The sequence below is a fragment of the Mesorhizobium sp. M0491 genome (assembly GCF_040321265.1).
Lineage (GTDB): Bacteria > Pseudomonadota > Alphaproteobacteria > Rhizobiales > Rhizobiaceae > Mesorhizobium.
This window is the reverse complement of record NZ_JAMYRE010000018.1, coordinates 1-57,671: the sequence shown is the minus strand read 5'-3', so window position 1 is coordinate 57,671 and position 57,671 is coordinate 1. Positions and strand designations below refer to the sequence as shown.

The window sequence follows — 57,671 nt, the reverse complement described above, 5'->3', positions numbered from 1 at the left end:
CCGTCCTGGTGGTCGAGATCGGCGGCAAGATCGCCGGCTATGCGACGATCGGCAAGAACCGCGCCCGCGAATTGCGCCAGCAAGGCGAAATCTACGAATTGTACCTGCGCCCGGAATATCAGGGCATCGGGCTCGGCAGCCGCCTGTTCGCGGCAGCCAGGGCGCGTCTGGCCGATCACGGGTTGAAAGGCATGGTGGTGTGGGCGCTGGAGGACAACCAGAACGCGCTTGCCTTCTATGCCGGCGCCGGCGGCCGCGACGTTGCGGAAGGCGTCGAGATATTCGAGCAGAAGGCGCTCAAGAAGGTCGCTTTCGTCTGGGAATGACAGCCCGGCTTTTCGGCCGCCCGCCTCTTCCGATCGCACCCAGCACCATTCGCCGCATTGCACCATGGCGCGCCGCCCGCTATCGATCGTCCATCGAGAGAGGGATTTAAGCCATGCGCATCGAAGCCATAGCCAGCGGAAAGAACCCGCCTGAGGACGTCAACGTCATCATCGAGGTGCCGATCGGCGGCGAGCCGATCAAGTATGAGATGGACAAGGAAGCCGGCACGCTGTTCGTCGACCGCTTCCTGCACACCTCGATGCGCTACCCCGGCAATTACGGCTTCGTGCCGCACACGCTGTCGGGCGACGGCGATCCGATCGACGTGCTGGTCTGCAACACGCGCGCCCTGGTGCCGGGCTGCGTCATCAACGTCAGGCCTATCGGCGTGCTGATCATGGAAGACAATGCCGGCCAGGATGAGAAGATCATCGCCGTGCCGTCGCCGAAACTGACGCTGCGCTACGAGAACGTTACCGAATACACCCAGCTGCCCGACATCACGCGCCAGCAGGTGCAGCACTTCTTCGAGCACTACAAGGATCTCGAGCCCGGCAAATGGGTCAAGATCGAAGGCTGGCACGATTCCAAATATGCCAAGAAGATGATCGTCGACGCGATCGAGCGGGCCAAGGCGAGCAAGTAGCTGGGCTTAGGCTCTGCGGAGCATCAACCTCGCAGGGCCTAGGCCTCGCGAGGCCCCGCGACTTCGTCATACCAGGGCGGAGCAGCCGCGAAGCGGCGTCGCGGAGACCCTGGTATCCATGCCGTGACGCTCGGTGACGTGAGCGGCGGGACAAAATTCTGCGCCGCTGCGGCGGTGTTGATGTCGCGGCATGGACCCTCGGGTCTGCGCTGCGTCGCTACGCTCCTTGCTGCGCCCGTGGATGACGAAGTCAAAGGCGTTCGGTCAATCCCAACGTGTGCGACCTGCATGTGGCAGAAGTTCCGTGCTAAGCAACTGATCTAGTTATCCACCCGGCCGAAAGCCGGCACGTTGCCGATGACAGTGCGCCTGTCCTTGCCACAGGCGAAGGTCCGTGCCTTGCCGTCGGCAAGCTTGCGCGCCTGATCGTTGGCGGTGGGATTGCCCGTGGCCAGCACCAGGCCGACGGTGCAGCCGTCGCGGGCGTCCATCTGGCCGACCTTGGCGACGAGCAGCACCTCGGTCGGCTTTTTCTCGTCCTCGGGATTGCTGATCGAGCGGCGATGGATGGCGGCATAGGGCACTGCCGTGTCGCCCTTGGTTTCGATGCGCCATTCGATCTTGGCTCCGGACGAATTGAAGCCGGAAAAGCTTTCCCAGACCGTCGTCATGTCGCCGCCGGGCGGAAAGCCGTAGAACAGCGATTCACGCGCGTCGTCATAGGCGATCAGTACGGGATAGCCGCGATAGCCCGAACAGGCAAGTTCGGCCCAGTCGCCGTCGCCTTCTTCTGCCTGCGCGTAGGTCACGCAGTCCGTTTTCGAATCCAGATCGGTGTAGGCGCTGGAAATGCCGTCGGCTTGCGCCGCCTGACCGAGACCGACCAGAACAAGCGGGATCAGAATGGCACGCATGGCGGTCAATCTCCGTTGCAAGCCGCTGCAGCGTAGCGTCAAACGCTATTTCTTCAAGCTCGCTTCAATCAGCAGGTCGGCATTGCGGGCAACCGCCTGGGCCGGGCCGCCGAGCCCGAACAGCTGGCCGCTGATATAGGCGCCCTCGATCAGCAGCAGCAGGCCGTCGCCGAGCGTGTCAGGGTCTTGCGCGCCCATCGCGGCCGCCATGGCGCGCAGCCGGCGGCGCAGTTCCTGCTTGTTGGCCTCGCTGACCACGCGGGCCGGATGGCTGTGGTCGGGATATTCGACCGCCGCATTGGTCATGCCGCAGCCGCGATAATCCGCCACTTGCGTGCGCTTGCCGATGCGGGTCAGAAAAGCCTTGATCTGTGCGCGCGGCTCGCCGGGATGAGCGGCGACCGCCTCGTCGAAACGCTCCCAATATTCAAGATCGTACTGCCTGAGATAGGAGGCGGCCAGTTCATCCTTGGACGGAAAGCTGCGATAGAGGCTGGGCTTGGTGACGCCGGCACGTTTGACGATCTCGTCGACGCCTATCGCCCTGATGCCGCGCCGGTAGAACAGGTCATAGGCCACATCGAGGATCTTCTTGGCTGCTTTCGGCGGCGCCGACGCATGACCGTCGCTGATGGTCAGATCAATATTTTTGTCCGTTGGCATCGTGTGGCTCGATTGACAATGTTACCGATCGGTACGTATACATACTCCACCTGCAACGTACCGGTCAGTAACATGATAGCTCAATCCCGCCCATTTGGCCAGCGCTACGCTTTCGTCGTGGTCGGCGTCATCTTCCTTAGCCTGCTGGTCGCGGCCGGTCTGCGGTCCGCTCCCTCTGTCATGATGCTGCCGCTGGAGACCAGTTTCGGCTGGCGGCGCGACATCATCTCGCTGGCCGCAGGTGTCGGCATCCTGCTTTACGGCCTGACGGGGCCATTTGCCGCGGCCCTGATGGAGCGCATCGGGCTGCGCCGCACATTGCTGGCCTCGCTGGTGGTGATGTCGGGCTCCACGGCGCTCAGCTTGCTGATGACCAAGCCGTGGCATTTGTTCATCACTTGGGGCGTGTTCTCGGGCATTGGTTCCGGCGCTGTCGCCAGCGTGCTCGGCGCGACCATCGTCAACCGCTGGTTCAAGACCAATCGCGGCCTTGTCATGGGATTGATGTCGGCTTCCAGCGCCTCGGGCATGCTGGTGTTCCTGCCGCTGATCGCCGCTCTGGCGCAGTCGGGCGGCTGGCAGCCGGTTGTCATCGCGGTCGCGATCGCGACCGCTGCCCTGATACCGCTGGTCTGGCTGCTGGTGCCGGAGCGGCCGGCATCGATCGGCATGGTGCGCTACGGCGCCGAGGCTGACGACGTGCCGCCCACTCCGCCTGCGTCACAGGGCAATTTTCTTGCGCATACGTTCTCGACGCTGCGCCGTGCCGCCGGCACGCGGGTGTTCTGGTATCTGTTCGCCACCTTCTTCGTCTGCGGCTTCACCACCAACGGGCTGGTCGGCACGCATCTTATCGCGTTCTGCGGCGACATGGGCATCGGCGAAGTGCAGGCCGCCGGTCTGCTGTCGATGATGGGCATTTTCGACCTGATCGGCACGACGTTGTCGGGCTGGCTCACCGACCGCTTCGATCCGCGTAAGCTGCTCGGCGTCTATTATGGCATTCGTGGCCTGTCGCTGATCTATCTGCCCTATTCCGGCTTCTCGGCGACCAGCTTGATCATCTTCGCTGTGCTCTATGGTCTCGACTGGATCGCCACCGTGCCGCCGACGCTGCGGCTCGCCAACGAGGCGTTCGGCGACCGCAGCGGGCCGATCGTGTTCGGCTGGATCGTCGCCGGGCACCAGATCGGTGCGGCCGCTGCCGCCGCCTTTGGCGGCACCATGCGCGAGTTGCAGGGCAATTACGAACTGGCGTTCCTGATCGCCGGCATGACGGCAATCGCCGCCGCCTGTATCTCGCTCCTGATCAACACCAGCAAGCCGGCGTTCGATCCGGAGCCGCAAGCGGCTTAGGGAGAGGCGCTACCGGCCAAGCTGCAATCTCCCCCCTCGTGGGGGAGATCGGCAGCTTTGCCGTCCGCGCAAACGCCCACCCGCCTGTTAATCGTCAGAAAACCTTCATCATCCCGATATGCGCCTGAAACATTGACGCTGGATTTTGGTGGCACCGTTCAAGCCATCCAGGAGACAGCCATGAACAAGCTTTCGATGACCCGCCGCGCTTTTGTCACTTCCGCCGGCGCCGTTGGCCTGGCCGGCGTTTCCAGCCTGGCGCTGCCCTACTATTCGCGTGCCAATCAGCGGCCTTCCTTCACCCATGGCGTTCAGTCCGGCGATGTCGACGCAACCAGCGGCATGGTGTGGACGCGCACCGATCGCCCGTCGCGCGTCATGTTCGAAGTGTCGTCAACGGAGAATTTCGCCAATGCGACACGCCTGGCGCCGCTCGATACGTCGCCGGCCAGCGATTACACGGTCAAGCGGCTGCTCACCGACCTCGCTTCCGATCAGGATATCTTCTACCGCATGACATCGGCCGATCTCGCCGACATCAACGCCGTTTCGGAGCCGATCACCGGCCGTTTCAGGACGGCGCCAGCCTCGAAGCGCGACATCCGCTTTGCCTGGTCCGGCGACACCGCCGGCCAGGGCTGGGGCATCGACGAGACCGGCATGAAGACTTACGCCACGATCGGCAAGCACACGCCCGACTTCTTCCTGCATTCGGGCGACACCATCTATGCCGACGGCGCCATGAAGGACGAGGTCGACCTGCCCGGCGGCGGCAAGTGGAAGAACGTCGTGCTGATCGACGGCAAGCGCAAAGTCGCCGAGACGCTGGATGAATACCGGGACCAGTGGAAATACAACATGATGGACAGGAACGTGCTCGGCCTGAGCGCCATCTGCCCGACTTTCTACCAGTGGGACGACCATGAAGTGCTGAACAACTGGTCGGATTCCAAGGATCTCAGCGCCGACAGCCGCTACACGGAAAAATCCATCCACGTGCTGGCGGCCCGCGCGGCGCGGGCTTTCCACGAGATGACGACGATCCGCTACGAACCTTCCGAGCCCGGCCGCGTCTATCGCAAGATCGCTTATGGGCCGCTGCTCGACGTGTTCTTCCTCGACATGCGCTCCTATCGCGGCCCCAATGGTCCCGACATGCAGGATGAGATGACGCCGCAATCGCGCATGCTCGGCGAACAGCAGACGAAATGGCTGAAGCGCGAACTGGCGAATTCGAAGGCGACCTGGAAAATCATCGCCGCCGACATGCCGCTCGGCCTCATCGTGTGGGACGACGGCGCCAAGAAGGTCGGCGCCGAGGCGGTCAGCAATGGCGACAATGGCTTGCCAAAAGGGCGCGAGCTCGAGATCGCCGACCTGCTGCGCTTCATAAAGAATGCCGGCATCAGCAACACCGTCTGGCTCACCGCCGACGTGCATTACACGGCCGCGCATTATTACAACCCGGACAAGGCGCAGTTCCAGGAGTTCAATCCGTTCTGGGAATTCGTCTCAGGTCCGATCCATGCCGGCACGTTCGGTCCCAACGATTTCGACATGACGTTCGGTCCGGAGCTGAAGTTCATCAAGGCGCCGACCGCCGAACAGGGACAGAACCTGCCGCCCTCGGCCGGTCTGCAATTCTTCGGGCTGGTCGATATCTCAGGCGCCAGCGAGCAGATGACGGTGCGGCTGATGGATCGCGACGACAACGAACTCTACAAGGTGACGCTCGACCCGGTCCGCTCGGCATAAGCGCGCTTTCTCCTCCCCCTTGTGGGGAGGGTCGGCGCGGCGGCTTCGCAAAGCGAAGCTGGCAAGACGGGGCGGGAAGCGCCGACTAGTCCGGGTAGCAGACCATGGGGATATTCGGCCAGATGGCGCTGTCGCAGTTGGCGGTGTCCTGCCGCTGCTTGAAAGCGGCGCTGACCGGGCCGGTCACCATCGGGTCGACGCCGTCTGGTGCGTCGGCGAAAATCTGCTCGGCCGACTGTGCCTCCGACGGCAAGGCAGGCCGTGATTCCTTCATCGTCGCCGCCGACTGCGCGGCGTTGGCGGCCAGCAGGACGGCGAAGGCAACGGACGCGATGAGCGGCCAGAATCGGTTGAGTTTATCGGTCATGACGTTTGAACTGCCCGGGCCCCAAAGGGTTCCCGCCTTGGTTAACAAAATCATCTCACACGCAGATGCTTAAGATTTGATGAGTATTTGGTGACGCTCCTCCTCTTTCGCAACTGCGAAAAACCCTGTATGAGCCGCGCAACCGAAAGAGGCAGCGCCTTTTGGCCTGCTGCCTGCAACGCTTCCGAGACCAGAACATGAAAATCCGTAATATCGCGATCATCGCGCACGTCGACCATGGAAAGACCACCCTGGTCGACCAGCTTTTGAAGCAGTCCGGCTCCTTCCGAGACAATCAGCGCGTCGCCGAGCGCGCCATGGATTCCAACGACCTCGAAAAGGAACGCGGCATCACCATCCTGGCCAAGGCGACTTCGGTCGACTGGAAGGATACCCGCATCAACATCGTCGACACCCCCGGCCACGCCGATTTTGGCGGTGAGGTCGAACGCATCCTGTCGATGGTGGACTCAGCCATCGTGCTGGTCGACGCAGCCGAAGGGCCGATGCCGCAAACCAAGTTCGTCGTCGGCAAGGCGCTCAAGGTCGGCCTGAAGCCGATCGTCGTCATCAACAAGATCGACCGTCCGGACGCCCGTCATGTCGAGGTGGTCAACGAGGTGTTCGATCTTTTCGCCGCGCTCGACGCCACCGACGAGCAACTCGACTTCCCGATTCTGTACGGTTCAGGCCGCGATGGCTGGGTTTCGGAAAATCCGGAAGGACCGAAGGACCAGCAACTGGCGCCGCTGTTCGACCTCGTCATCAAGCATGTGCCGGAGCCGACCGTTCATCCAGGCCCGTTCCGCATGATCGGCACCATCCTGGAAGCCAATCCGTTCCTCGGCCGCATCATCACCGGCCGCATCGAGAGCGGCACGCTGAAGGCCAACCAGCCGGTCAAGGTGCTGCACCATGACGGCACCCAGATCGAAACCGGCCGTATTTCCAAGATACTGGCCTTCCGCGGCCTCGAGCGCCAGCCGATCGAAGAAGCGCAGGCGGGCGACATCGTCGCCATTGCCGGCCTGTCGAAGGGCACCGTCGCCGACACGTTCTGCGACCTGAGCGTGAGCGAACCGCTGCATGCGCAGCCGATAGATCCGCCGACCGTGACCATGTCGTTCCTCGTCAACGACAGTCCGCTGGCCGGCACCGAAGGCGACAAGGTGACCAGCCGCGTCATCCGCGACCGCCTGCTGCGCGAAGCCGAAGGCAATGTCGCGCTGAAGATCGAGGAATCGCCTGACAAGGATTCGTTCTTCGTCTCCGGCCGCGGCGAATTGCAACTGGCCGTGCTGATCGAGACGATGCGCCGCGAGGGTTTCGAGATTGCCGTGTCGCGTCCGCGCGTCGTCATGCAGAAGGCCGAGAATGGCGACCTGCTCGAGCCGGTCGAAGAAGTCGTCATCGACGTCGACGAGGAGCATGCCGGCGTCGTCGTGCAGAAGATGTCCGAGCGCAAGGCCGAGATGGTCGAACTGCGCCCATCCGGCGGCAACCGCCAACGCATCGTCTTCCACGCGCCGACCCGTGGCCTGATCGGCTATCAGTCGGAACTGTTGACCGACACGCGCGGCACCGCCGTGATGAACCGGCTTTTCCATGCCTATGAGCCCTACAAGGGCGAATTGCCGGGCCGCACCAATGGCGTGCTGATTTCCAACGAGCAGGGCGAGGCGGTGGCCTACGCCATGTGGAACCTGGAAGACCGCGGTCCGATGGTCATCGATCCCGGCGTCAAGGTCTATCAGGGCATGATCATCGGCATCCACTCCAGAGACAACGATCTCGAAGTGAACGTGCTCAAGGGCAAGAAGCTGACCAACATCCGCGCCGCCGGCAAGGATGAGGCCGTGAAGCTGACGCCGCCGATCCGCATGACGCTGGAGAAGGCTCTGGCCTGGATCCAGGACGACGAGCTGGTCGAGGTGACGCCGAAGACGATCCGTCTGCGCAAGCTCTATCTCGATCCGAACGAGCGCAAGCGCTTCGAGAAGTCGGCCAAGGCGGTCGGCGCGGCGTAAGCTCTCTACATTTTCCAACAATCGAGAGGGGCGGAGCAACCAGTGTTCCGCCCCTTCTTCGTTCACTCACCGGCAGCCGCGATGATGGCCTGCCGATCGGTCTCGCCGGCCAGATCGATGCGGATCGCGATTCCCGCGCGGGCCGGCTTGCGCAGGGCCTTTGCTCCATCCGGGTCAACGATGAGCAGCCGCTTCTCCTCCAGTGCCTGAAGCCGTGATCGCGAGATGCCAAGTTCGCCGGCGAGCAGCCGGTCGAGTCGCAGCGATGTCGGCATTTCGAGCCCAAGCTGGATTTCCAACACGGTCGCGGCTTCCCTGGTGTCGCCGAGCCTGCGCTTGTGAACGCTGACATCGGAGAACTCCTCGACGCGCCCGATCCGGTTGCGCAACGCGATTACATCGAAGGCATGACGATGAGCGAGTGCAGGATCGTTGCTTTCGAGTGCCGCCAGCAGCGCCGGGTCGATGTCGCGGCGGTTGCAGCGCTCGAAAATGCCGAAATTCCAGGAGTTGTCGCAGTCGATGCAGCGATAGATCAGCCACACGTCGATGCGTTTGCCATTGGCGTTGACGCGGAATTTCCCGCTGCTGCAATAGGCCTTCACAGTGCCGCAGCGATTGCAGTTGATGAGCGGCCGAGGTGGGGTTTTGGGTGCGATCGTCCAATGGATACGCAGTGGTCCAGACATGCCGATAAGCCCTTCCCGTCGGGAAGTTCATCAGGCCGGCGATGTCGAGATGCCCATGCGGGCACGGCGTGGCGAGAAGCTGCGGTTTTTGGAAATCGGGTGTCACGGGCAAAAGCCGCGCGACGCGGTTCAGCAGTGCCAAACCGGTCTCGAACCGCCGCCCAGAAGAACACATGGAAAACGAAAACAGACACCGCGAACGCGGTGTCATGCTTGTGTCGGGGGAGTTGGCGAGACCGGCGGTTACGTAGGCAAAGTGAAGCTCGAAATTGTTTCGCGGCGGCCTTTCTAGCCGCGAGATGCTGGACCGACAAGGGTCTTTTGTCGGTGCTACCGCAGCCGAGCCACTTGCGCTAATATCCGAAATCGAAGGTTTTCAACCAGAGACCCGGTTATGCACCTCACCTCGCTGCTCATCTTCGCCGCCGCTCTGTTCGTTGCCGCGGGCTCGCCCGGGCCATCGATCGCGGCGCTTGTCGCCCGCGTCATCTCGAAAGGATTTCGCGACGTGTTCCCGTTCCTGCTCGCCATGTGGATCGGCGAGGGCATCTGGCTGTCGCTGGCGGTGTTCGGCCTGGCTGTCGTGGCGCAGACCTTCCATTTCGCCTTCGTCGTGGTGAAATGGGTCGGCGTTGCCTATCTCGCTTATCTCGCCTGGAAGATGTGGACCGCCCCTGTCGACGCGAAAGAGGGCGAGATGCCGCGCGAGGATTCTCCGGCAAAGCTGTTCTTTGCCGGCATGGCGGTGACGCTCGGCAATCCCAAGATCATGATGTTCTACCTGGCGCTGCTGCCGACCATCATCGACCTCGCTTCGGTCAGCATTGTCGGCTGGGTCGAGCTGACGGCGACCATGGCCGTGGTGCTGGTCGCCATCGATCTCGCCTGGGTGCTCGCTGCATCACAGGCGCGCAAGCTTTTGAAAAGCAAGCGCGCCATGAAGATCGCCAACCGTGTCAGCGCGACGACGATGGCCGGCGCGGCGGCCGCGATCGCGGCGCGGTCCTAACCCGTCACATCATTTCAATGATCGGCGCGATTTCGACGCTGAAACCCGGATCCATCAGGATCGGGCAATCCTTGGCCTTGGCGACGGCTTCGTCGATGTCTTTCGCTTCGACGATCGTGTAGCCCGCGGTCGGATTGCTGCCGCCATTGTTCTCGACCTTGCCGCCGGGCAGCACCATCTTCGACATGCCGACCGGATTGCCGCCGTCGACCACGGCCGAGCCGAGCTTGCCGTACCAGCCGTTCCAGGCGTCCATTGCGGCTTTCCGCTCGGCCTCGTCGGTCGGCATCTTGCCCGAGCCATGATAGACGTAGAGATACTTCGCCATGTTCTCCTCCCTTGGTGAGCGGCATCGAACCGGCATGCGGTCATGCCGCCTGCCGATCATCGGACCAAACCGGCAAACAAGCAACGAGAATGCGAAACTGCTAATATAACGCTCGACCTGGCCCAGCTGCCGCGCCTCACCGTGCCATGGCGTGGTATTCGTCGTTCGGCCGCATATCGATTGCCGCAGCCACCCGGTTCGACATGTTGAAGAAGGCTGATGTCGAGGCGATGTCCCAGATGTCACGGTCGGTGAAGCCGGCCTTGCGAAGGGTGGCCCGATCGGCCTCGACGATCTTAGCCGGTTCTTCCGTCAGCTTGACGGCGAATTCGAGCATTGCGGTCTGCTTGGGCGAAAGATCGGCGGCGCGGGAATTCATCACCATCATTTCGCCGAGCGCCGGGTCGCCGGACAGCTGACGTACCGCCGCGCCATGCGCGGTCAGGCAATAGTAGCAATGATTGATCGAGGAGACGACGACCGCGATCATCTCGCGCTCCAGCTTCGAGAGGCCGGAATCACCCAGCATCAAATCGTTGTACATGTCGGTGAAAGCGCGCAGCTTCTTGTCGTCGAAGGCGTAGGCCTTGAGCACGTTGGGGACGAGGCCGAGCTTCTCCTCGCATTTGGCGAAATAGGCTTTTGTCGCGTCGCTCAGCTCTGCCTGGCCAAGGTCAAGCGCGGTGATTTTGCCGGTCATGGGTCATTTCTCCTCGTTGCGCGGCATCTTGTCGCCAAATTCCGATAATTCTTGGCAAGCCGTCAAACCTTTGTCGCCAAACAGCGGTCATCTGCTACCATAGTCGTAAAAGCATTGACGGGAGGGAATTGCGTCATGGCCAGCGTGAAATCCGCGAGCAAGCCGAAGAAAAAAGCCACGGCAGCGATTAGAGCGGAGGAAATGCCAGCCAGGCTTGCGGACTATCTGCTCGCCCGCGCGCCGGCTGAAGACATTGCTCCCTACGATGTGGCCGACCTGGAACGTGCCGCCGATCTCGCCGGCCAGGCAGTCGCCACTCACAGGAAAGGCGAGTGCGTCGTCGCCGTCGATGCCGATTCGGGCGTTGTGCGAGACGGCCGCCCGATGACGGTTGTCACAGTCGTCAACGACAACATGCCGTTCCTGTTCGATTCCATCCTCGGCGAGATCACCGAGACATCGGGCGAACCGACCCTGGTCACTCATCCGGTTATCGTGGTGCGCCACGGCAAGGGCGGCGTGGAAGAAATCCTCGGCGACGGCAATTTCGCCAAGGACGATGGCAGCCACGACCGGCTGAGCGTCATCCATGTCCACATCCCGCGGCTGACATCCGAGCAGGCGAGCGGATTGAGCGAGCGGCTGCGCAAGATCCTTGGCCAGGTTCATGCCGCCGTTCACGACTGGAGGCCGATGCTGGCCCGCCTCGATCAGGCGATCTCGGAATTCCGCTATACGGCCGTGCCGCTCGACAAGAAGAGCGTTGCCGAGGCCCTCGCCTTCCTGGAGTGGCTGCGCGACGACAATTTCACCTTCCTTGGCATGCGCGAGTTCAAATACACCGGCGGCGAGGAAAGCGGCACGCTGGAGCGCGCTGAAAAGCCTGGCCTCGGCATCCTGTCCGACCCCGACGTGCTGGTGCTCAGGCGCGGCACCGAAGCGGTGACGACGACGCCGGAGATCCGCGCCTTCCTGCATGGGCCGGAGCCCTTGATCGTCACCAAGGCCAATGCCAAGTCTTCCGTGCACCGCCGCATCTATCTCGACTATATCGGCGTCAAGACCTACACCGCCAAGGGCACACTCGCGGGCGAATTGCGCATCGTCGGCCTGTTCACCTCGACCGCCTACACGCGCTCGGTGATGAAGATCCCGTATCTCAGGTCCAAGGCCGAAACCATCATCGCCAAGTCCGGCTTCGACCGGCACGATCACTCCGGCAAGGCGCTGATCAATGTTCTGGAAAGCTATCCGCGCGACGAATTGTTCCAGGTGCCGGTGCCGATCCTGCGCAAGCACGCCGCCGCCATTCTCGGCCTGGTCGAGCGGCCGCGGGTGCGGGCGCTGGTGCGCGCCGACCAGTTCGACCGCTTCGTCTCGATCCTCGTCTTCGTGCCGCGCGACCGTTACGACAGCGTCGTGCGCGAGAAGATCGGCTCCTATCTGAAGACCGTATTCGAAGGCCGGCTGTCGGCCTATTACCCGGCCTTCCCCGAGGGCGGGCTGGCGCGCGTGCACTTCATCATCGGCCGCTCCGGCGGCAAGACGCCGAAGGTCGAACAAGCGACGATTGAGGCGGCGATCCGCGACATCGTGCGTACCTGGGAGGACGCCCTTTCCGATGCGGCCGAGGCCAGTGGCGGCGACCAGGCTTTGAAGGCGATCGCCGCGCGGCTGCCTGAAAGCTATCGCGATTCGTTCAGCGCGGCGGTGGCGCTGGCCGACGCCGGGCGTATCGCCAGGATCAGCGCCGGCAATCCGATCGCCATCGACTATTATCGCCACGCCGAGCAGAAGCCGCACCAGGCGGCGCTGAAGATCTATCACCACGGCAGTCCCGTGGCGCTGTCGCGCCGGGTGCCGGTGCTGGAAAACATCGGCTTCCGCGTCATCAGCGAGCGCACTTTCGAAGTTGGCGATGACCAGTCCAGCTTAGTCTTCATTCATGACATGGAACTGGAGAACAGCTACGGCAAGCCGATCGACCTGACCGATGGCGGCGCGCTGTTCGAGGACGCATTCCTCTCCGTCTGGCGCGGCGACGTCGACAATGACGGCTATAATGGCCTCGCCCAGACCGCCGGCCTGTGGTCTGGCGAGATCACCATCCTGCGCGCCTATGGCCGCTATCTGCAGCAGGTCGGTATTCCGCAAAGCCAGGATTTCATCGCCGCCGCGCTCAATCGCTATCCCGACATAGCGCGGGGCCTGCATGCGCTGTTCATCGCCCGGCTTGGCCCGACAGCCGAGACCGAAGGCGTGGTGGCGGCAAAGCATCTCAAGGCCAAGATCAAGGATGCGCTGGAAGACGTTCCCAACATCGACGACGACACCATCATCCGGCGCTACCTCAATCTGATCGAAGCCTCGTTGCGCACCAATCATTTCGTTGCCGATACGAAAGAGAAAGGCCAGTCGCTGGCGATCAAGCTCGATTCGCACGCGGTCGAGGGCTTGCCGGCGCCGCGACCGTGGCGGGAGATCTTCGTCTACGGTTCCGAGGTCGAGGGCCTGCATCTGCGCTTCGGCCCGGTGGCGCGCGGCGGTCTGCGCTGGTCGGACCGCGCCCAGGACTACCGCACCGAGGTGCTTGGCCTGGTCAAGGCGCAGCAGGTCAAGAATGCCGTCATCGTGCCGGTCGGCGCCAAGGGCGGCTTCTATCCGAAGAAGCTGCCGATGAGCGCCGGCCGTGACGCCATCTTCGAGGCCGGCACCTCGGCCTACAAGAACTTCGTCTCCAGCCTGCTGTCGATCACCGACAATATCGGTCTCGACGGTGTCATCCCGCCGGCCGGCGTCATCAGACGCGACCCGGACGATCCGTATTTCGTGGTTGCCGCCGACAAGGGCACGGCGACTTTCTCCGACACCGCCAACGCGATCTCGGAGAAGCACGGCTTCTGGCTCGACGACGCCTTCGCCAGCGGCGGCTCGGCCGGCTACGACCACAAGAAGATGGGCATCACCGCCAAGGGCGCCTGGGAAGCGGTCAAGCGGCATTTCCGCGAGATCAACCGCGATATCCAGACCTCGTCCTTCACCGTCGTCGGTGTCGGCGACATGTCGGGCGACGTGTTCGGCAACGGCATGCTTTTGTCGCCGAAAACCCGGCTGATCGCCGCCTTCGACCATCGCGATATCTTCATCGACCCCGATCCTGACATGGCAGCCTCGATCGCCGAGCGCGAGCGCATGTTCGCGCTGCCGCGTTCGAGCTGGCAGGACTATGACAAGACGAAACTGTCGGAAGGCGGCATCATCGTCTCGCGCAACCAGAAATCGATCACCTTGCCGGCGGCGGCGGCGGCGGCGATCGGCCTGGCCAAGACCACCGCCACGCCGGTCGAGATCATGACCGCCATCCTCAAGGCCCCTGTCGATCTCCTGTGGTTCGGCGGCATCGGCACGTATTTGCGGGCATCGACCGAAACCAATGCCGAAGTCGGCGACCGCGCCAACGATGCCATTCGCATCACCGCGCTCGACGTGCGCGCCAAGGTGATCGGCGAGGGCGCCAATCTCGGCGTCACGCAGCGGGCGCGCATCGAGTTCGGCCTAAATGGCGGCCGCTGCAATTCCGACGCCATCGACAATTCGGGCGGCGTCAACTGTTCCGACGTCGAGGTCAACATCAAGATCGCGCTTGCGTCCGCCATGCGCAAGGGGTCGTTGACGCGCCCGGCACGCAACAAGCTGCTGGCGGAGATGACCGAGGAGGTCGGCTCGCTGGTGCTGTCCAACAACTACCAGCAGACACTGGCTCTTTCGATCGCCCGCAAACGCGGCCTCGCCGACATCGCGCATCAAAGCCGGTTCATGACGGCGCTGGAGGCGCGCGGCCTGCTTGACCGCACTGTGGAGACGCTGCCGTCACCGGCATCGCTTGCCGAGCGCGAGGCGCGTGGCGAACCGCTGACCAGGGCCGAACTTGGCGTGCTGCTCGCCTATGCCAAGATCGTGCTGTTTTCCGACATCGTCGCCAGCGACGTGCCTGATGACGCGCATTTCGATCGCGACCTGATGGGCTACTTCCCGGACCGGATGGCGAAGAAATACGCCACTGAGATCCATGGCCACCGGCTGCGCCGCGAGATCATCACGCGCGTTGTCGCCAACGATCTGGTCAATCGCGGCGGCCCATCCTTCGTCAACCGGCTGCAGGAGGCCACGGGGCGCACCGCCGCCGACGTGGTGCGGACCTTCGCCTTGGTGCGCGACGGTTTTGCGCTGCCGGCGCTCTATCGCGAGATCGATGCGCTCGACAACCAGATCGATGGCCAGGTGCAGCTCGATCTCTATCAGATGGTCAGCCGGCTGATCTATGTGACCAGCGGCTGGTATCTGAAGAACGATGCCGGCACGGCACCGCTTGGCCAGCGCATCGCCGCGCTGCAGGAAGCACGCAAGGCGCTGGAACCCAAGCTCGTTTCGCTGCTGCCGGCTTTCTCGCGCGAGCGCATCGAGGAGAAGCGGCACGGGCTGTTCAAGAGCGGCGCGCCGGAAGGGCTGGCCGGGCAACTGGCGCTCAGCGAGGTGGCGGAACTTATCCCCGACATCGCGCTGACGGCGCGCACCGCCGGCGCCGATATCGTCGCCGCGGCCAAGGCGTTCTTCGCCGTCAGCGATGCCTTCCGCATCCCGCGTGTCGAGGACGCCGCACGCTCGATCACGCCTTCGGACTACTATGATCAACTGGCGCTGTCGCGCGCCACCGACACGATCGGCGCGGCACGGCGCGGCATCGCGGTGGCGGCACTCACCGGCCACGCCAAGACGGCCGATCCGGTGGTTGCCTGGCTGGACGCCGGCGGCGAGCGGGTGGCGCGCATCCGCGAGCGGCTGCAGGCACTGACCGAGGGCGGCGACATCACCGTGTCGCGGCTGTCGGTGGCGTCGGGGCTGATGAGCGATCTGACGGGGATGTGAACCGCCGACGATCACCACACGCATCACCGGATGCGTGTGGCTCTTTTCGAATGCCATCCGCTTCGAAACCTGCGTTCAAAAAGCTCACCAGGAATGTTTGAGCGTGCCGACGATTTTCAGCCGGTCGCCGTAAAATTCGGTTCCGTAATAGCTGGTTGTCAAATACTTCCGGTCGAACAGGTTCGTTGCGTTCAGGGCCAACGTCACGTCCTTGGTCATCTTGTAGCTGATCGCCGCATCCACCAGTGCGTAGCCGCCAATCGAAGTCGTGTTCGCGTCATCCCCGTAGGTTTGCCCGATATAGCGCACGCCACCGCCGATGGTCAGGTCGCCACGCCGTCCTTCCTCGGGAAGCGTATAATCAACCCAGGCCGACGCCAGGTGGCGAGGAACACGCTGCGGCCGATTGCCGGCATTACCGCCAATGCCGTCTTCCAGGATCTCGGCATCCCAGTAGGAATAGGCAAGCGTCAGGTTCAGGTTTTCCGCGATGGCAGCCTTGCCCTCGAGTTCGATGCCGCGGACGCCGACCTTGCCGATCTGCTGCTGGACAACAGGCGTGACATAGGTTGGAACATTGGTTTGGGTAAGGTCGAAGACCGCGGCCGTGAACAGGCCGTCGAAGCCGTCGGGCTTGTACTTGATGCCTGCCTCATACTGCTTGCCCTCTTGAGGCTTCAGCGAACCCGAGACCGCATATCCGTTGGCGCTTGGCGCCACGAGCGGCTGGAAGCTTTCCGAATAGTTGGCGTAGACCGCGAGATTCGGGGTGAATTTGTAGGTCAGGCCGGCGCGCTTGGTGAAGGCGGATGCCGTGTCGTCGTCCTGCGTTCCCGAGTCGAGATAGTCCGCCGTCGTATGCACGCGGTCCCAGCGCCCGCCCAGGGTGACGATCCAGCGGTCGTCAAACGTCAATTGCTCCTGGGCATAGACACCGACCGCCTGTTGCTTGACCCGCCAGTTCACGTAGGGGCCGAGATTGATGCAGGACAGACCGCAATAGGTCGGATTGTTGATGTCGATGGGACCGGCGGTACCGAAGAGGATGTTTTCGCGGGTGTTGTCATTGGCGTAGTCGACGCCGACAAGCGTCTTGCTGTCGATCCCGTGCCAGCCCGTATCGTATTGCAACTGATTGTCGAAGGCATAGCGGTTGGACACGCCATCGACGGAAAATGCCGTGCGATCCGCCGTGGGGTCAAGCGACGCGCCGTAGACCTCGGCGTAGTCGAGGCTCAAATGCGTGTAGCGGGCATTGGAGCGAAAGGTGAGGTTCTCGTTGAACTCGTGCTCGAACTGGTAGCCGATATCGACCTGCTCCGTGTTGAAGCGGTTGAAATCCGGCTCGCCCAGGAATGTGCCGACGTCGATATTGCCGCCAGCCGGGGTGCCGCGTGCTCCTGTCCCGTCTCGCTTGTAATAGTCAGTCAGGATGGTGAGCGACGTTCCTTCCTCGGGCTTGATGGTCAACGCGGGCGCGATGTAAAGCCGATCGTCGTTGGAATAGTCCCATCCTTGATCGCCATCCTTGGCCAGCCCGGTGAGCCGATAGGTCCACACGCCATCGGGGTCGATCGGTCCGCCAAAATCAACGCCAACCTCCTTGGTACCGTCGCCATAGGACGTGTAAATCTCCCCCTGCTTCTGGTCCAGCGGCCGCTTGGTGATGGCATTGACCAGTCCGCCAGGGCCGTTGAGACCAAAAAGCGTTGATGTCGATCCCTTCAGGACCTCCACGCGCTGAAGTCCGTAAGGCTCGAGACGGCTGGCCGTGAACCAAGCGGGGATGCGCGCCGTGAGGCCATCGCGATAAGTACCGAGCGATGTCTGGTCGAAACCGCGGATACGAATATAGTCGTATCGGTCATCGTTGCCGAACTCGTCGGTGAGGACGCTGGATGTGTAGGCCACGGCCTGCTGGAGGCTTTCGACATGGCGTGCCTCCAGTTCCTTCTGGGTTACAACTGAAACCGAGGCGGGAACGTCGACGATGGGCGTATCGGTCTTGGTGCCGGTCGCCGTATCCTCGGCGACGATCGTTTGATCGGGCCCGACAACGCGGTCCGACTTGCCGGTGACGACGATCGTTTCCAGTTGGGTTGCATCGTCCGGCGAAACCTCCTGGGCCCGGCCGGCCCCCATCGCTCCAAAGGATGCCGCTATCAAGGCACTGCTCGCAATCAATCGCCTTGCCTGAGTGCGCAACAATGCCTGTCGACCAATCGTCATTTCTTATTCCCTGTCAGACCAATATCGAGCCGTTCGACCGGTGACTTTCCGGCCCTGCGCGAGCGCAATTAGTCAAACCGGACAAAAGGAGTCAACTTAATAATCAAGAAATTCGCGCCGGCGGCAATCGCTGCGAAGCAGGGGGTGGAGGGCGGTGCCGGACCTTCGGTCCGACTTCCCCCACGAGAAAAAATAAGGGCTTGGCCCGCGCCGCGGACGAAAGCCAATTGCTGGGTTTTCGAACAATGAACCCCCGGCAGGGGCAAGGGACGGCACCAAGCTTCGTTCATTGCATGAGCGCATGAAACATGCAGACATGGCGCCCGACACGGAACCGGTGCCGGGGGATCATCATGACGGTAGAGACAGTGCAGCGTGCGTCCGGGCGCGGCATCTGGGGATGGATGTTGTTCGACTGGGCGGCGCAGCCGTTCTTCACCGTCGTCACCACCTTCATCTTCGGGCCTTATTTCGTGTCGCGGATGGCGAGCGATCCGGAAACCGGGCAAGCGGCCTGGGGCTACGGCATTGCCGCGGCCGGCCTTGTCATTGCAGTGCTGTCGCCCATCCTCGGCTCGATCGCCGACCAGACCGGACCGCGCAAGCCTTGGATCGCATTCTTTGCCGCGGTCAAGGTCACCTGCCTTTGCATGCTTTGGTTCGCGGCCCCCGGTTCGAACCTTTTCCTGGTCGTGCTGTTCTTTTCGCTGGCGTCGGTGGCGGCGGAGTTTTCGACCGTGTTCAACGATTCGATGATGCCGCGCCTGGTGCCGAAGAGCGAGATCGGCAGGATCTCCAACATGGCCTGGGGCCTTGGCTATCTCGGCGGCATGATCGCGCTGATCTTCGTCGTCGCTTGCCTGGCCGGTTCGCCGGAGACCGGCAAGACGATCATCGGCATCGACCCGCTGTTCGGGCTCGACCCGAAGCTCGGCGAGGACGCGCGCGCAACCGGGCCTTTGTCAGCCGGCTGGTACTTCCTGTTCATCCTGCCGATGTTCTTTTTCACCCCCGACGCCATCAAGGGCCTGCCGATCGGTCCGGCTGTCCGAGAGGGGTTGGCGGAGCTGAAAGTGACATTGGGCGAGGTGCGCAAGCGCAGCGGTATCTTCCGCTTCCTGGTCGCCCGCATGATCTATCAGGACGGCGTCAACGCGCTGCTGGCGTTGGGCGGCACTTTCGCCGCTGCGATGTTCCACTGGTCGATCACCGAGATCGGTATTTTCGGCATCATTCTCAACGTCGTCGCCATCTTCGGCTGCCTGGTCGCAGCCCGTCTCGACACGGCGCTTGGCTCAAAAACCATCGTCATGATCTCGCTGGTCCTGCTCAGCATCGCCACGATCGGCATCGTCTCGACCGGGCCGGGCTATACGTTGTTCGGCCTCTGGATGATGCCTGGACCGGACAGCGGCGGCCTGTTCGGCACGGCAGCGGAAAAAGCCTACATCTTCTTCGGCCTGTTGATCGGCGTGGCTTTCGGGCCGGTGCAGGCGTCGTCGCGATCCTATATGGCGCGCAGCGTCACGGCGGCAGAATCCGGCCGCTATTTCGGCATTTATGCGCTGGCCGGGCGGGCGACCAGTTTCCTGGCGCCGTTCATGGTCGCGTCGGTCACCCTGGCCAGCGGCTCGGCGCGGCTCGGCATGGCGGTGATCGTGCTGTTCCTGGGCATCGGCATGGCGATCCTGGTCAAGACGCCCTATCCGGCGGACCGGCCGGTGGATTGACTTTACCCTCCCCCTTGTGGGGGTGAGCAGCCGGTTCGCGAAGCGAATTCATCGTGCCAGTGGCACGATGAAAGGCCGGTGAACGCCGGGACGCTGCGAAGCAGCGGGGACCCGGCCCGGCGACTGGTCATTCAGAATTCAGCCCCGAGCCCTTCGCAGGCTCAGGGCGTTCGAAGCTCGAAAAGCCAAGCAATTGGCTTTTCGTTCGCTGCGCGAACCGCTTCTCACCCCCACAAAGGGGAGGGTAAAAGCAGCTAATGGCGGAAATGCCTGACGCCCGTAAACACCATAGCGATGCCGTGCTCGTCGGCGGCGGCAATGACGTCCTTGTCGTTCATCGAGCCACCCGGCTGGATGACGGCGGTGGCGCCGGCGGCGATTGCCGACAGCAAGCCATCGGCGAAGGGGAAGAAGGCGTCGGAGGCGACCACCGAGCCCTTGGTCAGCGGTTCGGCGAGGCCGGCGGCCTCGGCGGCGTCGAGTGCCTTGCGGGCGGCGATGCGTGAGGAATCGACCCGGCTCATCTGGCCGGCGCCAATGCCGACGGTGGCGCCGTCCCTGACGTAGACGATGGCGTTGGACTTGACGTGCTTGGCGATGCGGAAGGCGAATTTCAGGTCGGCCATTTCGGCCGGCGTCGGTGCCCGTGTGGTCACCACTTTCAGTTCGAGGTCGTCGACGACGGCGTTGTCCCGGCCCTGGATGAGCAGGCCGCCGGCGACGGATTTGACCGTCGTGCCCGGCGTGCGCGGGTCCGGCAGCCCACCGGTGACCAGCAGGCGCAAATTCTTCTTCCCCGCCACGATGGCCGCTGCCTCATCGGTGGCGCCGGGCGCGATAATCACCTCGGTGAAGGTTTTTACGATCTCTTCCGCCGCCTCGGCGTCGAGGGTGCGGTTGACGGCGATGATGCCGCCGAAGGCCGAGACCGGGTCGCAGGCCAGCGCCTTGGCGTAGGCGGCTTTCAGCGAGGCGCCTTCGGCAACGCCGCACGGATTGGCGTGCTTGATGATGGCGACGACGGCGGAAAGGTCGGGGTCGAACTCGCCGACCAATTCGAAAGCGGCGTCGGTGTCGTTGATGTTGTTGTAGGATAGCTGCTTGCCCTGCAGCTGGCGCGCCGTGGCGACGCCCGGGCGCTTGTCGCCGTCGACGTAGAAGCCGGCGCTCTGATGCGGGTTCTCGCCATAGCGCATCACCTCGACCAGCCTGCCGCCAAAGGCGCGCCATGTCGGATGTTCGATCTCGAGCGCCTCGGCGAACCAGCCGGAGATCGCCGCGTCATAGCTGGCGGTGCGGGCAAAGGCCTTGGCCGCCAGCTTCTTGCGGAAATCCAGCGACAGCGAGCCGATGTTCATCTCCAGCGCATTCAGCACCGAAGCGTAATCGCCGGGATCGGTGACGATGGCGACATAGGCGTGGTTCTTGGCCGAGGCGCGGATCATCGCCGGGCCGCCAATGTCGATGTTTTCGACGATCGACGCGTAATCGGCGCCGGAGCGGCGGACCTCCTCGAACGGATAGAGATTGGAGACGACGAGATCGATCGGCTCGATGCCGTATTTGCGCATTGCCGCGGAATGCTCCGGATCGTCGCGCACGCCAAGCAGCGCGCCATGCACGCCGGGATGCAAGGTCTTGACGCGGCCGTCCATGATCTCGGGGAAACCGGTGAGCTCGGAGACGTCGCGCACCGCCAGGCCCGCCTCGGTGATCGCTTTTGCCGTGCCGCCGGTCGAGACCAGTTCGACACCGGCCGCTGCCAGCGCTTTGGCGAAATCGATGAGGCCCGTCTTGTCGAAAACGGAGAGCAGGGCGCGACGCACGGGAACAAGGTCTGGTGCGGGAATGTTCTTGGCGGCGACGGCCATGGGCTGGCGGCCTTTCACGACTGGTGTGGTGGATGCCCGCGCCCGTAGCACATGCCGCCCGGAAATCAAACCGGCGGTCAGGTGGAGCAAGGCAACGAATCCGTGTTAACGGGTTTCTTCGGAGACTTCGCAGGCGCGTTGGCTGACGGAGCACCAACGAAAAAACCCGCCTATGCGGCGGGCCACTGGCGCAAACCGGCACCATAGGCAAAAATGTACCATAGCTGAGGGCACGGAGTCAAGAAAAAATTCCTATCTTGGGAAAGCTGCCGGCACAAAAGCTGCCGATGCCCCGAGCTGGTTGTCGTCAGGCCTTTTGTTAACCTGAGTTTGAAGCCCTGTCAGGAGGATCAGTTGTTTTCCGGGTGGCCGGCGATGCTGGTGCGGGTCAGCTGCCAGTGGACTTCGGCGATTTCCGAAGCCTTGAAGGCAAGCACGATCTGGCGGCTGCGGCGCGGGCCGCCAAGGCCGGCGAAATAGATCGATTCCTCGACCTCCGGCACCACTTCGGCTGCTGTGAACACCCAGGTGTCGGCCTGATCGGCGGCCAGCACCAGGCGGTCATGCTCGTCCTGCAAAAGGTTGACGTCGGGATGAACGTGGAAGCGGACGGTGACGAAGTCGCGCCCATTGTTGCGGATCGCCGTATTGCCGGGGCGCTGGAAGCGGTCGCGGCCAGCCAGCACATTGCCGTTCGACGACAGTTTCAGCTCGCGCTCATGCAGGAAGCCGAAGCGCGGGACATAGCCGTCATGGCGGGCGATGAAGCCCTGAACGCCCTTCTGGTCGGTGCGCTTGCACTGCACATGCTGCGGGCCGCCGATCAGCGGCGAACCGAGCAGGTCGTTGACGCGCAACGAATGGCTGAAGCGCGCCGACGAGGTGTCGTTGATGGTGGCGGTCGAGTGCGCGGCGGTGGCGCGCGCCAGCGGCCGGAATTCAGCCGCGCCATAGGTGTCAATGCCGGCATTGACGATGTAGTGCTGGCGGCCGGACGACAGTTCGAAGGCGAGGCAGCTGGCGTGTGCGGCGTTGGACACATCGATCGGCGGCGGCGGGCCGGTGTCGGCGATGACCGTGGTGCCGCCCATCGACAGGCGCTCATAGCCGGAATGCGGCGCATGCAGCAGCGGCGCGCCAGCGGTGTCGTCGTGGCGCAGAATGGTGGCGATGCGGTCGTGGATGGTGGCGCCCATGCCGTTGAAGCGGGCGAGGCTGCCATCCTGATGGCGGAAGAAGCGCAGCGCCGGCAGCATGCGGTCGATGGCGCCGATCAGCGCCTGCGGCGGCGTTTCCGCCTGGTTGGCATAAGTCTGGCGCAGCGGCAGAAGGTCGGCGAGGATTTCCAGGACGACCATCGGATTGCGCGAAATGTGCCCGCCATCTGCGAGGATCTGGCGGTCGAGTTCCTCGGCAAGATTGCGGGTCGCGCCCCGCAGGGCCGATGCCGGTGCCGGCAGGGACAAGGCAGCGAAGGCGAGCGCGATGCGGGCCCGCAGCCTGTCCTTGCCGTCGGGCATTTCGCGCGCCATCGACCTGAGGTAGCGGATCTGGATGGCAACCGATTTCAGGAAGGCGCGGTAGAAAGGGAACTCGGCGCCCTGCAATACGACCGAGGAGTGCTGCAACCAGGCGATGATGCGCTTGGCCGTCGTGCCCGGCTCCCAGGCGATGCCGGAGATATGGCTGCCATGCATGGTGATCCAGTCGGAGACCAGGGCGCGGGCATTGGCGGCGGCAAGCTCGGTGCCGGCGGCGCGCATATGGCGCAGCCAGCGAAAGCCGTGCAGCGTCTTCTGCCAGCCGTGATTGGGCACGTGGATCTGGAAAGGCGACTTGCCGCCGGTCTCGACCACGTGCCCCGACAGGGGATAGCGGCCGTAATAGATCTCGAGTGCGATCTGCGGGTCGGCGAGGCGCAGGTCCGGCGGTGCGATCAGCACACGTTCCGGCGTGCGGCCGGAATAGCGCCAGCGATAGACAGGCCCGGCGCGCAGGCGCCGGCGCATTTTGCGCCAGAACTCCTTCGCGACAAGCGTCCATAGACGCGTCGTGCTGCTGGCAGCAAGTGCCAAAACCCCTCCTGATCGTCCTCTACCCCGGCGCCGAGTCTACATGATTGCACGATTCGTGCGAAGGCGAATTCCACGAGCCCACGCCGGTTCACCTGGTTTTGCCCCCGATCCTACCCAAAAAAGTCAGTAATCCGGGCAGTTCAATCCCTAGCCGGCTCGCCGCATGCGAGCGGCGAAGAAACCATCGAGGCCCGAGCGTTCCGGCGCGCCGAGCTCCAGGTCGGCGGGCGTGGTGCGCAGCGTGCCTTGCGGCGTCAGGAATGGATCGATGCCGGCGATCTCGCCTTGCTGCAACGGATCGTTGGTGATTTCAGGCGTGCCGGCCAGAAAGACGCGATAGAGATCCTCGCCTTCGAGCGGATCGAGCGAACAGTTGGAAAAGACGATCGTGCCGCCGGGCTTCACCAGCGTGACGGCGCGGGCGAGCAGCCTGCGTTGCAGGTCGGCCAGTTTTTCGACATCGGCCGAAGTCTTGGTCCATGGCACGTCGGGGTGCCGCCGCACCGTGCCGGTCGACGAGCAGGGCGCGTCGAGGAGGATCGCGTCGAAGAGTTCTTCCGGCTCATATTTGAGCAGGTCGGCCTGGACGATTTCGGCAGACAGGCCGAGACGGTCGAGATTCTGCGTCAGCCGCACGAGCCGGTTTTTTGACGTGTCGACAGCGGTGACCTTCGCGCCGGCAACGATCAGCTGCGCGGTCTTGCCGCCGGGCGCGGCGCAGAGATCGGCAACCCGCAATCCCGTGACATCGCCGAACAGCCGGGCGGGCAGGCTGGCCGCGGCGTCCTGGACCCACCAGGCGCCCTCGGCAAAGCCGGGCAATTCAGTGACAGGACCGACAAGATTCTCGACCCGCACCGTGCCTGTCTGCAGGACGATGCCGCCGAGTTTTTCAGCCCAGAGTCCGGGATCGGCCTTGACCGAGAAGTCGACCGGCGCCTCAACGCGATGCGCTTCGAGGATCTGTCTGGCCTTCTCGTTGCCGTAGGTGGTCTTCAGCCGGTCGGAAAACCATTTGGGCGCTTCGTAGGTGGCGGCAAGGGCGGCAGGCAGTTCCGTTTCCTTGGCCCGTGCCAGTGTGCGCAGCACGCCATTGACGAGGCCGGAGAAACGCACCGTGCGCGGATCGGACTTGGCATGGGTCACCGCAATGTCGACGGCGGCGCTGTCGGGAATATCGAGGAACAGGATCTGTGCCGCTGCCACATGCAATATGTGCGACAAAGCGGTGGCATTGGGCGGCAGCGGTTTTTCCAGGCGCCGCGCCAGCAGCCCTGATATGGTCATGCGATAGCGCAGCGCGGTGACCAGGATGGCGCGGACCAGGCCGCGATCGCGCAAGTCGAGCGCCTTGTATTGCGGGTGGCCGTTTTCGTGATCGGTCAGCCCATCAAGCGGCGTCCTGGCGTCGATGACGGCGGCAAGCAGGCGCGCCGCCGCCTTGCGGGCGGCGAGGCCGGCAACGAAGTCGCCGCCGTCCCTGTGTTCCTGATCACCTGAAACTGTGCGTCGTGGTCCTCTGTCCGCCACGCTCACGACCATCGGCCCTTGGGCCCGGTCGGATTGCGACCCCACGGGTTGGATTTGGGCTTGGCGGCCTCCGCCGGCTGCTCGGGCCGCGCTGCCTGATCCCATGGGCCGGATGGCCGCGGTTCGTCCGCCTGGCGTGACGTTGGGGCCTGGCGCGGTGCAGCCCGGGTTTCGCTGCCGGCCATGTCGCGCGCCATCGCCTGCAAGGCTGCGATGCGGTTCTCAGTGGCGGGGTGGGTGGAGAACAGGCTGTCCATGCGCTCGCCGTGAAGAGGATTGATGATGAAGAGATGCGCGGTCGCGGGATTTCGCTCGGCATCGGGGTTGCGGATGCGTTCGGCGCCGCGGGCGATCTTGTCAAGCGCCGATGCCAGCCAGAGCGGGTGTCCACAGATTTCGGCGCCACGCCGGTCGGCCTCGTATTCGCGGGTCCGGCTGACCGCCATCTGCACGACCATCGCTGCAAACGGAGCCACGATCATCGCAACCAGCACGCCGACAAAGCCGAACGGGTTGTTGTCGCGGTTGCCGCTGAAAAAGAAGGCAAAATTGCCGAGCATCGAGATGGCACCGGCAAAGGTGGCGACGATCGTCATGGTGAGCGTGTCGCGATGCTGCACATGGGCGAGCTCGTGCGCCATGACCGCCGCGACCTCTTCAGGCGTCAGCGCCTGCAACAGGCCGGTGGAGGCAGCCACCGCCGCATTCTGCGGATTGCGGCCGGTGGCAAAGGCGTTCGGCTGCGGGTTGTCGATCAGATAGGTCTTCGGCATCGGCAGGCCGGCCTGTTTGGCCATTGCCTGGACGATGGCGTAATATTCGGGCGCGTTCCTTTCATCGACCTCGACGGCACGGTTCATCGACAGCACCATCTTGTCGGCATTCCAGTAGCTGAACAGGTTGGTGCCGGCGGCGATCAGCAGCGCGATCATCATGCCGCCGGTTCCGCCGATCAAAAAGCCGACGCCCATGAACAGCGCGGTCATCGCGGCAAGAAGCATGGCGGTGCGGATGGTGTTCATCGTCTGCTCCTGTCCGGGGGATAGCGAAAAGGGGTCGATCGTCGTGGGTTCATGGCTATATGATGGGAAACGCCAGTTCCTGTTTCAATTGACTGGACTCAATCTGCTGACTGGACTCAATCTACCGAGATTATCGCATGACCGACGAAATCAGTAAAACAGGCGCCGCTCCTGCCGAAGCGGCATCGCAAAGAGAGCTAGCGCCGGCCGCACGCCGTGCGTTGGCCGAGGCCGCAGCGCGGCGGGAAGACTACCGCGCAAAGGAGGTCGCGCTGCCGAAGGAGATCGGCGGCCGCGGCGGCAAGGAGCCAGGGCGCTACGGCGACTGGGAAGTAAAGGGCCTGACCAGCGACTTCTAGATGCCTCCCTACGCAGCGTTGCGCTGCGGCTCGAGCGCGATCCAGCCACGCTCGTCGACCGTGATGCCGACCATGTCGTAGCCTGCGATCGCGGCATGTTGCGTTGGCAAGGGGTGCTTGTGCGTGGCGCTGATGACCATGACCGCCGCGCCCGCCGCTTCGGCTGCCGCGATGCCAGCTGGAGCATCCTCGAAGACGAGGCAATCGCGCGCGTCGACGCCGAGTCGTTCCGCGCCAAGCCGGAAGCAATCGGGCGCCGGCTTGCCGCGGGAGACATCTTCCGCCGCGACGATGACGCCCGGCACGGGGATGCCGGCGGCCTTCATGCGCAACAGCGCCAGCTCACGTGGGGCGGAGGTTACGATCGCCCAGCGTTCGGGCGGCAGCGAATCGAGAAATGCCACGGCGCCGGCGATCTGGAGAATGCCATCGAGATCGGCCGCCTCGGCCTTCAGCAGCAGATCAGCCTCGTGTCCCGGATCGACGCCCGGCAGCGCCAGGCCGGTGATGGTCTCGATCGCGCGCACGCCATGGATCGTCGGCAGGAAGGCGGCGACGTCGAGGCCCTGGCGGCGTGCCCAATCGCTCCACACCCGTTCCGCCGAGGCGATGGAATTGATGAGCGTGCCGTCCATGTCGAAGAGGAAGGCCGCGAAGTTTCTGCCTGAATACATGATTTTCCTTGAGTTCGGGGAGCGCTGGTGGGGTTGCCGAACCTAACCCCTCGACCGCGGCAGGGGAAGACACGGGGTGGGCTTTTCGATCGGCCCAGGGAACCGCGGTATCCTCCGGGCGTTTGGGAAGGACTGCTTCTCACAACAACGATCGAAGGGGGACCAACGATGCTGATCCGGCTCGGCTACGAAATCGCCATCGAATGCGTAGCCGCCACGCCGGTGATTTCAGTGCTCGAGATCCATCGGGACAGGCAGGCCGACATCAAGCGGCAGACGCGGGTGCTGACCTCGCCCGCGGTGCCGACAAGGCTGTACCATGACCTGCATGGCAATGCCTGCCGGCGCTTCACAGCACCCGCCGGTGGTTTTCGCATCCTGTATGACGCGGTCGTCGAGGACAGCGGCGAGACGGACGAGGTCAACACGCTGGCCAGGGAAGTGCCGGTGGCGGACCTGCCCGACGAAGTTCTCGGTTATCTCCTGGGCAGCCGCTATTGCGAGACGGATCATCTGAGCAGCCTGGCCTGGGAGCTCTTCGGCGACATCCCGTCCGGCTGGGCGCGCGTGCAGGCGATCGTCGATTATGTCCACAACCGGCTGTCGTTCGGCTATGGCTATGCGCGCTCGACCCGCACCGCGGCGCAGGCGCATGAGGAGCGCGTCGGGGTCTGCCGTGACTTCGCCCATCTGGCGATCACGCTTTGCCGCTGCATGAACATTCCGGCACGCTACGTGAACGGCTATCTCGGCGATATCGGCGTGCCAGCCGATCCGGCGCCGATGGACTTCTCGGCGTGGCTGGAAGTGTTCCTCGACGGCAAATGGTACACGTTCGATCCTCGCCACAACACGCCGAGAACCGGCCGTATCGTCATCGCCCGCGGCCGCGACGCCACCGACGTGCCGCTGCTGCACAGTTTCGGCCCCCACCGGCTCAGCCTGTTCAAGGTGTGGACCTACGAACAGGAAGGCAATCTGTTCAACCCGCCCTACCACGGCATCGACAGGACCGTCAGCGCACAGATGCTGGCGTAGTCGCGAGGCCTACCGATGCAACTGCTCCAGGGTGGTCAGGAGGTTTCTCCGGGCCGCAACTTTCGGGACACATGGTCCGCTTCGGCACAGTGAGCTTGTGCCGCAACAGGACGCCGTCGACGGCGTCGCGGTGCCTCGGGCCAGATCATGGTAAGCGGCTGGTAAACGCCAGCGCCATGGTGCGTTCCCGTTTACCAGCCGTTCACCTTTGTTGGTTCCAAAGTTTAACAAAAACAGTGACTTGCTACTGGAAAGCCAGCTCTCCGCCCAGCTAGGGCGTCATCCGGCTGGAATCCTGCATTGCCCTGTCTGCGGCGACGAGGCCGAGGCAAGCGGAGGCTGTAGGATGCGGAATTACGGGGGTCTTGTTCACGCGGTCGGCGGCTTCGCCAGAGATCGCGGTGGAAATTTCGCAGTCCTGTTCGGCCTCAGCGCCTCGGTCTTGGCGCTGGCTGTCGGCTTCTCGGTCAACGTCTCGCAGCTCTACAATGCCAGATCGAGCCTCCAGAGCGTGGTCGACGCCGCGGTCACGTCGACGGCACGCGACCTGACGACCGGCGCCACCAACGAAGCCGATGCCAACACATCGGTGCAGGCTTTTCTCGACGCCAACAGTCAGGCAGGCATCTTGCAGGCCGACCAGATCGTGCTCGACAAGCTGACTGTCAACAAGACCGCCAAGACGGTCCAGGCCGACGCCCATGTCGATGTCGGGCTGTATTTCCCGATTTTTGGCACGGGCGACATGAAACGCGTCGCCGCCTCCACGACGGCGCTCTATTCGGACAAGACCATCGAAGTGGCGATGATGCTCGATGTGACCGGGTCGATGAGGAAGCGCGGCAAGGTCGACAAAATCGGCGATCTGAAAGCTGCTGCAAAAAACGCCGTCCGGACGATGCTGCAGAACCAGGATCCGAAGAACCCCCGCATCCGCGTCGCGATTGTGCCTTACGCATCAGGTGTGAACGCCGGCAAGCTGGCGGAAAACGTCTATGCCGAGAAGCAAGGGAGCTCTGAACTGCCACCCGTCGCCGGCAGTCCGCTTCTCGTCGCCAAGACGGGCAAAAATCTGCTGCCCTCCTTCAGCGAGTACATCTCCATCGTCGGCGCGGCGATGCCACATCCCGACAACTGCGCCACGGAGCGCAAGGACAAGAACGGCAACGCGGATATGAGCGCCGACGGCCCAGACACGGTTCGCACCGACAAGGAAGGCAAGAAATATTATGCCCTGGTCAATCGGGACGATCATCTCGGCGGGGACATGAACAGGTGCCCTGATGCGGAAGTGATCCCGCTGACCGCCGATTCCGATGCATTGCTTGAATCGATCGAGGACTTCCAGGCCGATGGCTACACGGCCGGCGCGATCGCCATTCAGTGGACCTACTATATGCTGTCGCCGCAATGGCGCACTGCGATCAGAAATGCCGGTCTCGGCAAAGGCGCCTCGGACGCCGATCCGAAGAAGATCGCCAAGGTCGCGATCCTGATGACCGATGGCCAATTCAATACCGCCTTCGCCGGTGCTGGGGACAGCTACAACAGCCAGGGCAACCTTGCGCGCGGCAACGCCGGAACGCTGTGCGGCAACATGAAAAATGACGGCATCGAGATTTTCACCATCGGCTTCGATCTGAACAACAAGGACATGTCGGCAACCGAGCGGGACCAGGCAAAGGCGGTGCTGAAGGACTGTTCATCGAAGGACGCCTCCGCCGCCAAGAGGCATTTCTTCGACGTGTCCACCGGAGCCGAATTGGACGACGCCTTTCAGGAAATCATCCGCAACACCGAAAAGGTCGCATTGACCCAGTAGTCTAGTCCGCAAACGGAAAAGGCCGCCGCTTCTTTCGAAGCCGGCGGCCTTCCGTGTTTCCGTCCGTGGCGCGGCCCTATGGCGATGACCTATGAGGTCACCCGCCGCGCATTTCGCGCCTTAACGGGAAGACTGCTTCCCGAAAGTGCAATCCGCTGAGGCCACGTTCTGGAAAACGAAATCACTCGACATCGGATCACCTCCTTTCGATTTGTTGAACACATACTCATGATGGGGTGCGTTGCAGCAAAAGACAAGGCGCAGGTTTGAAAAAGTGGGAAGGTGCTTTTGGCACGACACTGGGTTGCGGGCTGTCGGCCGGGCAGGCAAGATCATGGCATAGAGCCGAGCGGCAATCCGGGTCGGCCCCTGTGGGAGGGATGCATGGAGGCAGCCGAGAGAGCGGCGCGGATCGTGCGGACGGTTGTCGAGACGCTGAAACCGGGCTTTGCCGTCAAGCTGTGGACCGGGGAGCGGATCGGCCCCGCCATTGGTCCGGTGCTCACCATCAACGACCAGGACATCGTCTGGCAGATCGTGAAGCGACCGTCCCTGTCGACGCTGATCGAGATGTGGATTTCCAAGACGATCGACATCGAAGATGGGACGATCTTCGACTTTTACGCCCTGCCGTCGCAAGGCAAGCTCAGAACCAAGCTCAAGTCGCTGCCGAAAATGGCGATCCTGCGTGACCTGCCTTCCGTGCTTTTGGCGCGCAAGCAGATGACGGCGCGGACCGATCTTTCGGGGCGCAATCCCTATGTCAGCGGTTCGAGCCAGGAGGCGATCCAGCATCACTATGACATTTCGAACGCCTTCTACCGGCTCTTCCTTGACGAGCGCATGGTCTACAGTTGCGGCTACTTCAAGGATTTCGCCAACAGCATCGATCAAGCGCAGATCGACAAGCTCGACCATATCTGCCGCAAGCTCCGGCTGAAGCCTGGCGAACGGCTGCTCGACATCGGCTGTGGCTGGGGAGCGATGCTCATCCATGCTGCGAAGAACTATGGCATCATCGGCCACGGTGTCTCGCTGTCGCAGGCCCAGACCGAGCTGGCCCGTGAGCGCATCCGCGCCGAGGGGCTGGAGGACCGCATCACCATCGAGATCAAATCCTATGCGGAGCTTACAGGCAGCTTCGACAAGATCTCGTCGATCGGCATGTTCGAGCATCTCGGGCTCGCCAACCACGCCACTTACTTCAAGACCATTCATCGTCTGCTGAAGCCCGGCGGCATCTATCTGCACCACGCCATCACCCGGCGCAGCAAGGGCGACATGAAGAAGACCCTGCGCAAGGGGCCGGAGTACAAGGCGCTGCTCAAATACATTTTCCCCGGTGGCGAGCTCGACACGATCGGCATGACAACAGGCAATCTCGAGGCGCACGGCTTCCTGGTCTACGACGTGGAGAATCTGCGCGAGCATTACGCCTGCACCTGTCGCCTGTGGGCGGAGCGGCTGCACGAAAGGTTCGACGAGGCAATCGCCGAGGTGGGCGAAGCCAGGGCACGGCTATGGCTGCTCTACCTGACCGGCTGTTCGATCACCTTCGAACGCGCCTCGGCACAGATTTTCCAGACCGTCGTCACCAAGCGCGCGCGTGGTCCAAGCGGCCTGCCGCCGACGCGGGCGGATCTGTATCGATAGCTTACAGGAAGCGCATCGCGTCGCCGACTTCGACGCGCGCCGGCCGGTCGACCGTGCAATAGACCCCGAGATTGTGGGCGTTATGGCGGACAAGCTTGCGCAGGATCGCCGGATCATGATCGAAGCCATCCTGGGCGACGATGGTGAAACCGCAGCGGCGGCAGGGTTCCGAGATGGTCAGCAGGAGATCGCCGACGGCAAGCTTGCGGCCGATCCATTCCGTTTCGGGAAACGACCCTTCGATTGCCGCCATGTCGACGACGATGTTGGGGCGGAAGCGGCGTGGGTCGGCGACCCCTTCCGGATGCAACGTTTTGAGCCGTGCCAGCGAGGCGGTGGTCAACAGATGGATGGGCGCCTTGCGGTAGCGCTCCGCGGTCAGCGGGCCGGAATAGCTGGGTGCGGCATTCTCGCGGCGAAACGGCCGGATCGAGGCCTCGAAGCCGAGATAGGCCGACACCGCGCGGTCGCTCTCGATACTTGGCGCAGCCAGCCAGTCGCCCCCGGGAACGGCAATCTCGAGTTCCAGGGTCGGCGACAGCCGGGTGCGGATGCGCGGCACCTTGTGCCATTTCGGGTCGCGGTCCGGTCGCGCGATCTCATTGTCGGACGCGTCGACAAGGCCGAACATGCGGTCGCCCTTAATGCTCTTGATGTCGACCGAGATTGTCTCCCGGCGCTCGCCGGCAAGCGAACTCGCCGGATAGCGCCAAAGCTCACTGACAGTGCCGAGCGCGGCCTGCATCAGCTCTTCTTGTTCTGCCGGTTGGCGATCAGGTCTTCGACGACGGCCGGGTCGGCGAGCGTCGAGGTATCGCCGAGGGCGGAGAAATCGTCCTCTGCGATCTTGCGCAGGATGCGGCGCATGATCTTGCCGGAACGCGTCTTCGGCAGGCCTGGCGCGAACTGGAGCTTGTCGGGCGAAGCGATGGCGCCGATCTCCTTGCGGACATGGGCAACCAGCTCCTTGCGCAGTTCCTCGCTAGGCTGCTCGCCGGCCATCAGCGTGACGTAGCAGTAGATGCCCTGGCCCTTGATGTCGTGCGGATAGCCGACGACGGCGGCTTCCGAAACCTTGTCGTGGCTGACCAGTGCGGATTCGACCTCGGCCGTGCCCATGCGATGGCCGGAGACGTTGATGACGTCGTCGACGCGGCCGGTGATCCAGTAATAGCCGTCGGCGTCGCGGCGACAGCCGTCACCGGTGAAGTACTTGCCCTTGTAGGTCGAAAAATAGGTCTGCACGAAGCGGTCGTGGTCGCCATAGACGGTGCGCATCTGGCCGGGCCAAGAATCGGTGATGCACAGATTGCCGTCGGCCGCACCTTCCAGCACCTTGCCCTCGCTGTCGACCAGCTGCGGCTTGACGCCGAAGAAGGGCCGTGTCGCCGAACCCGCCTTGAGGTCGGTGGCGCCCGGCAGCGGCGTGATCAGGATGCCGCCGGTCTCGGTCTGCCACCATGTGTCGACGATCGGAACCTTGCCGTTGCCGACGATGTTGAAATACCACTCCCAGGCTTCCGGATTGATAGGCTCGCCGACCGAACCCAGCACGCGCAGCGACTTGCGCGACGTCTTCTTTACGTGCGCATCGCCGGCGCCCATCAGCGCGCGCAATGCCGTCGGCGCGGTGTAGAAGATATTGACCTTGTGCTTGTCGATGACTTCCCAGAAGCGCGACTGCGACGGGTAGTTCGGCACGCCTTCGAACATCAGCGTGGTGGCGCCGTTGGCGAGCGGGCCATAGACGATGTAGCTGTGGCCGGTGACCCAGCCGACATCGGCGGTGCACCAGTAGATGTCGCCGTCATGGTAGTCGAAGACATATTGGTGCGTCATCGAGACGTAGACGAGATAGCCGGCGGTGGTGTGCAGCACGCCCTTCGGCTTGCCGGTCGAGCCCGATGTGTAAAGGATGAACAGCGGGTCCTCGGCCTTCATCTTCTCGGGCTTGCATTCGGCTTTCACCGTCGCGATCTCGTCGTGGTACCAGACGTCGCGGCCGGGAACCCAGCCGGTCTTGCCGCCGGTGCGGCGCACGACCACCACCTTTTCGACTTTCGTTCCGGCCTTCGCGGCGATCTCGATCGCCTTGTCGGTGTTTTCCTTCAAAGGGATCGGCTTGCCGCCGCGCAGGCCTTCATCTGATGTGATGACGAAGGTCGACTTGCAGTCGTCGATGCGGCCGGCCAGCGCATCCGGCGAGAAACCGCCGAAGACGATCGAATGGACGGCGCCGATACGCGTGCAGGCCAGCATCGCATAGGCGGCTTCCGGGATCATCGGCATGTAGATGGTGACGCGGTCGCCTTTCTTGACGCCGTGTTTCTTCATCACATTGGCGAGCCGGCAGACATGCTCGTAGAGCTCGTTATAGGTGATCTTCTTGTCGTCGTAGGGATTGTCACCTTCCCAGATGATGGCGGTCTGGTTGCCGCGCTTCTTCAGGTGCCGGTCGATGCAGTTGTAGGAGACATTGGTCAGTCCGTCCTCGAACCATTTGATCGAGACCTTGCCGTCGAAGGAGGCGTTCTTGACCTTGCTGAAGGGCTTGAACCAGTCGATCCGCTTGCCGTGCTTGCCCCAGAATTTGTCCGGGTTCTTGAGGCTGTCGGCATACCATTTCAGGTAGGTGTCATTGTCGATCAGCGCGTTTTTCTTCCACGCCGGCTGGACGCGATGGACATGAACCTCGGACATTCCTGACTTTCCTCCCGAACAATCGCCGGCTTGAAATGCCGGCGGGATCGCAGCGACACGGCCGCGAATTCGGCGGCATTATTACCAGTTCCGCCGTTACGGCAACATTAGACGTTGGATTCGCGCGGCGGGATGCCGCAGGTGTTTTTCCCGCCGCTGTCAGCACTCGATCAGCGTCGCTGCTAACTGCATGTTTTCGCGCGGAAAACCCGTTTTCGATCAGGAAAAATCAATAGACAGTTAAGCAACGGCGCGCACACTCTGACGTTGGGAGGAAAGGAGACTCAACCAGGACCGCCCAAGGGGGACTGCCATGCGCGACCATTCCGAAATGGACCTGATGCTCAAAGGCTATGGCCTGACCACGGCCAAGATTCTCTATCACTTTCCCGATCATCCGCATCTGTTGCAGAGCTTCATCTGGCAGGACTACGATCTGGCGCCACAATTTCCGGTACTGATCAAGTTCATCGAGTTCTGGAAGGCCAAGCTGGACGGGCCGCTGCATTCGATCAGCTACACCCACCAGAAGCTGATCGCGCCGAATGAATGGCGCAAGGTGGATGGTGAGTTCGTGCTGCACTGAACGCGGTACAACCGATCTCCCCCGCAAGGGGGGAGATTGGCAGCTTCAACGCCAGTGCTCACACCACCGGCGGATTGAGCCGGGCAAAGCCTTCCTGCCGCCGATACGGGAAGTACGGGTAGGGCGCGGTGACTTCGCTTGCCGCGTCGAGTTTCCTGATCTGCTCCGGCGTCAAATTCCAGCCGACGGCGCCGAGGTTCTGGCGCAGCTGTTCTTCGTTGCGGGCGCCGATGATGACGGAGGAAACAGTCGGACGCTGCAGCAGCCAGTTGATGGCGATCTGCGGCACGGTCTTGCCGGTTTCCAGCGCCACCGCATCGAGCGCATCCATCACCCGATAGAGATGCTCGTCCTCGACCGGCGGTCCGAAGCTTGCCGTGTCGTGCAGCCGGCTCTTTTCCGGCAAGGACTGGCCACGGCGGATCTTGCCGGTCAGGCGGCCCCAGCCAAGCGGGCTCCACACCAGCGCGCCGACGCCCTGGTCGAGGCCGAGCGGCATCAGCTCCCATTCATAGTCGCGCCCGACCAGCGAATAGTAGACCTGATGCGCGACATAGCGTGGATAGCCTTGGCTGTCGGCTTGCGCCAACGACTTCATCACCTGCCAGCCGGAGAAATTGGAGACGCCGACATAGCGCAGCTTGCCGGCGCGCACGAGTTCGTCCAGCGTCGACAAGACCTCCTCGATCGGCGTCCCGGCGTCGAAAGCGTGCAGTTGCAACAGGTCGATGTAATCGGTGCCGAGGCGCCTCAGCGCATCATCCACGGATCTGATCAGCCGCGACCGAGACGAGCCATAGTCGGCCGGCCCATCGCCCATCGGCAGCGCGGTCTTGGTCGAGATCAGCACGGCATCGCGGCGGCCTTTTATCGCTTCGCCAAGCACCTCTTCCGAGGCGCCGTTCGAATAGACGTCGGCAGTATCGAACAGATTGACGCCGGCCTCCAGGCAGATGTCGATCAGCCGCCGCGCTTCCCTGGCGTCGCTGTTGCCCCAGGCGCCGAACAGCGGGCCGGAACCGCCAAAGGTTCCCGCGCCAAATGAGAGTGCGGGCACTTTCAGGCCCGATGCACCGAGACGTCGGTAGTCCATCTTTTTGCTCCTGTGGAATGAAGGGTGTGGAAAGCGGGTTTGCAGAGGACGGTCACGACCGGATGGAGGCAGGCTCGCCGAGCGTGGCGGTGCGATCGAGACGCAGCGCCAGCCCCGCCACACCGAGTGCCGCGAGCGGCAGCAGGGCGGCGACCCAGGTGAGTGAGCCCAGGCCAAGGCCATGGGCAATCACCGCACCACCAAGCCAGGCACCTGCCGCATTGCCGAGATTGAAGGCGGCGATGTTGAAGGACGAGGCGAGGCTCTGGCCGGCACCTTGTGCCTTTTCCAGCACCCACATTTGCAGCGGCGCCACGGTGGCGAAGGCGGCGGCCCCGAGCAGACCGACATAGATGACGGCCATCACCTGGCTGTGGATGGCGAAGGTCATGGTGGCGAGCACCAGGGCCAGCACCACGAGACTGCCCAGCACGGCCGGCACCAGCCAGCGGTCGGCGACCTTGCCGCCAAGCAAGTTGCCGGCAATGAGGCCGCCACCGAAGACGAGCAGGATCGGCGACACGGCCGCTTCCTTAAAGCCGCTGATCTCGGTCAGCAGCGGCGCGATATAGGTGAAGACGGCGAAGACACCGGCATAGCCGAGCACGGTGGTGGCAAGACCGAGCAGGACAGGCGTGCGGCGCAAAACGGCGAGATCGGCGCGCAGATCGCTCTTTTCGGGCGCTGTTCGGCTGCGCGGCACCAGAGCCAGGATGACGGCGAAGGCCGCCAGACCGACCAGTGTCACCGCCCAGAAGGTCGCCCGCCAGCCGAAGGCCTGGCCGAGCCAGGTGCCGAAGGGTACGCCGAGGATGTTGGCGATGGTGAGCCCAGTGAACATCAGCGCGATCGCCGAGGCTTGTCTGTTGGGCGCGACCAGCCCGGTGGCGACGACAGAGCCGACGCCGAAGAAGGTGCCATGGGCGAAGGCGGTGATGATGCGGGCGCCCATCAGCGTCCAGTAGTCGGGCGCCAGTGCACAGGCGAGATTGCCAAGCGTGAAGATCGCCATCAGCGCCAGAAGCACGGTCTTGCGTGGCCAGTTGCCGGTGGCGATGGTCAGCAGGGGCGCGCCGATGACGACGCCGAGCGCATAGCCCGAAATGAGCTGGCCGGCGGCCGTGATCGAAACGCCGAGATCCTTGCTGACATCGAGCAGCAGACCCATGATGACAAATTCGGTGACGCCGATGCCGAAGGCACCGGCGGCAAGGGCGTAAAGAGCAAGAGGCATGGCGATTTCCACTTCGATGAGGAAGAGCGCCGTCCCGCGCCCCGACCCGTGAGATCGTGCTGCGACGCATTGTGAACCAGACTTGCCTTGGGCACATTTTCTGTGAAATAGATTCACAAATGGCCAGACCCGACATCAATCGCTCCGGTGAGATCGAAGTGTTCGTGCGCGTTGTCGAGGAAGGCAGTTTTTCCTCTGCCGCACGCGCCTTGCGCATGACGCCATCGGCGGTGAGCAAGCTGATCGCGCGGCTGGAGGCCCGGCTTGGCGCGCGGCTGGTCAGCCGTTCGACGCGAAAGCTGCAACTGACGCCGGAAGGCACAGCCTTCTACGACAGCGGCCTGCGCATCCTCGCCGACATGGCGGCGGCCGAGCAGGAGGCAGCGGCGGGTGCTTCACCGCGCGGAAGGCTGCGCGTCAACAGCTACGTGCCCTTCGGAGTGCACCGGCTGATCCCGCTTCTGCCTCGGTTCCTCGAACGCTACCCCGAAATCTCAGTCGATCTGGTGCTGACCGACAGCGTCATCGACCTGATGGCGGAACGGGCCGATGTCGCCATCCGTGCCGGGCCGCTGAGTGAGTCACGGCTGGTGGCGCGCAAGCTCGGGCAAAGCCCGGTGGTCGTCGTTGCAGCACCTTCCTATCTGGAGGCGCACGGCACGCCGCTGACGCCAGCGGATCTCGACAGGCACAACCGCATGGGCTTCGGGTTCGTCAGGCATATCGATGGCTGGCCGTTCCTCGACGCGGACGGCCGCGCCATCATGGTTCCCATCACCGGCAACACGCTGGTCAGCGATGGCGAGGCGATGCGGCTGATGGCGCTGGCGGGCGCGGGCGTCGCCCGGCTGGCCCACTGGCATGTGGCGGCCGATATCGCCGCCGGTCGGCTGGTGTCGCTGCTGGAGGCATTCAATCCCGGTGACGAGGAGCCCACCCACGCCGTCTATGTCGGCCAGGGCCGGCATCTGCCGGCGCGGGTGCGTGCCTTTCTCGATTTTCTGGGTGAGAGCGTCCGGCTGACCTGACATCCCGGGAGCCACGGCTCCCGGGATGTCAGCGTGGGCTGTATTTATGCTTTCGGCGTGAACGGCGCCGGGCGGCGGCCCGCTGCCTGGCGCTCCAGCATCCAGCCGGGATATTCGGACGGCAGGGCGCTGACCTCGTCGAGACGAAGCAGATCGTCGCTGTCGAGCTTCACTTCCGTCGCGGCAAGGTTCTGCTCCAGCTGCTCCATGCGGCTGGCGCCGATGATGACGCTCATCACGAAGGGCTTGGCCAGGACATAGCCGAGCGCCACCGTGGCGACGCTGACATCATGCTTTTTGGCGATTTCGCGCATGACGGTAACGGTCGCCCAGGCACGGTCCTCATTGACCGGCGGGAAGTTGAAGGACGCGCGGCGGCCTTCGCCATTGCCGGGCGCGCCGGGGCCGTACTTGCCGGAGAGCAGGCCACCGGCCATCGGCGACCACACCATCAGGCCGAGCTTCTCCTCGTTGAGCAGCGGCACGATCTCGCGCTCGAGGTCGCGGCCGGCGATCGAATAGTAGGACTGCACGGTCTCGAAACGGGCAAAGCCCTTGCGCTCGGCGATGCCGAGCGCCTTGGCGATGCGCCATGCCGCCCAGTTGGAGACGCCGACATAGCGAACCTTGCCGCTGGCAACGAGATCGTCGAGCGCCCGCAGCGTTTCGTCGATCGGCGTCACGGTGTCGGTGCCGTGCAGCTGGTAAAGATCGATATGGTCGAGTTGCAGCCGCTTCAGGCTGGCATCGACCGAATCCATGATGTGGCCGCGTGAAGAGCCGCGCTGGTTCGGACCGTCGCCCATGGCGCCGTGGGCTTTGGTGGCGATGACCACATTCTGCCTGTTCACGCCGAGATCCCTGAGCGACTGGCCGAGCAGCCGTTCGGATTCGCCAAAGGAGTAGACGTCGGCCGTATCGAAGAAATTGACGCCGGCGGCGAGCGAATGGGCAACGATCTCGTTGACGCCCCTCTGGTCGAGACTGGCGATCAGGCCCCATTGGGCATTTTCACCGGCAGCACCGAAGGTCATGGTGCCGAGGCAGATTTCGGAGACGAACATCCCCGTATTTCCAAGCTGATTGTAACGCATGGTGGCGGCTCCAGAGAGTTTGTGATGACGCAAAGCAAATAGGAACGGTACGTTTCGTTTCCAATTGCTGGCTCAACGAGCCCGCCGAGTTGGCCTATAATCCCTCACCGCATCTAATGCCGCCATCAGAAAAGCGCCCGCTGCATTCACCGAACGAGGTTCGCATGAGTATGCGGATTATAAGTCTATAAATCGGATCTTCGTCTTCGGGCGGCGATTGACCTCCTCGACGAAGTCGTCATCCCACACGGGACCTGAGAGAAGATATTCCGCAAGCGAAGGTGTTGCGCCGACCAGCCGGTCGTAGTCCTCGGGGGAGAGTACGACAGCAGTTGGCTTTCCGCGCACCGTGATGGTTTGTGGCCCTTGTTCCCGCGCCTGCCGTACGAGTTTCGACAGATTGTTCTTCGCGTCCTTAAGATGCCAGTTCAAGGGCACTACTCGCTAGATGGCTTCGCTAGTCATATACCAGATGCCGTTGAAGCATGGCAGGGTTTCCGCTCGAACAGATGTGTTCGCTAGTTCCTCGACATGGGTTGGAAGCTATTGGCAGCGAGAATCTATAGCCTCTTTCGGCGGCAGATCGCAAACCTCGGGGATTGGCCTAAACATCTCTCTCGTCGTCATCCACGGGCGGAGCAAGGAGCGCAGCGACGCAGCGCAGACCCGAGGATCCATGCCGCGACATCTGCCGAAGAATGCAGCGGAACAGAATTCTGCACCGCTGCATTTTCCTTGTCGTCACGGCATGGATCCTAGGGTCTGCGCTCCGCTTCGCGTCGCTCCGCCCTAGGATGACGAAGGTGTGGTGGCCTGCAGCCAATCGAATATGTCGGAATTTAGCGACTAGAGACCGGTCTGTGCATCGGAACTATCGGCTGCCGAAGATCGCCGAGCCCACCCGCACGCTGGTGGCGCCGAAGGCGATCGCCGTCTCGTAGTCGCCGGACATGCCCATCGAGAGTTTGGCGACGCCGGCTTCCTTGCCGAGCTTTTCCAACAGCGCGAAGTGCGGGCCGGGGTTCTCATCGGCCGGCGGGATGCACATCAGGCCCTCGATGGCGAGGCCATGCACGTCGCGGCAGCGGGCGACAAAGGCCACGGCGTCGCGGGGCTCGATGCCTGCCTTCTGCGGCTCGGAGCCGGTGTTGACCTGGACGTAGAGCTTCGGTGCGCGGCCCTGCCTGGCGATCTCCTTGGCCAGTTCGGCGGCGATCTTCTCGCGATCGATCGTCTCGATGACGTCGAACAGCGCCACAGCCTCCTTGGCCTTGTTGGATTGCAGCGGGCCGATCAGATGCAGTTCGATGTCGGGAAATGCGTCCTTCAGATCAGGCCATTTGCCTTGCGCCTCCTGCACGCGGTTCTCGCCGAAGACGCGCTGGCCGGCCTCGATGACCGGGCCGATGTCGGCAGCGTCGAAGGTCTTTGAGACCGCGACCAGCGTCACGACGCCGGCTTCGCGGCCGGCCTCGCGCTCGGCGGCGGCGATCTTCGCCTTGACCGCAAAAAATTGCTGAACGGCGTCACCCATATGCAAATCCTGCTGTTTTGACCGGCGTTTTTGTCAGACGCGATACCCATATGGTTGACGGGTTTGCCAAACCATGGTGAACACCCGGACCACATTCCCTGAACTGCCGAGCCATCGCCCGCAGTTCGCGCCTGCTTTTAAGTGAAAAACGTCCCATGGCAACCGAACGATACAATCCGCGCGCGTCAGAGCCCAAATGGCAGAAGGCCTGGGACGCCAAGAAGCTGTTCGAAGCGCACAATGACGATCCGCGCCCGAAATACTATGTGCTGGAGATGTTCCCCTATCCGTCGGGGCGCATCCATATCGGTCATACCCGCAATTACACGATGGGCGATGTGGTGGCGCGCTACAAACGGGCCAAGGGCTTCAACGTGCTGCATCCGATGGGCTGGGACGCCTTCGGCATGCCGGCCGAAAACGCGGCGATGCAGAACAAGGTCCATCCCAAGGAGTGGACCTACCAGAACATCGCCACCATGCGCGAGCAGCTCAAGGTCATGGGCCTGTCGCTGGACTGGGCGCGCGAATTCGCCACCTGTGACGTCGACTATTACCACCGCCAGCAGATGCTGTTCCTCGATTTTGTCGAGAAGGGGCTGGTGACGCGCAAATCCTCCAAGGTCAACTGGGATCCGGAGGACATGACGGTGCTCGCCAACGAGCAGGTCATCGATGGACGCGGCTGGCGCTCGGGCGCGCTGGTCGAACAGCGCGAACTGACGCAGTGGTTCTTCAAGATCACCGACTTCGCCCAGGATCTGCTGGATTCGCTCGACGGCCTCGACGAATGGCCGGAAAAAGTGAAGCTGATGCAGCAGAACTGGATCGGCCGCTCGGAAGGCCTGCTGATCCGCTGGCCTCTGGCCGACGCCTCTGATGGCGAGCATGAGCTGGAAGTCTATACGACAAGGCCCGACACCATCTTCGGCGCTTCCTTCATGGCTGTCGCCGCCGATCATCCGTTGGCCAAGAAGGCCGCTGCGGACAATCCGGCGCTGGCGAAGTTCATCGAGGATATCGGCCATATGGGCACCTCGGTGGCGGCGCTGGAGACAGCTGAGAAGAAGGGTTTCGACACCGGCATCCGCGTCGTCCATCCGTTTGACGACAACTGGACGCTGCCTGTCTATGTCGCCAATTTCGTGCTGATGGAATACGGCACCGGCGCCATTTTCGGCTGTCCGTCCGGCGACCAGCGCGACCTCGACTTCGCCAACAAATACGGCCTGCCGGTGATTCCGGTGGTGATGCCGGAAGGCGAGAATCCGGCGACGTTCCAGATCATCGATGAAGCCTATGTCGATGACGGCGTGATGATCAATTCGCGCTTTCTCGACGGCATGAAGCCGGATCAGGCTTTCGACGAGGTCGCCAAACTGCTGGAGCAGAAGACGATCGGCAACCGGCCGATGGCCGAGCGCAAGGTGAATTTCCGCCTGCGTGACTGGGGCATTTCGCGCCAGCGCTACTGGGGATGCCCGATCCCGATGATTCATTGCGAGGGTTGCGGCGTGGTGCCGGTGCCGAAGGCGGACCTGCCGGTGAAGCTGCCCGACGATGTCGATTTCGATCGCCCGGGCAATCCGCTCGACCGGCATCCGACATGGCGCCATGTGAAATGTCCGCAATGCGGCAGGGATGCGCGGCGCGAAACCGACACGATGGACACGTTCGTCGATTCGTCGTGGTACTTCGCCCGCTTCACCGCGCCGTGGGCGCATGAACCGACCGATCCCAAGGCGGCCAACGAATGGCTGCCGGTCGACCAGTATATTGGCGGGATCGAGCACGCGATCCTGCATCTGCTCTATTCGCGCTTCTTCACCCGCGCCATGCGCGAGGCCGGCCATGTCGATCTGGCCGAGCCGTTCAAGGGCCTGTTCACGCAAGGCATGGTGGTGCACGAAACCTATCGCGTCGGCTCGGCATCGAATGGCCGCTGGCTGGCGCCCACCGAAGTTCGGCTGGAGGATGTCGACGGCAAGCGCAGCGCCATCGACATCGCCACCGGCGAGGCCGTCACCATCGGTCCGCTGGAAAAGATGTCGAAATCGAAGAAGAACACGGTGAGCCCGGAAGACATCACCGATGGCTACGGCGCCGATACGGCGCGCTGGTTCATGCTGTCGGATTCTCCTCCCGAGCGCGATGTCGAGTGGACCGACGATGGCGCTGCCGGTGCGCATCGCTTCATCCAGCGCATCTGGCGCCTGGTGTCGACGGCGGCCGAAACACTGGCCGGCATCAAGCCCGTGGCGGCCAGCAGCGGTGAGGCCGCGGTGGTTTCCAAGGCCGCGCACAAGATCCTGAAGGCGGTCGGAGAGGATATCGAGAAGCTCGCCTTCAACCGCGCCATCGCCCGCATCTACGAACTGGCCAACGCGCTGACCACGCCGCTCAACGAGGTGGCCGAAGGCAAGGCCGATGCAGCGCTGAAAGGCGCCTGCCGGCAGGCGGTGGAGATTCTCGTGCATCTGATAGCGCCGGTCATGCCGCATCTGGCCGAGGAGTGCTGGGCAGCGCTTGGCGGCACCGATCTCGTTGCCGAACGGCTTTGGCCGGTCTTCGATCCGGCGCTGGTCGTCGACAACGAAGTCACCTATCCGGTACAGGTCAACGGCAAGAAGCGGGGGGATTTGACAATTGCCCGCGACGCGGACCAAGGTGCGGTCGAAAAAGCGGTATTGGCTCTCGACTTCGTGCAGAAAGCACTCGAAGGGAAGGCTCCGCGCAAGGTGATCATCGTGCCGCAGAGGATCGTCAATGTCGTTGCCTGATCGGGAAAAGACAGAGTTGAGCCATTTGCTGCGCCGCATAGCGCTTGCCGGCCTGATAGGTTCGCTCGCGCTTGTCTCGGCCTGCACGGTGCGGCCGCTCTATTCGAGCGCGCCACTGTCGGGTTCGCAGGCCAGTGCCAGTGCCGAACTGGCGTTGATCGGCATCAAGCCGGTCAATACGCGTTACGGCCAACAGGTGCGCAACAATCTGATTTTCGGGTTTGGACGAGGCGCCGGCGAGCCGGCCTCGCCGGCATATTCGCTCAATCTCGGCGTGACCGAAGCGGTCGAGTCCGCGGCACTCGTGCAGGTCGGAACGGATGAAGACGAACCGACCGCCGGTTCCGTGACGCTGACCGGCAGCTATACGCTGGCCGATGCGAAGACCGGCGTGGTGATCGCATCCGGCAAGCGTTCGATCACCTCGTCCTTCGACAGGCCGCGTCAGGAATTCGCCGCATACCGGGCGCAGATCGACGCCGAGAATCGCGCTGCGCGAGAGTTGGCGGAAGCGCTGCAGCTGTCCATTGCCCAGGACCTTGTCCGGCACGGCAAGACCGGCTAGCGCACCTCATCGCTCCACGGAAACGGTCTGGCTCCAGGCATGATGGGGTGATCGCGGGATCATGACCAGATTCTCGAACAGAGATTGTCCGAAGACCCATCGATCTGCTGCGGCACGGCGAGTAGATCGCGCCACCAGCGTGGATGCAGCGAGACGACGATCGTGCCGTGTCGGTCGCAGACCACCAGGAAGATTTTGGTGCCCAGGATGGTCGGCGATCCATCCGGGAAGCAACTGTTAACCACTCGCTCCCTATTGCTCGGCAGACATTTCAAAGTGAGTCTTGAGAATGGAAGCCAAGCGTTTTTCCCGGGTCAATTTATCGACGGCTGCATTGCCTGATGGCCCCGAGGGGAAGCGCTTGGAGAGCATCGGCGACAGGGGTGGTCAGCGAAGTTCTTCCGCGGCAGGCGACCTTGATCGTCCGGCTCGCAAGGAGCCGGACGGCCGGCAGCCCACCACACGCCGGGCCGGCTATTCCGCACCGGTGGTCGATCTCGGCGGCAACAAGCGGCCCTATATGGAGCCGCGGGGTGGCTCGGACGATACGCCTTCGAAAATCGGCGATATCGAGAGCCCTGCCTGGCAGGAATATTTCTTCCTTGCACCCAACGTGCGTTTTACACGCACGCCGGACTATGAGGCCAGGAAGCATCGTCCGCCGCACGAGCGTGTTGTCGAACACGCCGCGACGCGCCCAGCAGAGCAAGCCGTTGCTCAATCCATGATCAACGGGGCGTCCTCCGCGCCTTCGCTACTGGCATTGCCGGCTTCGGTGAAAAGCCCTGCTTCCCAGCCGCTGGCCGGCCACGCCTCGCAAGGGTCATCACCGCCGGCTGCTGCTTTTGTTGCCCCGGGGCGCGCCAGGGAGAAGGTGCCAGCCGTTGCGCCGGTGCCGCCGAGGTCGGTCGCTACGGCACGGGCATCCGCGCGTGCGTCCGTTGCTCCGGGCGCCAAAACGACCACTTCCGAAAGGCTGCGCTGGCCATATCTTTCGGATCATGCCTTCTTCGAGGCCATGGCACCCTATCTGGTCGACGTTTCGTCGCCGGCCCGGCAGACCGGTCCAGCGTCGCCTGCACCGGTCGCCGTGGCGCCAGTGACCACTATGCCGATCGACATTCGCCCGACGACAGGGACCGATGCCACCGCATTGTTTCGTGTCATCGACTGCCTTCCGGGCCAGGTCTTGAAGCCGTTGCCGGATGTTTGGCCGGCCAATTCGAACCGGACCGTCGCCCAACCTGGCGTGCCGGCGAGCAATGCGCCGTCGCCGGTCCAGGCTGTCGCAATCCCAGCCGCCAAAAGCGATGCCGTTTCCGTGTCGGCCGCGCCAAGTGTGAACGTCCCTGCCGGGGCCGTTGGCGCCCGCTCCGCGCGCTTGCCTGGGGCTGGAAAGGTCTTGCTGTCAACCCCGGGCGATCCCTATGAGCTTCCCTCGGAAGAGCTGTTGCAGCAGCCACCGGAGGGACAAGGCTTCTACATGTCGCAGGAGCGGCTCGAGCAGAACGCCGATCTGCTGGAAAGCGTGCTCGAGGACTTCGGCGTGCGTGGCGAGATCATTCATGTTCGCCCAGGCCCGGTCGTCACGCTCTATGAGTTCGAGCCGGCGCCGGGCGTCAAATCTTCTCGCGTCATCGGGCTTGCCGACGATATCGCCCGCTCCATGTCGGCGATTTCGGCGCGGGTCGCCGTCGTGCCTGGCCGCAACGTCATCGGCATCGAGCTCCCGAACGAGATGCGCGAAACCGTCTATTTCCGGGAGCTGATCGAATCGGAAGGCTTTCGCAAGACCAGCTGCAAGCTGGCGCTTTGTCTCGGCAAGACGATCGGCGGCGAGCCGGTCATCGCCGAGCTGGCGAAGATGCCGCATTTGCTGGTGGCCGGAACCACCGGCTCCGGCAAGTCGGTTGCCATCAACACCATGATCCTGTCATTGCTCTACCGGCTGAAGCCGGAAGAATGCCGGCTGATCATGGTCGATCCCAAGATGCTTGAACTCTCCGTCTATGACGGCATCCCGCATCTGCTGACGCCCGTCGTCACGGATCCCAAGAAAGCCGTGACGGCGCTCAAATGGGCGGTGCGCGAGATGGAGGACCGGTATCGCAAGATGGCGCGGCTCGGTGTGCGCAACATCGACGGCTACAACGAGCGTGCCGCCGCTGCCCGCGACAAGGGCGAGACGGTCGTCATGACCGTGCAGACCGGCTTCGAAAAGGGCACCGGCGAACCGCTTTTCGAACAGCAGGAAATCGACCTTGCGCCGATGCCCTACATTGTCGTCATCGTCGACGAGATGGCCGACCTGATGATGGTCGCCGGCAAGGAGATCGAAGGCGCGATCCAGCGACTGGCGCAGATGGCGCGCGCTGCCGGCATTCACCTGATCATGGCAACGCAGCGCCCCTCGGTCGATGTCATCACGGGCACGATCAAGGCCAACTTTCCAACCCGGATTTCCTTCCAGGTGACATCGAAGATCGACAGCCGCACAATCCTGGGCGAGCAAGGCGCCGAACAATTGCTTGGCCAGGGCGACATGCTGCACATGATGGGCGGCGGGCGCATTTCCCGCGTGCATGGGCCGTTTGTTTCCGACGCGGAGGTCGAGCATGTCGTCGCGCATCTCAAGGCGCAAGGGCGCCCTGAATATCTGGAAACCGTGACGGCCGATGAGGACGAGGAAGAAATCGAAGACGATCAGGGCACGGTCTTCGACAAGGGATCCGTTGCAGCCGAAGACAGCGACGCGATCTACGACGAGGCGGTGAAGGTGGTGGTGCGCGACAAGAAATGCTCGACGTCCTACATCCAGCGGCGCCTCGGCATCGGCTACAACCGCGCTGCGTCCCTGGTCGAGCGTATGGAAAAGGAAGGCCTGGTCGGCACACCCAACCATGTCGGCAAGCGCGAAATCATCATGGGCCGGCGCCAGCCGGCGAGCGCGCCCGAGGGTGACGGCGCGGATTGAGCGGCAGTCTGCTTGGAGCGCACATGAAAAAGGCCGGTTGCCCGGCCTTTTCATCACAAGCGAATTGGCTTTAGCCGATCGCCATTCTCAGCCGATCTTCTGGCCGGTTTTTGCCCAGTCGGCAAGGAACTGTTCCAGGCCCTTGTCGGTCAGCGGGTGCTTGACCAGTGCCTTCAGGGTCGCCGGCGGCGCGGTCACGACATCGGCGCCGATGAGTGCCGCCTGCTTGACATGGTTCACGGTGCGCACCGAAGCGACCAGGATCTCGGTCTGGAAATCGTAATTGTCGTAGATCTGCCTGATCTCCTGGATCAGCTCCATGCCGTCGATGCCGATGTCGTCGACGCGGCCGACGAAGGGCGAGATGAACGAGGCACCGGCCTTGGCCGCCAGCAGCGCCTGGTTGGCCGAAAAGCACAGCGTGACGTTGACCAGGCGGTTCATCTCGGTGCGGATCGTCTTGCAGGCCTTGAGCCCGTCCAGCGTCAGCGGCACCTTGATGCAGACATTGTCGGCGATCTTGGCCAGAACCTTGGCCTGCTGCATCATCTCGGAATATTCGGTGGCGGTGACTTCAGCCGAGACCGGACCCTTGACGATGTCGCAAATCTCTTTGGTGACCTCGGCGATCTTGCCGCCGGATTTGAGGATCAGCGACGGATTGGTGGTGACGCCGTCGAGCAGCCCCAGATCGTTCAGCTCACGGATATCCTTGACGTCGGCGGTGTCGACAAAAAATTTCATGGCGGGTCTCCTGAAGATTTTCATGTGCATGTCATGCACATTCGGGGTCGGCCTTTGATCTAGACCAAAGTCAGGGCAAGGTCACGCCTCATGATCGAAGATTCGCCCTTTGTCGCAGCCGCACCGGTGCTGGTGCCGATGCCCGCCGAACGCCCCTACACCTATGCCGTGCCGGCCGGCATGCGCGTGGTGCCGGGCTCGATCGTGCGCGTGCCGCTCGGTCCGCGCCAGGTCGCCGGCATCGTCTGGGATGGCGCGGTCGAGAAGGTCGACGCGAAAAAGCTGCGCCCCATCGAACAGGTTTTCGACTGCCCGCCGATCGACCGCGCGATGCGCCGCTTCGTCGACTGGGTGGCGCAGTACACGCTGTCGCCGCCGGGCATGGTGGCGCGCATGCTGCTCAGGGCGCCGGAGGCTTTCGACCCCGAACCGTGGATCGAGGGATTGCAGCGCACGCTTCTCGCACCCGACCGGATGACGAGCGCCAGGCAGCGCGTGCTGGAGACGGCCGAAGGCGGCCTTGCCTGGACGCGCTCCGGCCTCGCTCACGCCGCCGGCGTGTCGTCGACGGTGATCGACGGCCTGAGGGCGCAAGGCGTGTTCGAGACCGTGATGATCCCGCCGCGCCCGGTGGTGGCCGCGCCCGATCCCGCCTACGCCACACCGGAACTGATGCCGGACCAGAGCGCCGCGGCGCAGATGCTGCGCGCCAATGTCGCAGCCGGCGTGTTCAACGTCGCGCTGCTCGACGGCGTCACCGGATCAGGTAAGACGGAGGTTTATTTCGAAGCGGTGGCGGCTGCGCTCGACCAGGGCAGGCAGGTGCTGATCCTGCTGCCGGAAATCGCGCTGACGCATGCCTTTCTCGAGCGCTTCCAGCAGCGCTTCGGCGCCAAGCCGGGTGAATGGCATTCCGACCTGCCGCCGCGGATGCGCGAGCGGGTTTGGCGGCAAGTGGCGGAAGGCGGCGTGCGGGTCGTCGCCGGTGCGCGTTCGGCGCTGTTCCTGCCGTTCAAGGAGCTTGGCCTGATCGTCGTCGACGAGGAGCACGACCCTGCCTACAAGCAGGAGGACCGCGTCTTCTACAATGCGCGCGATATGGCGGTGGTGCGCGGCCATATCGGCAGCTTTCCGGTCGTGCTGGCGTCGGCGACGCCATCGGTTGAAAGCCGGGTCAATGCCAGCCAAGGTAAATACAACAGAGCGGTGCTTTCCGCTCGCTTCGCCGAGGCGGCGCTTCCGCATCTGAAGGCGGTCGACATGCGGCGCGCGCCGCCGGCGCGTGGCGGTTTCCTGTCGCCGGTGCTGCTCGACCAGATGCGCCAGACGCTGGAGAGGCAGGAGCAGTCGCTGCTGTTCCTCAACCGGCGCGGCTATGCGCCGCTGACGCTGTGCCGGGTCTGCGGCCACCGCTTCGGCTGCCCGGTCTGCTCGGCCTGGCTGGTCGAGCATCGTTTTCGCGGCCAGCTGGTCTGCCATCATTGCGGGCACAATGAGCGCCGCCCCGAAGCCTGCCCGGAATGCGGCACGCTCGATCATCTGGTCGCCTGCGGGCCAGGTGTCGAGCGGATCGCCGAAGAGGTCGTTACGCATTTTCCCGACGCGCGCACCATCGTCTTGTCGTCGGACCTGATGGGCGGCGTAAGGCGGCTGCGGCTGGAGCTGGAGGCGATCGCCGATGGCGAGGCCGACATCGTCATCGGCACGCAGCTCGTCGCCAAGGGCCACAACTTTCCCAACATGACCCTGGTCGGCGTCGTCGATGCCGATCTTGGCCTTGCCAATGGCGATCCGCGCGCCGCCGAGCGCACATTTCAGCTGCTCAGCCAGGTCACCGGCCGCGCCGGCCGCACCGGCAAGAAGAGCCTTGGCCTGCTGCAGACTTTTCAGCCCGACCACCCGGTGATGCGGGCGATCGTCTCGGGCGACGCCGAGGCGTTTTACGAACGTGAGATCGCCGAGCGCGAACGGGCCGCACTGCCGCCCTTCGGCCGGCTCGCAGGCGTCATCGTTAGTGCGGTGACGCGGGCTGAAGCCGAAGGCCATGCACGTGGCCTGCGCCGCGCCGCGCCCGAGGCGACGGATTTGTTCGTGCTCGGCCCGGCGGAGGCGCCGCTGTCACTGCTCGGCGGCCGCCATCGCTTCCGCCTGCTGATCCAGGGCGAGCGGCGCGCCGATATGCAAGGTTTTATCAGGGCCATGCTGGCCAACGGGCCAAAACAGCGCGGTTCGGTCAGGGTGCAGGTCGATATTGATCCGCAGAGCTTTTTGTGAGTTGAACGCCGCCGGCCACTCTCGGTAAATGAGCTTATAGAGAGCGGATCAAAATTCGACGTCCCTCAATGGCGATTCATTTCGCTCAAGTTCGATGCCGCCCGGATACCGAAGCAAAAAGTCCCCGAAGTTTTTCTGGCTGTCTTGCGGATAAAGCTTTCGCCCCTCAGCAACCGGAATGACCATGGCGGTCGGCTTGCCGTTTCTCGTGATAATGGTTGGCTCGCCGTTTCCTGCGGCCCCGACGATTGCCGAGAGCCCCACCTTGGCCTGCCGAAGCTCAACAGTTTTCACTGCGACCTCCTTATGCTCTCATGTGTTTATAGTATCGGGGATCGCCCAGGAAAAGGAACAGCCCTTATGAAAACCCTCGGCCTTCTGGGCGGCATGAGCTGGGAATCGACCGCCATCTACTATCGCCTGCTCAACGAGATCGTGCGCGAGCGGCTGGGCGGCTTGCATTCTGCCAAACTCCTGCTGTGGTCCTTCGATTTTGCAGAGATCGCCGAGCGGCAGCATCACGGCGACTGGGACGGCGCCGGCGTGCTTCTCGTCGAAGCAGCGCGCAAACTCGAGGCCGGCGGCGCGGAAGGTCTGCTTTTGTGCACCAACACCATGCACAGGCTGGCCGATGAGGTGCAGGCGTCGGTGTCGATCCCGCTGATCCACATCGCCGACGCCACGGCGGTGGCGGTCAAGCGCGCCGGCATGCAGCGGCCGGCGCTGCTGGCGACGCGCTTCACCATGGAGCAGGACTTCTACAAGGGCCGGCTCGCCGACAGATTTGGATTGAGCCCTGTGGTGCCGGATGCGGCCGGGCGCGACATGGTCCATCGTGTCATCTATGAGGAACTGTGCCAAGGCATCGTCAAGGAGACTTCAAAGGCGGCTTACATAGCCGAGACCGAGCGCCTGCGCCGCGAAGAGGCGGCCGACAGCGTCATCATGGGCTGCACCGAGATCACCATGCTCATCGGCCAGCAGGACTTCGACGTTCCGGTCTTCGACACAACGCGCATCCATGCCGAGGCGGCGGTCGAATTCACGCTGGGCTGACAGGCTTCCGCAAATTGCCGGACTCCATCTGGCGTCCTTTCTTTCCTTCGCTAGAATGCCCGGAATTTCAAAACAGGCATTTCGAGGGGACGAGATGGATTTTGCGCTTCCATGGCCGACGAGCCAGGGCGAATGGCTGGCCTGGTCGAGCGCCGTCTTCACCGTGCTGCTCGGTCTTTTGTTTTTTCTGGCACCTGGTCTCGCCTTCCGTGCCCTGCGCTTGCAGGTCAAGCCAGAGAAGGCTGCCGCGATCGCCGAGGGGCGCGGCAGGATGTCGGGCTTTTATCTCGGTGTCGGCCTGTGCTGTATCCTTCTGGCGCAGCCGCTGATCTACATGGCGCTCGGCTTTTCCTGGTTGTTCACCGCCTTCGGCCGGCTGCTGTCGATGATGTCTGATGGCGCCAACACGCCTTTCAATTGGGTTTCCATTGTGCTGGAATTGGTCCTGGCGGCGTTGCCGCTCGCCTTTGCCTTCGGCTTTCTGCCTTGAATCGTTGGGTATTCCGCGATGGAAGACGGGTGACTTTCCCCGGATGCGACAATAGTGCCTGAAAACCATGCGGAACGACGCATTGCGGTCTTAAAATGCCTGTGCTAGACGGCAATCGACTTTCGGCCGGGGATAGCGGAAGCCGCGCCTCCGTGCTCGAAAAAATGCAGTAAGGTCAAAGATTTAGCCAGAGTTTTTGCTCGCGCCAACAATCTACGGCCTGTCAGACAAGAGAAAAGACGGTCCGTGGCTCAATCGTCATCGCCAATCTCAGGTGTCGCAGAACGCTATGCGGGTTCGCTGTTCGAACTCGCCCTGCAGGCAAATTCCGTGGCCAAGGTCGAAGCCGACCTCAACAGCTTCGAAGTCATGCTCGCGGGCAGCGCCGACCTTACCCGGCTGATCAACAGCCCGGTGTTCTCCAGCGAGGACCAGGCGAAGGCCATCGCGGCAATCGCCGACAAGGCCGGGATTGCCGGCCTCACTGGCAATTTCCTGCGCGTCGTCGCCCGCAACCGCCGGCTGTTCGCCATTCCCGGCATGATCAGGGCGTTCCGTCAGATATCAGCCGAACATCGTGGCGAGACCGCTGCTGAAGTGACGTCGGCTCACGAACTGACGGCTGCCCAGCAGACCGAACTCAAGGCGGCGCTGAAGAGCGTTGCCGGCAAGGACGTGGCTATCTCCGTCACCGTCGATCCGTCGCTGCTCGGCGGGCTGGTGGTCAAGATGGGCTCGCGCCAGATTGATACGTCGCTCAAAACCAAACTCAATTCGCTCAAGCTTGCACTGAAAGAGGTCGGCTGATGGACATCCGCGCCGCGGAAATTTCCGCAATTCTGAAAGACCAGATCAAGAATTTCGGCAAGGAGGCCGAGGTCTCCGAAGTCGGACAGGTGTTGTCCGTCGGTGACGGTATCGCCCGCGTCTACGGCCTCGACAATGTCCAGGCCGGCGAAATGGTCGAGTTTCCCGGCGGCATCCGCGGCATGGCGCTCAACCTCGAAGCCGACAATGTCGGCGTCGTCATCTTCGGCGCCGACCGCGACATCAAGGAAGGCGACATCGTCAAGCGCACCGGCGCCATCGTCGACGTTCCCGTCGGCCCCGGCCTGCTCGGCCGCGTCGTCGACGCGCTCGGCAATCCGATCGACGGCAAGGGTCCGATCAAGGCAGTCGAACGCAAGCGCGTCGACGTCAAGGCGCCCGGCATCATCCCGCGCAAGTCGGTGAACGAGCCGATGTCGACCGGCCTCAAGGCCATCGATGCGCTGATCCCGGTTGGCCGCGGCCAGCGCGAGCTGGTCATCGGCGATCGCCAGACCGGCAAGACCGCCATCATCCTCGACACCATGCTCAACCAGAAATCGGTGCACGACAACGGCCCCGAGAAGGAAAAGCTCTACTGCGTCTACGTCGCCGTCGGCCAGAAGCGCTCGACCGTCGCGCAGTTCGTCAAGGTGCTGGAAGAGCGCGGCGCGCTCGAATACTCGATCATCGTCGCCGCCACCGCTTCCGATCCGGCACCGATGCAGTTCCTGGCGCCGTTCGCCGGCGCCACCATGGGCGAATACTTCCGCGACAATGGCATGCACGCGCTGATCAGCTATGACGATCTGTCGAAGCAGGCCGTCGCCTATCGCCAGATGTCGCTGCTGCTGCGCCGCCCGCCGGGCCGCGAAGCCTATCCGGGCGACGTCTTCTACCTGCACTCGCGCCTGCTCGAGCGCGCCGCCAAGCTCAACGACGATCTGGGCGGTGGTTCGCTGACCGCGCTGCCGATCATCGAAACGCAGGCCAACGACGTGTCGGCCTACATCCCGACCAACGTGATCTCGATCACCGACGGCCAGATCTTCCTCGAAACCAACCTGTTCTTCCAGGGCATTCGTCCTGCGGTGAACGTCGGCCTGTCGGTCAGCCGCGTCGGTTCGGCCGCGCAAATCAAGGCGATGAAGCAGGTTGCCGGCTCGATCAAGGGCGAGCTCGCGCAGTACCGCGAAATGGCGGCCTTCGCGCAGTTCGGCTCCGATCTCGACGCCGCCACGCAGCGCCTGCTCAACCGCGGATCGCGCCTGACCGAACTCCTGAAGCAGCCGCAGTTCTCGCCGCTGAAGACGGAAGAGCAGGTCGCGGTGATCTTCGCCGGCGTCAACGGCTATCTCGACAAGCTGCCGGTCAACCAGGTCGGCAAGTTCGAGCATGGCCTGCTCAGCCACATGCGTTCGGCCGGCAAGGACGTCCTCGATGCCATCCGCAAGGAAAAGGCGCTGTCGGACGATCTGCGCGCCAAGCTGAAGGCCGAGATCGACGCTTTCGCCAAGACCTTCGCCTGAGCGAATTGCAAGACGGGATCAGGTTTGAAGCATGCCTTCATTAAAAGACCTTCGTAACCGTATCGCCTCGGTCAAGGCGACGCAGAAGATCACCAAGGCGATGCAGATGGTCGCCGCGGCGAAGCTGCGCCGTGCGCAAGAGGCTGCGGAAGCGGCGCGCCCCTATTCGGAGCGCATGGGTTCCGTGCTGGCCAACATCACCCAGGCCATCGGCGGCGGCGGCGATGCCCCGGCGCTGATGACCGGCACCGGCAAGGACGACGTGCATCTGCTCGTCGTCTGCACCGCCGAGCGCGGCCTGTGCGGCGGCTTCAATTCGCAGATCGCCCGCCTTGCCCGCGACCATATCCGCAAGCTTTTGGCGGACGGCAAGCAGGTCAAGATCATCTGCGTCGGCAAGAAGGGTTTCGACATCCTGCGCCGCGACTATGCGTCGATGATCATCGACCGCGTCGATCTGCGCGAGGTCAAGACACTCGGCTTCGTCAATGCCGATGCGATCGCCAAGAAGGTCATCCACCTCTTCAACGAGGGCGGCTTCGACATCTGCACGCTGTTCTATTCGCAGTTCAAGTCGGTGATCAGCCAGATCCCGACCGCGCAGCAGATCATTCCGGCCGGCGTTGCTTCGGCTCCGGCCGAGGCGATCGATGGCGGCAACGCCGTCTACGAATATGAGCCGGAGCCGGGCGAAATCCTCTCCGACCTCATTCCGCGCAACATCTCCGTGCAGGTTTTCCGGGCGCTGCTCGAAAATGTGGCCGGCGAAATGGGCGCCAAGATGAGCGCCATGGACAATGCGACGCGCAACGCCGGCGACATGATCAACAAGCTGTCGATCACCTATAACCGCCAGCGGCAGGCGCAGATCACCAAGGAACTGATCGAAATCATTTCGGGCGCCGAGGCGCTCTAGGCGTGGTTCGCGGGTCATCGACCCGCGATCGGACCGCGTGAGAAACAAAGGACGAAAAAGGGTAAAGACGATGGCGAAAGCAGCGACCCCCCAGAAGGCGACATCCAAGACGGCAGCCCCCAAGGCCGCAGCCGCGAAAACCGCAGCCCCCGCGAAGGCGGCAAAGGCTCCAGCAGCAGCCGCGAAGGCTGCCCCGGCCAAGGCGGCAGCACCGGCGAAGGCCGCCGCTGCCAAGACATCGGCAGTGGCCAGCAAGGCAACCGGCGTTGTCGGCAAGGTCCGCCAGGTCATCGGCGCCGTTGTCGACGTGCAGTTCGGCGATCACCTGCCGGCGATCCTGAACGCGCTCGAGACCACCAATGTCGGCAACCGACTGGTGCTCGAAGTCGCCCAGCACCTGGGTGAAAACACTGTGCGCTGCATCGCCATGGACTCGACCGAAGGTCTGGTTCGCGGCCAGGAAGTGCGTGACACCGGCGCGCCGATCACCGTGCCGGTCGGCCCGGGCATGCTCGGCCGCATCATCAACGTCATCGGCGAGCCGGTCGACGAAGAAGGCCCGGTCGACGCAACCGAAATGCGCTCCATCCACCAGCCGGCTCCGACCTATGTCGAGCAGTCGACGGAAGCCCAGATCCTGATCACCGGCATCAAGGTGCTCGACCTGCTGGCTCCCTACGCCAAGGGCGGCAAGATCGGCCTGTTCGGCGGCGCCGGCGTCGGCAAGACCGTGCTGATCCAGGAACTGATCAACAACATCGCCAAGGCGCATGGCGGCTACTCGGTGTTCGCCGGCGTCGGCGAGCGCACCCGCGAAGGCAACGATCTCTATCACGAGTTCATCGAATCCGGCGTCAACAAGAAGGGCGGCGGCGAGGGCTCCAAGGCCGCACTCGTCTATGGCCAGATGAACGAGCCGCCGGGCGCGCGCGCCCGCGTCGGCCTGACCGGCCTGACGGTTGCCGAATATTTCCGCGACCAGGGCCAGGACGTGCTGTTCTTCGTCGACAACATCTTCCGCTTCACGCAAGCGGGTTCGGAAGTGTCGGCTCTGCTCGGCCGCATCCCGTCGGCCGTCGGCTATCAGCCGACGCTCGCCACCGACATGGGCGCGCTGCAGGAACGCATCACCACAACCACCAAGGGCTCGATCACGTCCGTGCAGGCCATCTATGTGCCCGCCGACGACTTGACCGATCCGGCGCCGGCGACCTCGTTCGCCCACCTTGACGCGACGACGACGCTCAACCGCGCCATCGCCGAAAAGGGCATCTATCCGGCCGTCGATCCGCTGGATTCGACCTCGCGCATGCTCGACCCGCTGGTCGTCGGCGACGAGCATTATGGCGTCGCGCGCCAGGTGCAGTCGATCCTCCAGCGCTACAAGTCGCTGCAGGACATCATCGCCATCCTGGGCATGGACGAGCTGTCGGAAGAGGACAAGCAGACCGTGGCCCGCGCCCGCAAGATCGAGCGCTTCCTGTCGCAGCCCTTCTTCGTCGCCGAAGTGTTCACCGGCGCGCCGGGCAAGCTGGTCGATCTCGCCGACACCATCAAGGGCTTCAAGGGCCTCTGCAACGGCGACTACGATCACCTTCCCGAAGCCGCCTTCTACATGGTCGGCGGCATCGAGGAAGCGGTCGAGAAGGCACAGCGCCTGGCGGCTGAAGCGGCTTAATTTAGGGAATAGGGAGTAGTCAGTAGTGAGCAGGGAATAGCAGCTGCGTGATGTGGGCCGGTTAGGACCACTTACTACTGCCTAGTTCCTATTCCCTACTCACTAAATTGATCATGGCTGAAGCTTTCAAATTCGAACTGGTCTCGCCGGAGCGCCTGCTTGTTTCCGAGCAGGTCGAATCCGTCGTCATTCCGGGCGCCGAGGGCGAGATGACCGTGATGGCGCATCACGCGCCGGTCATGACCACGATCAAGCCGGGCGTCGTCACCGTGAAGACCGCGGCGGGCGGCGAAGAGCGCTATGTGGTGTTTGGCGGTTTCGCCGACATCGTTCCGGCCGGCTGCACGCTGCTGGCGGAATCGGCTGTCGCGGTGAAGGATGTCGACCGCGCCGATCTCGCGCGCCGCATCCAGGAAGCCAGGGAAGACGCCACTGATGCCAAGGACGACGAGGCTCGCAGCAAGGCGGAACAGTTCCTTAGCCAGCTCACCACGCTGGAAGGCGCCATCCTGCCGGCGTAAGGCCTGAGCGCAGACTCTGGAATTCATGCCCTCACATTGGTAGCGCGCAGGACGGGCGTTCTGTCGCGATCCTTCGCGCCCCCCTCTGTCCTGCCGGACATCTCCCCCACGAGGGGCCTGTTGCAAAATTGTGTGGATGTGGTTCCCTGTTTTTGAAACGGGGATCTTGCGATGACGACGAAGCCGAGCGGTCAGTTCAGTTTTGTGGAGGCTCTGCTGCCGCAGGGTCTTGGTCGGAGCGGTCGCCTGGACCGGTTGTCGTTGCTGGTGAATTGGTATCGCTTCGAGAAGATCCTGGCACGGCTGCGCTCGCCGGCCGGACCAGGCCGGCCTGCCTACAATTCGTTGGTGATGTTCA

47 protein-coding genes and 1 pseudogene (1 of these 48 running past the window's edge) are annotated in these 57,671 nt (G+C 63.3%); 26 read left to right on the top strand and 22 right to left on the bottom strand.

Annotated elements, in window-relative coordinates; translation table 11 throughout:
• Positions 1–326 carry the 3' portion of a GNAT family N-acetyltransferase gene (locus NKI69_RS22800; protein WP_023811720.1) on the top strand. Its footprint begins 181 nt before the window's first position, so the window shows 326 of its 507 coding nt (coding positions 182–507); its start codon lies off the left edge, out of view; its stop codon occupies positions 324–326.
• A gap of 113 nt (positions 327–439) precedes the next feature.
• Positions 440–973: an inorganic diphosphatase gene (ppa, locus tag NKI69_RS22795; RefSeq protein ID WP_013528997.1), complete on the top strand. Its 534-nt coding sequence runs from the start codon at positions 440–442 to the stop codon at positions 971–973.
• Positions 974–1,293: 320 nt separating this feature from the next.
• Here the strand turns inward: ppa and NKI69_RS22790 are convergent, their stop codons facing one another.
• A complete protein-coding gene (locus NKI69_RS22790) occupies positions 1,294–1,887 on the bottom strand; it encodes a hypothetical protein (protein ID WP_023811721.1) in 594 nt (197 codons plus the stop codon).
• A gap of 45 nt (positions 1,888–1,932) precedes the next feature.
• On the bottom strand, positions 1,933–2,550 hold the full coding sequence (locus tag NKI69_RS22785; protein ID WP_023811722.1) for a TetR/AcrR family transcriptional regulator: 618 nt from the start codon (positions 2,548–2,550) through the stop codon (positions 1,933–1,935).
• A 72-nt stretch (positions 2,551–2,622) separates the two neighbouring features.
• Between NKI69_RS22785 and NKI69_RS22780 the strand changes: the two genes are divergently transcribed.
• Entirely contained in the window at positions 2,623–3,906 is a 1,284-nt protein-coding gene (locus NKI69_RS22780; protein ID WP_352676976.1) for an MFS transporter, read from the top strand.
• Positions 3,907–4,086: 180 nt separating this feature from the next.
• On the top strand, positions 4,087–5,661 hold the full coding sequence (locus tag NKI69_RS22775) for an alkaline phosphatase D family protein (RefSeq protein WP_352676978.1): 1,575 nt from the start codon (positions 4,087–4,089) through the stop codon (positions 5,659–5,661).
• Between the two features lie 85 nt (positions 5,662–5,746).
• On the opposite strand, the gene NKI69_RS22770 is transcribed toward NKI69_RS22775, so the two are convergent.
• A complete protein-coding gene (locus NKI69_RS22770) occupies positions 5,747–6,028 on the bottom strand; it encodes a hypothetical protein (protein WP_245486184.1) in 282 nt (93 codons plus the stop codon).
• A 197-nt stretch (positions 6,029–6,225) separates the two neighbouring features.
• On the opposite strand from NKI69_RS22770, the gene typA reads away from it, so the two are divergent.
• Positions 6,226–8,055 carry a translational GTPase TypA gene (typA, locus tag NKI69_RS22765; RefSeq protein WP_128304081.1) on the top strand — a complete coding sequence of 610 codons (1,830 nt, stop codon included), beginning with the start codon at positions 6,226–6,228 and terminating at the stop codon, positions 8,053–8,055.
• Positions 8,056–8,117: 62 nt separating this feature from the next.
• On the opposite strand, the gene NKI69_RS22760 is transcribed toward typA, so the two are convergent.
• The gene (locus tag NKI69_RS22760; RefSeq protein WP_128304080.1) at positions 8,118–8,744 is read right to left on the bottom strand and encodes a DUF1062 domain-containing protein; all 627 of its coding nucleotides are present in this window, start codon (positions 8,742–8,744) and stop codon (positions 8,118–8,120) included.
• A gap of 394 nt (positions 8,745–9,138) precedes the next feature.
• Between NKI69_RS22760 and NKI69_RS22755 the strand changes: the two genes are divergently transcribed.
• Entirely contained in the window at positions 9,139–9,753 is a 615-nt protein-coding gene (locus NKI69_RS22755; RefSeq protein ID WP_128304079.1) for a LysE family translocator, read from the top strand.
• A gap of 4 nt (positions 9,754–9,757) precedes the next feature.
• On the opposite strand, the gene NKI69_RS22750 is transcribed toward NKI69_RS22755, so the two are convergent.
• Together NKI69_RS22750 and NKI69_RS22745 are read right to left on the bottom strand one after the other, a co-directional pair.
• Complete coding sequence (locus tag NKI69_RS22750; protein ID WP_023811729.1) at positions 9,758–10,081, bottom strand: YciI family protein; 324 nt, start codon at positions 10,079–10,081, stop codon at positions 9,758–9,760.
• 136 nt (positions 10,082–10,217) lie between these two features.
• Positions 10,218–10,781 (bottom strand): peroxidase-related enzyme, encoded by a 564-nt coding sequence (locus tag NKI69_RS22745; protein ID WP_352441035.1) that lies wholly within the window; start codon positions 10,779–10,781, stop codon positions 10,218–10,220.
• 135 nt (positions 10,782–10,916) lie between these two features.
• Here NKI69_RS22745 and NKI69_RS22740 point away from each other — a divergent pair, with 135 nt between their 5' ends.
• Positions 10,917–15,707: an NAD-glutamate dehydrogenase gene (locus tag NKI69_RS22740; protein WP_352722565.1), complete on the top strand. Its 4,791-nt coding sequence runs from the start codon at positions 10,917–10,919 to the stop codon at positions 15,705–15,707.
• An 84-nt stretch (positions 15,708–15,791) separates the two neighbouring features.
• Here the strand turns inward: NKI69_RS22740 and NKI69_RS22735 are convergent, their stop codons facing one another.
• Positions 15,792–17,936 carry a TonB-dependent siderophore receptor gene (locus tag NKI69_RS22735; protein ID WP_352441033.1) on the bottom strand — a complete coding sequence of 715 codons (2,145 nt, stop codon included), beginning with the start codon at positions 17,934–17,936 and terminating at the stop codon, positions 15,792–15,794.
• Positions 17,937–18,289: 353 nt separating this feature from the next.
• Here NKI69_RS22735 and NKI69_RS22730 point away from each other — a divergent pair, with 353 nt between their 5' ends.
• The gene (locus tag NKI69_RS22730; RefSeq protein WP_023811732.1) at positions 18,290–19,666 is read left to right on the top strand and encodes an MFS transporter; all 1,377 of its coding nucleotides are present in this window, start codon (positions 18,290–18,292) and stop codon (positions 19,664–19,666) included.
• Positions 19,667–19,920: 254 nt separating this feature from the next.
• Here the strand turns inward: NKI69_RS22730 and purH are convergent, their stop codons facing one another.
• The 4 genes from purH to htpX all read right to left on the bottom strand — a co-directional run bounded on the left by purH (position 19,921) and on the right by htpX (position 26,164).
• Positions 19,921–21,537 carry a bifunctional phosphoribosylaminoimidazolecarboxamide formyltransferase/IMP cyclohydrolase gene (gene purH / locus NKI69_RS22725; protein WP_352722564.1) on the bottom strand — a complete coding sequence of 539 codons (1,617 nt, stop codon included), beginning with the start codon at positions 21,535–21,537 and terminating at the stop codon, positions 19,921–19,923.
• Between the two features lie 350 nt (positions 21,538–21,887).
• Entirely contained in the window at positions 21,888–23,612 is a 1,725-nt protein-coding gene (locus tag NKI69_RS22720; RefSeq protein ID WP_352722563.1) for a heparinase II/III family protein, read from the bottom strand.
• A 147-nt stretch (positions 23,613–23,759) separates the two neighbouring features.
• Positions 23,760–25,154 (bottom strand): RsmB/NOP family class I SAM-dependent RNA methyltransferase, encoded by a 1,395-nt coding sequence (locus tag NKI69_RS22715; RefSeq protein ID WP_352722562.1) that lies wholly within the window; start codon positions 25,152–25,154, stop codon positions 23,760–23,762.
• Positions 25,145–26,164 (bottom strand): zinc metalloprotease HtpX, encoded by a 1,020-nt coding sequence (gene htpX, locus NKI69_RS22710; protein ID WP_352722561.1) that lies wholly within the window; start codon positions 26,162–26,164, stop codon positions 25,145–25,147. Before htpX ends, NKI69_RS22715 begins: the two co-directional genes overlap by 10 nt.
• Positions 26,165–26,301: 137 nt before the next feature.
• Between htpX and NKI69_RS22705 the strand changes: the two genes are divergently transcribed.
• Positions 26,302–26,523 carry a DUF1674 domain-containing protein gene (locus NKI69_RS22705; RefSeq protein WP_352722560.1) on the top strand — a complete coding sequence of 74 codons (222 nt, stop codon included), beginning with the start codon at positions 26,302–26,304 and terminating at the stop codon, positions 26,521–26,523.
• Positions 26,524–26,531: 8 nt separating this feature from the next.
• Here the strand turns inward: NKI69_RS22705 and NKI69_RS22700 are convergent, their stop codons facing one another.
• The gene (locus NKI69_RS22700) at positions 26,532–27,197 is read right to left on the bottom strand and encodes an HAD-IA family hydrolase (protein ID WP_352722559.1); all 666 of its coding nucleotides are present in this window, start codon (positions 27,195–27,197) and stop codon (positions 26,532–26,534) included.
• A 168-nt stretch (positions 27,198–27,365) separates the two neighbouring features.
• On the opposite strand from NKI69_RS22700, the gene NKI69_RS22695 reads away from it, so the two are divergent.
• The 3 genes from NKI69_RS22695 to NKI69_RS22685 all read left to right on the top strand — a co-directional run bounded on the left by NKI69_RS22695 (position 27,366) and on the right by NKI69_RS22685 (position 31,710).
• Positions 27,366–28,235, top strand: coding sequence for a transglutaminase-like domain-containing protein (locus tag NKI69_RS22695; RefSeq protein ID WP_023811738.1), 870 nt, complete (start codon positions 27,366–27,368; stop codon positions 28,233–28,235).
• A 346-nt stretch (positions 28,236–28,581) separates the two neighbouring features.
• Positions 28,582–30,057 (top strand): TadE/TadG family type IV pilus assembly protein, encoded by a 1,476-nt coding sequence (locus NKI69_RS22690; protein ID WP_352722558.1) that lies wholly within the window; start codon positions 28,582–28,584, stop codon positions 30,055–30,057.
• A gap of 384 nt (positions 30,058–30,441) precedes the next feature.
• On the top strand, positions 30,442–31,710 hold the full coding sequence (locus tag NKI69_RS22685) for a class I SAM-dependent methyltransferase (RefSeq protein WP_352722557.1): 1,269 nt from the start codon (positions 30,442–30,444) through the stop codon (positions 31,708–31,710).
• 1 nt (position 31,711) lies between these two features.
• Here the strand turns inward: NKI69_RS22685 and NKI69_RS22680 are convergent, their stop codons facing one another.
• The gene (locus NKI69_RS22680) at positions 31,712–32,455 is read right to left on the bottom strand and encodes an MOSC domain-containing protein (protein ID WP_352722556.1); all 744 of its coding nucleotides are present in this window, start codon (positions 32,453–32,455) and stop codon (positions 31,712–31,714) included.
• Positions 32,455–34,410, bottom strand: a complete 1,956-nt coding sequence (gene acs / locus NKI69_RS22675) for an acetate--CoA ligase (protein WP_352722555.1) — start codon at positions 34,408–34,410, stop codon at positions 32,455–32,457. Before acs ends, NKI69_RS22680 begins: the two co-directional genes overlap by 1 nt.
• A 313-nt stretch (positions 34,411–34,723) precedes the next feature.
• Here acs and NKI69_RS22670 point away from each other — a divergent pair, with 313 nt between their 5' ends.
• The gene (locus NKI69_RS22670; protein ID WP_109664371.1) at positions 34,724–34,996 is read left to right on the top strand and encodes an usg protein; all 273 of its coding nucleotides are present in this window, start codon (positions 34,724–34,726) and stop codon (positions 34,994–34,996) included.
• A 58-nt stretch (positions 34,997–35,054) separates the two neighbouring features.
• On the opposite strand, the gene NKI69_RS22665 is transcribed toward NKI69_RS22670, so the two are convergent.
• Positions 35,055–36,089: an aldo/keto reductase gene (locus NKI69_RS22665; protein WP_128304069.1), complete on the bottom strand. Its 1,035-nt coding sequence runs from the start codon at positions 36,087–36,089 to the stop codon at positions 35,055–35,057.
• 52 nt (positions 36,090–36,141) lie between these two features.
• Positions 36,142–37,323 carry an MFS transporter gene (locus tag NKI69_RS22660; protein ID WP_128304068.1) on the bottom strand — a complete coding sequence of 394 codons (1,182 nt, stop codon included), beginning with the start codon at positions 37,321–37,323 and terminating at the stop codon, positions 36,142–36,144.
• 119 nt (positions 37,324–37,442) lie between these two features.
• On the opposite strand from NKI69_RS22660, the gene NKI69_RS22655 reads away from it, so the two are divergent.
• On the top strand, positions 37,443–38,351 hold the full coding sequence (locus NKI69_RS22655) for a LysR family transcriptional regulator (protein ID WP_023811745.1): 909 nt from the start codon (positions 37,443–37,445) through the stop codon (positions 38,349–38,351).
• Positions 38,352–38,395: 44 nt separating this feature from the next.
• Here the strand turns inward: NKI69_RS22655 and NKI69_RS22650 are convergent, their stop codons facing one another.
• The 3 genes from NKI69_RS22650 to NKI69_RS22640 all read right to left on the bottom strand — a co-directional run bounded on the left by NKI69_RS22650 (position 38,396) and on the right by NKI69_RS22640 (position 40,979).
• Positions 38,396–39,445, bottom strand: coding sequence for an aldo/keto reductase (locus NKI69_RS22650; RefSeq protein ID WP_128304067.1), 1,050 nt, complete (start codon positions 39,443–39,445; stop codon positions 38,396–38,398).
• A gap of 177 nt (positions 39,446–39,622) precedes the next feature.
• Entirely contained in the window at positions 39,623–39,877 is a 255-nt protein-coding gene (locus NKI69_RS22645) for a type II toxin-antitoxin system Phd/YefM family antitoxin (RefSeq protein WP_352722554.1), read from the bottom strand.
• A 439-nt stretch (positions 39,878–40,316) separates the two neighbouring features.
• Positions 40,317–40,979 carry a YggS family pyridoxal phosphate-dependent enzyme gene (locus NKI69_RS22640; RefSeq protein ID WP_128304066.1) on the bottom strand — a complete coding sequence of 221 codons (663 nt, stop codon included), beginning with the start codon at positions 40,977–40,979 and terminating at the stop codon, positions 40,317–40,319.
• Between the two features lie 155 nt (positions 40,980–41,134).
• On the opposite strand from NKI69_RS22640, the gene leuS reads away from it, so the two are divergent.
• Both leuS and lptE read left to right on the top strand, forming a co-directional pair.
• On the top strand, positions 41,135–43,759 hold the full coding sequence (gene leuS / locus NKI69_RS22635) for a leucine--tRNA ligase (protein WP_352722553.1): 2,625 nt from the start codon (positions 41,135–41,137) through the stop codon (positions 43,757–43,759).
• A complete protein-coding gene (lptE, locus tag NKI69_RS22630) occupies positions 43,746–44,324 on the top strand; it encodes an LPS assembly lipoprotein LptE (RefSeq protein ID WP_023811749.1) in 579 nt (192 codons plus the stop codon). The genes leuS and lptE overlap by 14 nt, the downstream gene beginning before the upstream one ends.
• 59 nt (positions 44,325–44,383) lie before the next feature.
• Here the strand turns inward: lptE and NKI69_RS22625 are convergent, their stop codons facing one another.
• Positions 44,384–44,569 carry a hypothetical protein gene (locus NKI69_RS22625; protein ID WP_352722552.1) on the bottom strand — a complete coding sequence of 62 codons (186 nt, stop codon included), beginning with the start codon at positions 44,567–44,569 and terminating at the stop codon, positions 44,384–44,386.
• A 44-nt stretch (positions 44,570–44,613) separates the two neighbouring features.
• Here NKI69_RS22625 and NKI69_RS22620 point away from each other — a divergent pair, with 44 nt between their 5' ends.
• Entirely contained in the window at positions 44,614–47,298 is a 2,685-nt protein-coding gene (locus tag NKI69_RS22620) for a DNA translocase FtsK (RefSeq protein ID WP_352722551.1), read from the top strand.
• Between the two features lie 87 nt (positions 47,299–47,385).
• Here the strand turns inward: NKI69_RS22620 and fsa are convergent, their stop codons facing one another.
• Positions 47,386–48,042, bottom strand: a complete 657-nt coding sequence (fsa, locus tag NKI69_RS22615) for a fructose-6-phosphate aldolase (protein WP_023811751.1) — start codon at positions 48,040–48,042, stop codon at positions 47,386–47,388.
• Between the two features lie 90 nt (positions 48,043–48,132).
• On the opposite strand from fsa, the gene NKI69_RS22610 reads away from it, so the two are divergent.
• Complete coding sequence (locus tag NKI69_RS22610) at positions 48,133–50,316, top strand: primosomal protein N' (protein WP_023811752.1); 2,184 nt, start codon at positions 48,133–48,135, stop codon at positions 50,314–50,316.
• 48 nt (positions 50,317–50,364) lie between these two features.
• Here NKI69_RS22610 and NKI69_RS22605 read toward each other — a convergent pair whose 3' ends face one another.
• Positions 50,365–50,610: a type II toxin-antitoxin system Phd/YefM family antitoxin gene (locus tag NKI69_RS22605; RefSeq protein ID WP_023811753.1), complete on the bottom strand. Its 246-nt coding sequence runs from the start codon at positions 50,608–50,610 to the stop codon at positions 50,365–50,367.
• A gap of 66 nt (positions 50,611–50,676) precedes the next feature.
• On the opposite strand from NKI69_RS22605, the gene NKI69_RS22600 reads away from it, so the two are divergent.
• The 8 genes and pseudogenes from NKI69_RS22600 to NKI69_RS22565 form a co-directional block, all read left to right on the top strand.
• Entirely contained in the window at positions 50,677–51,372 is a 696-nt protein-coding gene (locus NKI69_RS22600) for an aspartate/glutamate racemase family protein (protein ID WP_023811754.1), read from the top strand.
• A gap of 94 nt (positions 51,373–51,466) precedes the next feature.
• Positions 51,467–51,862, top strand: a complete 396-nt coding sequence (locus NKI69_RS22595; protein ID WP_013529034.1) for an AGROH133_08824 family phage infection protein — start codon at positions 51,467–51,469, stop codon at positions 51,860–51,862.
• Positions 51,863–52,108: 246 nt separating this feature from the next.
• Positions 52,109–52,669, top strand: coding sequence for a F0F1 ATP synthase subunit delta (locus NKI69_RS22590; protein WP_292567210.1), 561 nt, complete (start codon positions 52,109–52,111; stop codon positions 52,667–52,669).
• Complete coding sequence (gene atpA / locus NKI69_RS22585; protein ID WP_023811756.1) at positions 52,669–54,198, top strand: F0F1 ATP synthase subunit alpha; 1,530 nt, start codon at positions 52,669–52,671, stop codon at positions 54,196–54,198. The genes NKI69_RS22590 and atpA overlap by 1 nt, the downstream gene beginning before the upstream one ends.
• 31 nt (positions 54,199–54,229) lie before the next feature.
• Positions 54,230–55,114 (top strand): F0F1 ATP synthase subunit gamma, encoded by an 885-nt coding sequence (locus tag NKI69_RS22580; protein WP_127261419.1) that lies wholly within the window; start codon positions 54,230–54,232, stop codon positions 55,112–55,114.
• 70 nt (positions 55,115–55,184) lie between these two features.
• Positions 55,185–56,792, top strand: coding sequence for a F0F1 ATP synthase subunit beta (gene atpD, locus NKI69_RS22575; protein WP_352554300.1), 1,608 nt, complete (start codon positions 55,185–55,187; stop codon positions 56,790–56,792).
• A 113-nt stretch (positions 56,793–56,905) separates the two neighbouring features.
• Entirely contained in the window at positions 56,906–57,313 is a 408-nt protein-coding gene (locus NKI69_RS22570) for a F0F1 ATP synthase subunit epsilon (protein ID WP_127413902.1), read from the top strand.
• A 171-nt stretch (positions 57,314–57,484) separates the two neighbouring features.
• Positions 57,485–57,671, top strand: a pseudogene (locus NKI69_RS22565) (IS5/IS1182 family transposase); the annotation flags it as partial.

Bases quoted from the DNA above. Each gene is read 5' to 3' on its own strand.
- NKI69_RS22735 (WP_352441033.1), bottom strand. From the start codon at position 17,936: ATGACGATTGGTCGACAGGCATTGTTGCGCACTCAGGCAAGGCGATTG.
- typA (WP_128304081.1), top strand. From the start codon at position 6,226: ATGAAAATCCGTAATATCGCGATCATCGCGCACGTCGACCATGGAAAG.
- NKI69_RS22780 (WP_352676976.1), top strand. From the start codon at position 2,623: ATGATAGCTCAATCCCGCCCATTTGGCCAGCGCTACGCTTTCGTCGTG.
- NKI69_RS22665 (WP_128304069.1), bottom strand. From the start codon at position 36,089: ATGGACTACCGACGTCTCGGTGCATCGGGCCTGAAAGTGCCCGCACTC.
- NKI69_RS22750 (WP_023811729.1), bottom strand. From the start codon at position 10,081: ATGGCGAAGTATCTCTACGTCTATCATGGCTCGGGCAAGATGCCGACC.
- lptE (WP_023811749.1), top strand. From the start codon at position 43,746: ATGTCGTTGCCTGATCGGGAAAAGACAGAGTTGAGCCATTTGCTGCGC.
- NKI69_RS22785 (WP_023811722.1), bottom strand. From the start codon at position 2,550: ATGCCAACGGACAAAAATATTGATCTGACCATCAGCGACGGTCATGCG.
- NKI69_RS22680 (WP_352722556.1), bottom strand. From the start codon at position 32,455: ATGCAGGCCGCGCTCGGCACTGTCAGTGAGCTTTGGCGCTATCCGGCG.
- NKI69_RS22715 (WP_352722562.1), bottom strand. From the start codon at position 25,154: ATGGTCGTGAGCGTGGCGGACAGAGGACCACGACGCACAGTTTCAGGT.
- NKI69_RS22775 (WP_352676978.1), top strand. From the start codon at position 4,087: ATGAACAAGCTTTCGATGACCCGCCGCGCTTTTGTCACTTCCGCCGGC.
- NKI69_RS22650 (WP_128304067.1), bottom strand. From the start codon at position 39,445: ATGCGTTACAATCAGCTTGGAAATACGGGGATGTTCGTCTCCGAAATC.
- NKI69_RS22640 (WP_128304066.1), bottom strand. From the start codon at position 40,979: ATGGGTGACGCCGTTCAGCAATTTTTTGCGGTCAAGGCGAAGATCGCC.
- NKI69_RS22660 (WP_128304068.1), bottom strand. From the start codon at position 37,323: ATGCCTCTTGCTCTTTACGCCCTTGCCGCCGGTGCCTTCGGCATCGGC.
- acs (WP_352722555.1), bottom strand. From the start codon at position 34,410: ATGTCCGAGGTTCATGTCCATCGCGTCCAGCCGGCGTGGAAGAAAAAC.
- ppa (WP_013528997.1), top strand. From the start codon at position 440: ATGCGCATCGAAGCCATAGCCAGCGGAAAGAACCCGCCTGAGGACGTC.
- NKI69_RS22730 (WP_023811732.1), top strand. From the start codon at position 18,290: ATGACGGTAGAGACAGTGCAGCGTGCGTCCGGGCGCGGCATCTGGGGA.
- NKI69_RS22760 (WP_128304080.1), bottom strand. From the start codon at position 8,744: ATGTCTGGACCACTGCGTATCCATTGGACGATCGCACCCAAAACCCCA.
- leuS (WP_352722553.1), top strand. From the start codon at position 41,135: ATGGCAACCGAACGATACAATCCGCGCGCGTCAGAGCCCAAATGGCAG.
- NKI69_RS22690 (WP_352722558.1), top strand. From the start codon at position 28,582: ATGCGGAATTACGGGGGTCTTGTTCACGCGGTCGGCGGCTTCGCCAGA.
- NKI69_RS22770 (WP_245486184.1), bottom strand. From the start codon at position 6,028: ATGACCGATAAACTCAACCGATTCTGGCCGCTCATCGCGTCCGTTGCC.
- NKI69_RS22580 (WP_127261419.1), top strand. From the start codon at position 54,230: ATGCCTTCATTAAAAGACCTTCGTAACCGTATCGCCTCGGTCAAGGCG.
- atpA (WP_023811756.1), top strand. From the start codon at position 52,669: ATGGACATCCGCGCCGCGGAAATTTCCGCAATTCTGAAAGACCAGATC.
- NKI69_RS22600 (WP_023811754.1), top strand. From the start codon at position 50,677: ATGAAAACCCTCGGCCTTCTGGGCGGCATGAGCTGGGAATCGACCGCC.
- htpX (WP_352722561.1), bottom strand. From the start codon at position 26,164: ATGAACACCATCCGCACCGCCATGCTTCTTGCCGCGATGACCGCGCTG.
- NKI69_RS22745 (WP_352441035.1), bottom strand. From the start codon at position 10,781: ATGACCGGCAAAATCACCGCGCTTGACCTTGGCCAGGCAGAGCTGAGC.
- NKI69_RS22655 (WP_023811745.1), top strand. From the start codon at position 37,443: ATGGCCAGACCCGACATCAATCGCTCCGGTGAGATCGAAGTGTTCGTG.
- NKI69_RS22620 (WP_352722551.1), top strand. From the start codon at position 44,614: ATGGAAGCCAAGCGTTTTTCCCGGGTCAATTTATCGACGGCTGCATTG.
- NKI69_RS22790 (WP_023811721.1), bottom strand. From the start codon at position 1,887: ATGCGTGCCATTCTGATCCCGCTTGTTCTGGTCGGTCTCGGTCAGGCG.
- fsa (WP_023811751.1), bottom strand. From the start codon at position 48,042: ATGAAATTTTTTGTCGACACCGCCGACGTCAAGGATATCCGTGAGCTG.
- NKI69_RS22705 (WP_352722560.1), top strand. From the start codon at position 26,302: ATGACCGACGAAATCAGTAAAACAGGCGCCGCTCCTGCCGAAGCGGCA.
- NKI69_RS22685 (WP_352722557.1), top strand. From the start codon at position 30,442: ATGGAGGCAGCCGAGAGAGCGGCGCGGATCGTGCGGACGGTTGTCGAG.
- purH (WP_352722564.1), bottom strand. From the start codon at position 21,537: ATGGCCGTCGCCGCCAAGAACATTCCCGCACCAGACCTTGTTCCCGTG.
- NKI69_RS22700 (WP_352722559.1), bottom strand. From the start codon at position 27,197: ATGTATTCAGGCAGAAACTTCGCGGCCTTCCTCTTCGACATGGACGGC.
- NKI69_RS22610 (WP_023811752.1), top strand. From the start codon at position 48,133: ATGATCGAAGATTCGCCCTTTGTCGCAGCCGCACCGGTGCTGGTGCCG.
- atpD (WP_352554300.1), top strand. From the start codon at position 55,185: ATGGCGAAAGCAGCGACCCCCCAGAAGGCGACATCCAAGACGGCAGCC.
- NKI69_RS22755 (WP_128304079.1), top strand. From the start codon at position 9,139: ATGCACCTCACCTCGCTGCTCATCTTCGCCGCCGCTCTGTTCGTTGCC.
- NKI69_RS22740 (WP_352722565.1), top strand. From the start codon at position 10,917: ATGGCCAGCGTGAAATCCGCGAGCAAGCCGAAGAAAAAAGCCACGGCA.
- NKI69_RS22595 (WP_013529034.1), top strand. From the start codon at position 51,467: ATGGATTTTGCGCTTCCATGGCCGACGAGCCAGGGCGAATGGCTGGCC.
- NKI69_RS22670 (WP_109664371.1), top strand. From the start codon at position 34,724: ATGCGCGACCATTCCGAAATGGACCTGATGCTCAAAGGCTATGGCCTG.
- NKI69_RS22695 (WP_023811738.1), top strand. From the start codon at position 27,366: ATGCTGATCCGGCTCGGCTACGAAATCGCCATCGAATGCGTAGCCGCC.
- NKI69_RS22570 (WP_127413902.1), top strand. From the start codon at position 56,906: ATGGCTGAAGCTTTCAAATTCGAACTGGTCTCGCCGGAGCGCCTGCTT.